Annotated in this window: 51 protein-coding genes and 1 riboswitch (2 of these 52 only partly in view); of the genes, 30 read left to right on the top strand and 21 right to left on the bottom strand. The window is 70.4% G+C overall.

Annotated features, from left to right (window positions below):
• Positions 1–672, top strand: partial view of a nicotinate-nucleotide--dimethylbenzimidazole phosphoribosyltransferase gene (gene cobT / locus J2850_RS25255; protein WP_209988114.1) — the 3' portion only. It extends 354 nt beyond the left edge of the window; the window shows 672 of its 1,026 coding nt (coding positions 355–1,026); its start codon lies beyond the left edge, outside the window; the stop codon is at positions 670–672.
• A gap of 144 nt (positions 673–816) precedes the next feature.
• On the opposite strand, the gene J2850_RS25250 is transcribed toward cobT, so the two are convergent.
• From J2850_RS25250 to J2850_RS25235, 4 genes are all read right to left on the bottom strand, one after another.
• On the bottom strand, positions 817–1,386 hold the full coding sequence (locus tag J2850_RS25250) for a hypothetical protein (RefSeq protein WP_209988111.1): 570 nt from the start codon (positions 1,384–1,386) through the stop codon (positions 817–819).
• A 22-nt stretch (positions 1,387–1,408) separates the two neighbouring features.
• Positions 1,409–2,557: a succinyl-diaminopimelate desuccinylase gene (gene dapE, locus J2850_RS25245; RefSeq protein WP_209988108.1), complete on the bottom strand. Its 1,149-nt coding sequence runs from the start codon at positions 2,555–2,557 to the stop codon at positions 1,409–1,411.
• A 103-nt stretch (positions 2,558–2,660) separates the two neighbouring features.
• On the bottom strand, positions 2,661–3,503 hold the full coding sequence (dapD, locus tag J2850_RS25240; protein WP_209988186.1) for a 2,3,4,5-tetrahydropyridine-2,6-dicarboxylate N-succinyltransferase: 843 nt from the start codon (positions 3,501–3,503) through the stop codon (positions 2,661–2,663).
• 136 nt (positions 3,504–3,639) lie between these two features.
• Positions 3,640–4,392, bottom strand: coding sequence for a pyrimidine 5'-nucleotidase (locus J2850_RS25235; RefSeq protein ID WP_209988106.1), 753 nt, complete (start codon positions 4,390–4,392; stop codon positions 3,640–3,642).
• Between the two features lie 296 nt (positions 4,393–4,688).
• Here J2850_RS25235 and J2850_RS25230 point away from each other — a divergent pair, with 296 nt between their 5' ends.
• From J2850_RS25230 to J2850_RS25215, 4 genes are read left to right on the top strand one after another with little or no spacing between them, the layout of a single operon-like run.
• The gene (locus tag J2850_RS25230; RefSeq protein WP_307354526.1) at positions 4,689–6,437 is read left to right on the top strand and encodes a diguanylate cyclase domain-containing protein; all 1,749 of its coding nucleotides are present in this window, start codon (positions 4,689–4,691) and stop codon (positions 6,435–6,437) included.
• The gene (locus J2850_RS25225; RefSeq protein ID WP_307354525.1) at positions 6,434–7,738 is read left to right on the top strand and encodes a DUF2336 domain-containing protein; all 1,305 of its coding nucleotides are present in this window, start codon (positions 6,434–6,436) and stop codon (positions 7,736–7,738) included. The genes J2850_RS25230 and J2850_RS25225 overlap by 4 nt, the downstream gene beginning before the upstream one ends.
• Positions 7,735–8,427, top strand: a complete 693-nt coding sequence (locus J2850_RS25220; protein ID WP_307354524.1) for a hypothetical protein — start codon at positions 7,735–7,737, stop codon at positions 8,425–8,427. Before J2850_RS25225 ends, J2850_RS25220 begins: the two co-directional genes overlap by 4 nt.
• A 52-nt stretch (positions 8,428–8,479) precedes the next feature.
• Positions 8,480–9,172, top strand: coding sequence for a hypothetical protein (locus J2850_RS25215; protein ID WP_246513519.1), 693 nt, complete (start codon positions 8,480–8,482; stop codon positions 9,170–9,172).
• Positions 9,173–9,196: 24 nt separating this feature from the next.
• On the opposite strand, the gene J2850_RS25210 is transcribed toward J2850_RS25215, so the two are convergent.
• Positions 9,197–10,549, bottom strand: a complete 1,353-nt coding sequence (locus tag J2850_RS25210; protein WP_209988101.1) for a pentapeptide repeat-containing protein — start codon at positions 10,547–10,549, stop codon at positions 9,197–9,199.
• A 334-nt stretch (positions 10,550–10,883) separates the two neighbouring features.
• Here J2850_RS25210 and ffh point away from each other — a divergent pair, with 334 nt between their 5' ends.
• The 15 genes from ffh to thiC all read left to right on the top strand — a co-directional run bounded on the left by ffh (position 10,884) and on the right by thiC (position 23,962).
• Positions 10,884–12,269 carry a signal recognition particle protein gene (ffh, locus tag J2850_RS25205; RefSeq protein WP_209988098.1) on the top strand — a complete coding sequence of 462 codons (1,386 nt, stop codon included), beginning with the start codon at positions 10,884–10,886 and terminating at the stop codon, positions 12,267–12,269.
• An 88-nt stretch (positions 12,270–12,357) separates the two neighbouring features.
• Complete coding sequence (gene rpsP, locus J2850_RS25200; RefSeq protein WP_209988096.1) at positions 12,358–12,711, top strand: 30S ribosomal protein S16; 354 nt, start codon at positions 12,358–12,360, stop codon at positions 12,709–12,711.
• Between the two features lie 28 nt (positions 12,712–12,739).
• A complete protein-coding gene (rimM, locus tag J2850_RS25195) occupies positions 12,740–13,369 on the top strand; it encodes a ribosome maturation factor RimM (protein ID WP_307354523.1) in 630 nt (209 codons plus the stop codon).
• 59 nt (positions 13,370–13,428) lie between these two features.
• Positions 13,429–14,187 carry a tRNA (guanosine(37)-N1)-methyltransferase TrmD gene (gene trmD, locus J2850_RS25190; protein WP_246513523.1) on the top strand — a complete coding sequence of 253 codons (759 nt, stop codon included), beginning with the start codon at positions 13,429–13,431 and terminating at the stop codon, positions 14,185–14,187.
• 41 nt (positions 14,188–14,228) lie between these two features.
• Positions 14,229–14,621, top strand: a complete 393-nt coding sequence (rplS, locus tag J2850_RS25185) for a 50S ribosomal protein L19 (protein WP_209988094.1) — start codon at positions 14,229–14,231, stop codon at positions 14,619–14,621.
• Between the two features lie 99 nt (positions 14,622–14,720).
• Entirely contained in the window at positions 14,721–14,855 is a 135-nt protein-coding gene (gene rpmH, locus J2850_RS25180) for a 50S ribosomal protein L34 (protein ID WP_012973146.1), read from the top strand.
• An 8-nt stretch (positions 14,856–14,863) separates the two neighbouring features.
• Positions 14,864–15,250, top strand: a complete 387-nt coding sequence (rnpA, locus tag J2850_RS25175; protein ID WP_209988093.1) for a ribonuclease P protein component — start codon at positions 14,864–14,866, stop codon at positions 15,248–15,250.
• An 11-nt stretch (positions 15,251–15,261) separates the two neighbouring features.
• Positions 15,262–15,588, top strand: coding sequence for a membrane protein insertion efficiency factor YidD (gene yidD, locus J2850_RS25170; protein ID WP_209988091.1), 327 nt, complete (start codon positions 15,262–15,264; stop codon positions 15,586–15,588).
• 54 nt (positions 15,589–15,642) lie between these two features.
• Entirely contained in the window at positions 15,643–17,370 is a 1,728-nt protein-coding gene (gene yidC / locus J2850_RS25165) for a membrane protein insertase YidC (protein ID WP_209988090.1), read from the top strand.
• Positions 17,371–17,486: 116 nt separating this feature from the next.
• Positions 17,487–18,164 (top strand): ribosome biogenesis GTP-binding protein YihA/YsxC, encoded by a 678-nt coding sequence (gene yihA, locus J2850_RS25160; protein ID WP_209988088.1) that lies wholly within the window; start codon positions 17,487–17,489, stop codon positions 18,162–18,164.
• Between the two features lie 19 nt (positions 18,165–18,183).
• A complete protein-coding gene (locus J2850_RS25155) occupies positions 18,184–19,470 on the top strand; it encodes a cation:proton antiporter domain-containing protein (RefSeq protein ID WP_209988086.1) in 1,287 nt (428 codons plus the stop codon).
• 84 nt (positions 19,471–19,554) lie between these two features.
• Positions 19,555–20,454: an acetylglutamate kinase gene (gene argB, locus J2850_RS25150; RefSeq protein ID WP_209988084.1), complete on the top strand. Its 900-nt coding sequence runs from the start codon at positions 19,555–19,557 to the stop codon at positions 20,452–20,454.
• A 19-nt stretch (positions 20,455–20,473) separates the two neighbouring features.
• A complete protein-coding gene (locus tag J2850_RS25145; protein ID WP_209988083.1) occupies positions 20,474–20,779 on the top strand; it encodes a hypothetical protein in 306 nt (101 codons plus the stop codon).
• Between the two features lie 46 nt (positions 20,780–20,825).
• Positions 20,826–21,815: a CorA family divalent cation transporter gene (locus tag J2850_RS25140; RefSeq protein WP_209988081.1), complete on the top strand. Its 990-nt coding sequence runs from the start codon at positions 20,826–20,828 to the stop codon at positions 21,813–21,815.
• A gap of 146 nt (positions 21,816–21,961) precedes the next feature.
• Positions 21,962–22,079, top strand: a riboswitch (TPP riboswitch).
• 155 nt (positions 22,080–22,234) lie between these two features.
• A complete protein-coding gene (gene thiC, locus J2850_RS25135) occupies positions 22,235–23,962 on the top strand; it encodes a phosphomethylpyrimidine synthase ThiC (RefSeq protein ID WP_209988078.1) in 1,728 nt (575 codons plus the stop codon).
• A 160-nt stretch (positions 23,963–24,122) separates the two neighbouring features.
• Here the strand turns inward: thiC and greB are convergent, their stop codons facing one another.
• Both greB and J2850_RS25125 read right to left on the bottom strand, forming a co-directional pair.
• The gene (greB, locus tag J2850_RS25130) at positions 24,123–24,674 is read right to left on the bottom strand and encodes a transcription elongation factor GreB (protein WP_209988075.1); all 552 of its coding nucleotides are present in this window, start codon (positions 24,672–24,674) and stop codon (positions 24,123–24,125) included.
• A 106-nt stretch (positions 24,675–24,780) separates the two neighbouring features.
• Complete coding sequence (locus J2850_RS25125) at positions 24,781–27,816, bottom strand: Rne/Rng family ribonuclease (protein ID WP_209988071.1); 3,036 nt, start codon at positions 27,814–27,816, stop codon at positions 24,781–24,783.
• A 656-nt stretch (positions 27,817–28,472) separates the two neighbouring features.
• Here J2850_RS25125 and J2850_RS25120 point away from each other — a divergent pair.
• On the top strand, positions 28,473–30,029 hold the full coding sequence (locus tag J2850_RS25120; protein ID WP_209988069.1) for an N-acetylmuramoyl-L-alanine amidase: 1,557 nt from the start codon (positions 28,473–28,475) through the stop codon (positions 30,027–30,029).
• Between the two features lie 195 nt (positions 30,030–30,224).
• Entirely contained in the window at positions 30,225–32,756 is a 2,532-nt protein-coding gene (locus J2850_RS25115) for a penicillin-binding protein 1A (protein WP_209988066.1), read from the top strand.
• 73 nt (positions 32,757–32,829) lie between these two features.
• Here the strand turns inward: J2850_RS25115 and J2850_RS25110 are convergent, their stop codons facing one another.
• Both J2850_RS25110 and J2850_RS25105 read right to left on the bottom strand, forming a co-directional pair.
• Entirely contained in the window at positions 32,830–33,819 is a 990-nt protein-coding gene (locus J2850_RS25110) for an SGNH/GDSL hydrolase family protein (protein WP_209988062.1), read from the bottom strand.
• 23 nt (positions 33,820–33,842) lie between these two features.
• The gene (locus J2850_RS25105) at positions 33,843–35,279 is read right to left on the bottom strand and encodes an MBOAT family O-acyltransferase (RefSeq protein WP_209988055.1); all 1,437 of its coding nucleotides are present in this window, start codon (positions 35,277–35,279) and stop codon (positions 33,843–33,845) included.
• A gap of 360 nt (positions 35,280–35,639) precedes the next feature.
• Here J2850_RS25105 and prfB point away from each other — a divergent pair.
• Positions 35,640–36,771 (top strand): peptide chain release factor 2 gene (prfB, locus tag J2850_RS25100; RefSeq protein WP_209988052.1). Its coding sequence is split into 2 segments (ribosomal slippage): positions 35,640–35,708 and positions 35,710–36,771, totalling 1,131 coding nucleotides; the frame shifts between segments, so codons are not numbered across the junction.
• 159 nt (positions 36,772–36,930) lie between these two features.
• A complete protein-coding gene (locus J2850_RS25095; protein ID WP_209988050.1) occupies positions 36,931–37,242 on the top strand; it encodes a peptidoglycan-binding domain-containing protein in 312 nt (103 codons plus the stop codon).
• A 3-nt stretch (positions 37,243–37,245) separates the two neighbouring features.
• Here J2850_RS25095 and J2850_RS25090 read toward each other — a convergent pair whose 3' ends face one another.
• The 4 genes from J2850_RS25090 to J2850_RS25075 all read right to left on the bottom strand — a co-directional run bounded on the left by J2850_RS25090 (position 37,246) and on the right by J2850_RS25075 (position 40,701).
• A complete protein-coding gene (locus J2850_RS25090) occupies positions 37,246–37,500 on the bottom strand; it encodes a hypothetical protein (RefSeq protein ID WP_209988046.1) in 255 nt (84 codons plus the stop codon).
• 105 nt (positions 37,501–37,605) lie between these two features.
• Positions 37,606–38,406, bottom strand: coding sequence for a trehalose-phosphatase (gene otsB, locus J2850_RS25085; RefSeq protein WP_246513517.1), 801 nt, complete (start codon positions 38,404–38,406; stop codon positions 37,606–37,608).
• Positions 38,407–39,368: 962 nt separating this feature from the next.
• Positions 39,369–39,680 (bottom strand): hypothetical protein, encoded by a 312-nt coding sequence (locus tag J2850_RS25080; RefSeq protein WP_209988041.1) that lies wholly within the window; start codon positions 39,678–39,680, stop codon positions 39,369–39,371.
• 82 nt (positions 39,681–39,762) lie between these two features.
• Positions 39,763–40,701: an ROK family protein gene (locus J2850_RS25075; RefSeq protein ID WP_209988038.1), complete on the bottom strand. Its 939-nt coding sequence runs from the start codon at positions 40,699–40,701 to the stop codon at positions 39,763–39,765.
• Positions 40,702–40,920: 219 nt separating this feature from the next.
• Between J2850_RS25075 and J2850_RS25070 the strand changes: the two genes are divergently transcribed.
• Entirely contained in the window at positions 40,921–43,473 is a 2,553-nt protein-coding gene (locus J2850_RS25070) for an ankyrin repeat domain-containing protein (RefSeq protein WP_209988036.1), read from the top strand.
• 75 nt (positions 43,474–43,548) lie between these two features.
• Here the strand turns inward: J2850_RS25070 and J2850_RS25065 are convergent, their stop codons facing one another.
• Positions 43,549–45,372: a caspase family protein gene (locus tag J2850_RS25065; RefSeq protein ID WP_209988032.1), complete on the bottom strand. Its 1,824-nt coding sequence runs from the start codon at positions 45,370–45,372 to the stop codon at positions 43,549–43,551.
• Between the two features lie 274 nt (positions 45,373–45,646).
• Between J2850_RS25065 and J2850_RS25060 the strand changes: the two genes are divergently transcribed.
• Positions 45,647–45,910: a DUF3126 family protein gene (locus J2850_RS25060; RefSeq protein WP_246513515.1), complete on the top strand. Its 264-nt coding sequence runs from the start codon at positions 45,647–45,649 to the stop codon at positions 45,908–45,910.
• A 165-nt stretch (positions 45,911–46,075) separates the two neighbouring features.
• Here the strand turns inward: J2850_RS25060 and J2850_RS25055 are convergent, their stop codons facing one another.
• Positions 46,076–46,669, bottom strand: coding sequence for a hypothetical protein (locus J2850_RS25055; protein ID WP_246513513.1), 594 nt, complete (start codon positions 46,667–46,669; stop codon positions 46,076–46,078).
• A 354-nt stretch (positions 46,670–47,023) separates the two neighbouring features.
• Between J2850_RS25055 and J2850_RS25050 the strand changes: the two genes are divergently transcribed.
• The 3 genes from J2850_RS25050 to J2850_RS25040 are packed head-to-tail and all read left to right on the top strand — an operon-like array spanning position 47,024 to position 49,787.
• Positions 47,024–47,797 (top strand): ABC transporter ATP-binding protein, encoded by a 774-nt coding sequence (locus J2850_RS25050; RefSeq protein ID WP_209988026.1) that lies wholly within the window; start codon positions 47,024–47,026, stop codon positions 47,795–47,797.
• Entirely contained in the window at positions 47,790–48,653 is an 864-nt protein-coding gene (locus tag J2850_RS25045; protein ID WP_343206896.1) for an ABC transporter permease, read from the top strand. Before J2850_RS25050 ends, J2850_RS25045 begins: the two co-directional genes overlap by 8 nt.
• A gap of 51 nt (positions 48,654–48,704) precedes the next feature.
• A complete protein-coding gene (locus J2850_RS25040) occupies positions 48,705–49,787 on the top strand; it encodes an ABC transporter substrate-binding protein (protein ID WP_209988024.1) in 1,083 nt (360 codons plus the stop codon).
• Between the two features lie 264 nt (positions 49,788–50,051).
• Here J2850_RS25040 and J2850_RS25035 read toward each other — a convergent pair whose 3' ends face one another.
• The 6 genes from J2850_RS25035 to J2850_RS25010 form a co-directional block, all read right to left on the bottom strand.
• Complete coding sequence (locus J2850_RS25035; RefSeq protein WP_209988166.1) at positions 50,052–50,765, bottom strand: ABC transporter ATP-binding protein; 714 nt, start codon at positions 50,763–50,765, stop codon at positions 50,052–50,054.
• 32 nt (positions 50,766–50,797) lie between these two features.
• Positions 50,798–51,541, bottom strand: coding sequence for an ABC transporter ATP-binding protein (locus J2850_RS25030; protein WP_209988021.1), 744 nt, complete (start codon positions 51,539–51,541; stop codon positions 50,798–50,800).
• Positions 51,538–53,370, bottom strand: a complete 1,833-nt coding sequence (locus tag J2850_RS25025) for an ABC transporter permease (RefSeq protein WP_209988019.1) — start codon at positions 53,368–53,370, stop codon at positions 51,538–51,540. Before J2850_RS25025 ends, J2850_RS25030 begins: the two co-directional genes overlap by 4 nt.
• A 57-nt stretch (positions 53,371–53,427) precedes the next feature.
• Positions 53,428–54,678, bottom strand: coding sequence for an ABC transporter substrate-binding protein (locus J2850_RS25020; RefSeq protein WP_209988016.1), 1,251 nt, complete (start codon positions 54,676–54,678; stop codon positions 53,428–53,430).
• A 195-nt stretch (positions 54,679–54,873) separates the two neighbouring features.
• The gene (locus tag J2850_RS25015) at positions 54,874–55,314 is read right to left on the bottom strand and encodes a MarR family winged helix-turn-helix transcriptional regulator (protein ID WP_209988013.1); all 441 of its coding nucleotides are present in this window, start codon (positions 55,312–55,314) and stop codon (positions 54,874–54,876) included.
• Positions 55,315–55,656: 342 nt separating this feature from the next.
• Positions 55,657–55,830 carry a hypothetical protein gene (locus J2850_RS25010; RefSeq protein ID WP_209988011.1) on the bottom strand — a complete coding sequence of 58 codons (174 nt, stop codon included), beginning with the start codon at positions 55,828–55,830 and terminating at the stop codon, positions 55,657–55,659.
• 400 nt (positions 55,831–56,230) lie between these two features.
• Here J2850_RS25010 and J2850_RS25005 point away from each other — a divergent pair, with 400 nt between their 5' ends.
• Positions 56,231–56,517 carry the 5' end (the start) of an outer membrane beta-barrel protein gene (locus J2850_RS25005; RefSeq protein ID WP_209988009.1) on the top strand. 982 nt of this gene lie beyond the right edge of the window, so only the first 287 of its 1,269 coding nucleotides appear in the window; its start codon is at positions 56,231–56,233; its stop codon lies beyond the right edge, outside the window.

Below are 56,517 nucleotides of genomic sequence, written 5' to 3'. Positions count from 1 at the left end.
CGCGTCTATGAGCTGGACCTGGAGAACCCGACCGCCGACTTCACCCAGGGTCCGGCGATGGGCGAGGAGGAGTGCTGCCGCACCATGGCCTACGGCATGATGTCGGTGGAGATGGGGGTGCAGCTTCTGGCGTTGGGCGAGATGGGCATCGGCAACTCGACCGCCGCCGCCGCCCTCTGCCTCGCCCTGTTCGGCGGCGAGGCGGCCGACTGGACCGGCCGCGGCACCGGGGTCGACGATGCCGGGCTCGCCCGCAAGATCGCCGTGGTGGAGGCCGGACTCGCCGCCAACCCGCAGGCGAAGGGCGATCCGCTGGAGGCTCTGCGCCGTCTGGGCGGCTACGAGTTCGCCGCTATCGCCGGCGCCATCCTGGCCGCCCGCGTCGCCCGCGTGCCGGTGCTGCTCGACGGCTTCGCCTGCACCGCCGCCGCCGCGGTGCTCTTCAAGGCCGACCGTCGCGCGCTCGACCACTGCATGGTCGCCCACCGCTCGGTGGAGCCCGGCCACGCCCGCCTGCTGCAGGCGATCGGCAAGGAGCCGCTGCTCGACCTCGGCATGCGCCTGGGCGAGGGCTCCGGCGCCACCCTGGCGATCAACATCGTCAGGTCGGCCGTCGCCTGCCATGCCGGCATGGCGACCTTCGGCGAGGCGGGCGTCAGCACGCAGGGGTGAACGGGGGAGTCTCCCTCCTGTGCCCCCTCCCTAACCCTCCCCCGCTTCGCGGGAGAGGGGACTGCCGCCGCTTTTCCGCCTAAGCACTTGCTCCCTCTCCCACCGCAGGTGGGGGAGGGTCGGGGAGGGGGCAGGAGCGCTATCTCACAGCATCCCGTCCGCGAGGTCGCTGATCGTCGCCGACAGGAACAGGTCGAGCAGCACCAGGGCGGCGGCGGCGAGGCTGGAGACCGACAGGGCGGTGCGCAGGACGAACCACTGGTAGGTCAGCATCGCCATCATCACGCCGAAGGCCAGCCCTTCGGAGAGCATCGGCGGCAGCAGCCCGGTGGCGGACAGCACGATGGTCGGCAGGTAGATCGCCATCTGGAGCACCGCCGACCAGTTGTAGGCCGCCAGTGCGCCGGGATAGAGGGCCTCCCTGCCCATCAGCGTCGAGATGCGGAACAGCGCGAGCGGGAAGGCCGTCCAACTGACGACATAGGCGATGGACTCCACCGTCAGCAGTTGCAGCAACGGCGTGTCGTCCACCTGGTCCCACAGCCGGATCACCAGCAGCAGCGCGTAGGCCGGCAGGACCACGAGCGCGGCGTAGAAGGAGTTCAGCGCCCCGTCCGGCGTGCGGTCGAAATACTCCATGCCGGTGCGGTCGAAGCGGGCCAGCCGGTAGGCGCCGGTCAGCGCGGACAGGATGGCGGCGGTGGTCAGCGGCATCGCGGGAGCCCGGTCCGCCGGCTCATGCGGGCAGCCGCAGGAAGACATCGGCCAGGATGCCCTCGTAGATCGCGGTCAGCTTGCGGATGTCCTCCACCGAGGCGTATTCGTCCACCTTGTGCATCGTCTGGCCGACCAACCCGAATTCAACCACCGGGCAGACGTTCTTGATGAAGCGGGCGTCGGAGGTGCCGCCGGTGGTCGAATAGTCCGGGCGGCGGCCGGTCACCCGTTCGACCGCGTCGGCGACAAGGTCGGTCAGCGGTCCGGGCGGGGTGACGAAACTGTCGCCGGACCGGTAGACCTCCAGTTCGTAGGCGCCGCCGACCGCATCGAAGGTCCGGCGCAGCCAGTCCTCGATGCCCGCTGGGGTGTGGGCGTCGTTGAAGCGGATGTTGAAGGTCGCCTTGCCCTGGGCCGGGATGACGTTGGTGGCCGGATTGCCGACGTCGATGGTGGTGATCGCCAGGGTGGAGGGCTGGAAATGCTCCGTTCCTCCGTCCATCGGTCCTTCGGTGATGGCGGCCAGCATGCGCACCAGACGCGGCAGCGGGTTGTCGGCGAGATGCGGATAGGCGACATGGCCCTGGGCGCCGAACACCGTCAGGAAGCCGGACAGGCTGCCGCGCCGGCCGATCTTGATCATGTCGCCCAGCGCCTTGGGGTTGGTCGGCTCGCCCACCACGCAGGCGTCGATGCGCTCCCCCCGCTCGGCCATCCAGTCCAGCACCTTGCGGGTGCCGTTGATCGCCACCCCCTCCTCGTCGCCGGTGATCAGCAGGCTGATCGAGCCGGCGGGCGCACCCTGCTCCAGCCTGCGCGAGACGGCGGCGACGAAGGCGGCGATGGCGCCCTTCATGTCGACGGCCCCGCGGCCGTAGAGCCGGTCGCCCATCACCTGCCCGGCGAAGGGATCGACCGTCCAGCCCTTGTCGCCCGGCGGCACCACGTCGGTGTGGCCGGCGAAGCAGAAGTTGGGCCCCCGGGTGCCCAGGCGGGCGTAGAGGTTCTCCACCGGGGCCGTGCCCTCCTGCTGGAAGCGCAGCCGGTGGCAGGCGAAGCCCATCGGCGCCAGCGCCGCCTCCAGCACGCCGAGCGCGCCGTCGTCGCGCGGCGTGACGCTGGGGCAGCGGATCAGATCCTGGGCGAGGGCGACGGGGTCGATGGTCATGCTGTTTCTTCCAGTCCGGCCCGGGATCCGATGGCCGCCCCTCCCGCGGCGGCCGGGAACCGGGCGCGGGAGAGGCGATGGATGGGACGGGGATGCGTCGCGATCAGTCCCGCAGCAGGTCGTTGATCGCAGTCTTCGACCGGGTCTTCTCGTCGACGCGCTTGATGATGACGCAGCAGTAGAGGCTGGGACCCGGGGTGCCGTCGGGAAGCGGCTTGCCGGGGAGCGAGCCGGGGACCACCACCGAATAGGCCGGGACGCGGCCGGTGAAGATCTCGCCGGTGTGGCGGTCGATGATCTTGGTCGAGGCGCCGATGTAGCAGCCCATGGAGATGACGGCGCCTTCCTCGACGATCACGCCCTCGACGATCTCGGAGCGGGCGCCGATGAAGCAGTTGTCCTCGATGATGACCGGGTCGGCCTGCAGCGGCTCCAGCACGCCGCCGATGCCGACGCCGCCCGACAGGTGGACGTTCCTGCCGATCTGGGCGCAGGAGCCGACGGTCACCCAGGTGTCGACCATGGTGCCGCTGTCGACGTAGGCGCCGACGTTGACGAAGCTCGGCATCAGGATGACGCCGGGGGCGACGTAGGCCGACTTGCGGGCGATGGCGCCGGGCAGGGCGCGGAAGCCGGCGTTCTGGAACTGTCCTTCGCTCCAGCCATCGAACTTCGGCGGCACCTTGTCGTACCAGGACGAGCCGCCGGGGCCGCCGGGGATCATCTCGTTGGCGTTCAGGCGGAAGGACAGCAGCACCGCCTTTTTCAGCCACTGGTTGACCGTCCAGCCCTGGGCGGTCTTCTCGGCGACGCGGAGGTCGCCGGCGTCGAGCGCGTCGAGCGCCGCGTTCACGGCGTCGCGGACCGGGCCGGTGGTGGCGGTGTTCAGGCCGTCGCGGTTGTCCCAGGCGGCGTCGATGGTGGATTGCAGGCTGGCGTGGCTCATGGCGCGGTCGTTCTGCTGTCGATGGCTGTCAAGGGACGGCACCATGGAGCCGCCCCGCCCCGCCTGTCAACTGAACCCGCTTCGCCGCGATCCGCCATCGCGCCGCTCCCCCATCAGTTCCCCGTTACGCCCCCCGTTACGCCGAAGTGGCGCCCGCGACGGCGGCGAGCCAGGACGGCAGGTCGTCGACGGTGTGGTCGATGTGGACGCCGGCCCCGACGCCGGCCTTCTCGTACTCCTGCTCGCCGCGCACCCAGACGGTGGTCATGCCCAGCGCATGGGCGGGGGCGAGGTTGCGGGCGATGTCCTCGACCATGCAGGCGTCCGCCGGGTCGAAGCCGTGGCGCTCGACCAGGGTGGCGTAGGGGCGGGGGTCGGGCTTGGGCACGAAGCCGGCGGCGGCGATGTCGAACACCGCCTCGAAGGCGTCGAGGATGCCGAGCCGGCCGGCGACGTTCTCGGCATGGCGGACCGAGCCGTTGGTGTAGATGATCTTGCGGCCGGGCAGGCGCCGCAGCGCGTCGGTGAGCTGTGCCGAGGGCTCGACGCCGCTGACGTCGATGTCGTGGACGTAGTCCATGTAGGCGACGGGATCGACGTCATGCTCGACCATCAGGCCGCGCAGCGTGGTGCCGTATTCCCGGAAGAACCGCTTCTGCCGCACCCGCGCCTCGTCCATGCCGATGTTGAAGTGCCCGGCGATGAATTCGTTGATCCGGCGGTCCACCTGGGCGAACAGATTGCAGGAGGCCGGGTAGAGCGTGTTGTCGAGGTCGAACACCCACACCGCGCGGTCGCGGAGCCCGGCAGCCGTCGAAGGGGCCGATGGGAGAACGGAACCGGAGGCGGAAGCGGGCGCCGGAACGGCGGGGGAGGGCGTATCGGTCATGGCCAGAGAATGGGCCTGCCGCCTGCCGCCCGCAAGCCGCTTCACATGGTCGCAGCCGGGGGGCGAACCGGGGCCGGCAGGCGCCGGGCCGTGCCGGTCCCTGGGCCGGCCCAGGTGCCGGCCCAGGTGTCGACTGCGGCTGACCCCGCTACGGTGGTTGATTGAAGATTAACCCCCGAAAAGGTAGCATGGCCTCGACCGCTTACCGGTCCGCAGCCCGGGGTCTTCCGGCGGCTGGATTTCGCCGGGCTTCCGCCCCACCAGGATCGCTCATCCGTCTATCTTCCGAGATCGCTGTGGACCTGCCCCTGACCACCGGTTCCCCCACCTCCTCCGACCCGACCGGCCCCGCGACGCTCGTCGCGCTGTATCCCGGACCGGCCCTGCGGCTGGATCCGGCATTGGCCGTCTCCGAGGCGAACGCCGAGGCGGAGGACATGATGGACAGCGATCCGCGCTGGCTTCCCGATCTGCGGACATGGCTGTCGGCCTCCAGCGTCGCGCCGGGCCTGCGCTCGGTGCCGGTGGAATCGGTGCGCGGGATCATGATCGTCGAGTGGGCGGGCGTGCCGCTGCCCGACGGCGGCTTCCTGCTGCTGGGGCGCGACGACACGCTGGAGCGGCAGCTCCGCCATACGCTGACCGAATCGCGGCGGCGCTACAAGGATCTGGTGGAGGCCTCCTCCGACTTCGCGTGGGAGACCGGGCCGGACCGCAGCTTCGTCTTCGTCAGCCACAAGGGCGCGCTGGGCTATCCGGCCGACGCGCTGATCGGGCGCGACCCGCGCACGCTGGCGCTTGACGACGCGGAGGATCTGCCGATGCCCTTCGACTGCCGGCGCCCGGTCGACCACACCGAGCTGTGGCTGAAGGGCGCCGACGGCACGCCGGCCTGCGTCGTCGCGTCGGCCCTGCCGCTGTTCGGGCCGCAGGGGGACTGGATCGGCGCCCGCGGCGTCTGCCGCGACGTGACGGAGCAGGTGCTGCGGTCCAACGAACTGGCGCGCATCCGCAACCGCGAGCGGCTGCTCGGCCACATCGTCCATACCCTGCGCGACCGTCTCGACGCGGCCGAAGCCCTGGCGGTGGCGGCGACGGAGACGGCGCGGGCGCTCAGCGCCGACGGTTGCCGCATCTACCGCGCCGGGGAGGGGACGGCGTCCGGCGACGGCCCCATCCTGTCGCTGGTGGCGCAGTTCGGGCCGGAGCCGCCGGCCATGCACGGCGCCTTGCCGGCGCTGCTGGAGCGGATCGCCGACGGGAGCGGGCAGGCGGCGGGCGGCGACGGGACCTTCGCCACCCGGCTGGACGGCCAGTTGGGCGACCTGCAACTGATCGTGGAGCGCACCGAATACCGCCAGGCGGTCAACGGCGCCCTGCTTGTCTGGCGTACCGGCGATGCCGAGCCGTGGGACGACGACGACCGCCACCTGATGTCCGGCGTGGCCGACCATATCGGCATCGCCCATGCCCATCTCGCCTACCAGGAGCGGCTGCGCCGGCTGTCGGAGCGCGACGGGCTGACCGGCCTGTTCAACCGCCGCACCTTCTTCGAACGGCTGGAGGAGTCGATCTCCCGGCCCGAGAGCGGGCCGTCGTCGCTGCTCTACATCGACCTCGACAACTTCAAGGCGGTCAACGACCTGCACGGCCACCAGCAGGGCGACGCGGTGCTGAAGGCGATCGGCACGCTGATGACCACCGGCGTGCGGCCCGGCGACCTGCCCGGCCGTCTCGGCGGCGACGAATTCGTTCTGTGGCTCGGCCGCACCGACGAGCGCAAGGCGAGGATCGTCGCGGAGCGGCTGCTGAACGGGATGCAGGGTCTGGCCCATCTGTCGGCCGGCCCGGAGAAGCCGCTCGGCCTGTCGATCGGCATCGCGATCCATATGCCCGGGCGCGGCGAGACCGTGCGCGAGCTGACCGAGCGGGCCGATTCGGCGATGTACGACGCCAAGAAGAGCGGCAAGGGGCATTACGCCCTCGCACCGGATCACCGCTCCGGGCTGCCGTCCGTCCTCCCAGTCGCGGAGTCCGCGCCGTGAGCACCCGTTCCGACATGCTCGATCCCGCCGATTACGAATCCGCCAAGCAGATGGTGCGGAGCGAGGATCCGGCGGTGCGCCGGAAGGTCGCCGAGCATCCGAAGACCCGGCCGGAGCTGCTCTACTTCCTGGCCGCCGACGCCGCCGCGGAGGTGCGCCGCGCCATCGCGACCAACGCCGGCACGCCGCGTCAGGCCGACCTGCTGCTGGCCAAGGACCGCGAGGTCATGGTGCGCCGGGCGGTGGCGCAGAAGATCGCCCGCCTGATGCCGGAGCTGTCCGCCAGCCAGGCCACCCAGATCGAGCGGCTGACGGTGGAGTGCCTGGAGACGCTGGCGCGCGACCAGGCGTCGGAGGTGCGCGGCATCCTGGCGGAGGCGCTGAAGGATCTTCCCAATGCCCCGCAGGGCGTGATCAACCGGCTGGCCCGCGACGTCGAGCTGTCGGTCTGCGCCCCGGTCCTGCAGCATTCGCCGATCCTCACCGACGAGGATCTGGCCGACATCATCCTGAAGGGGCCGGTGCGCGGTGCGATGGCCGCGATCGCCAGCCGCCAGAACGTCACCGCCCCGGTGGCGGACGCCATCGCCCGGTCCGACGACGAGGCGGCGGTGACGGCGCTGCTCGCCAACCCCTCCGCGCAGATCCGCGAGGAGACGCTCGACCGCATCCTCGACCAGGCGCCGCAGCACGAGCCCTGGCATTCGCCGCTGGTCCGCCGCCCCCGGCTGCCGGCGCGTGCCGTGGCGCGTCTCGCCAGCTTCGTCGCCGACAACCTGCTGAAGGTCCTGCAGGACCGCAGCGACCTCGATCCCGAGGCCGCGCGCGGCCTTGCGGAGGCGGTGCGCCAGCGCGTCAGCCAGGCGGCCGCAGCCGGCGGCGCGCGCGGCCCGGTCGATTTCGGCGAGGAGGCGACCGGGGCCGCCGGGCCGGAGAAGGCGGTGGAGCGGCCGAGCGACCGCGCCGCCCGCCTGAACAAGGAGGGCAAGCTGACGGAGAAGCTGATCGAGGGCTCGATGGTCGAAGGCGACCGCGCCTTCGTCATGGCGGCGCTGGCGGAACTGTCGCAGATCCCGCTGCCGGTCGTCGACCGCATCGTCGCCACCCACGCGGCGCGCGCCGTCACCGCGCTGGTCTGGCGCACCGGGCTGTCGATGCGCTTCGCCCGCCAGGTGCAGCTTCGGCTCGCCCAGATTCCGCCAAAAACCGCGCTTAATGCTCGCGATGGCACGCACTACCCGATGACCGACGAAGAGATGCGCTGGCAGCTCGAGTTCTTCGGCATCGAGGCGAAGGCGTGACGTTTCCCAGCGATCCGGGTTTCCAGCAGATGCGCGCCGCATTCCTCGCCTTCTTCATCGTCCTGTTCATCTCCGCCGCCGGCTTCGCCGCCCCGCCGCGCGAAACGCCGGAGGAGCGGGCCGTCGCCGCCACCTTCGACGCGGCGCAGGCGGCCCTGCGCGAGCAGCGCGGCGCGGCGGTGGTTCCACTGCTGACCCGCGACTCCGTCAAGGCGCTGGAAACGGTGCGCAATGCGGCCCGCCAGCCCGGCGACGCCCCGCTGGCGCGGCTGGAGCCGGCCGAGCGCTTCGCCGCCATGGGGCTGCGCCGCTACCTGAGCTCCTCCGACTTGAACCGCATGTCGATCGGCGACATCGCCAACCACGGGCTGAAGGCCGGCTGGCTCGGTCCCAACGTCATCGCCCGCAGTTCGCTGGGGCCGGTGCGGGTCAGGGGCGACCGGGCGTCGGGCCTGCTGATGGTCGACAACCGCCCGGCGCTGGTGCCCGCCGATTTCGTGCGCGAGGGCGGCGCGTGGCGGATCGATCTGGCGGGCCTGTTCGCCTTCGGCAGCCAGATGTTGAAGGGCTTCGCCGCGATGTCCGGCAAGGACGAGACCGCCTACATCACCGAACTGCTGGACAGGCTGCCCGCCAAGCCCGGGATGGGCAAGCCCGGCATGACCATGCCCGGAGCCGCCGGGCGGTAATTCCGGCGGGAAGCGGGCGCGTCCAACCGCGCAATTGCGACAATTTTAGCGATTGGCTAGACTCGCGCCGGCCTTCAACCTGTTGGCGACGACGATGACCGTAACGGACGATCCGCGCCTTGCCGTTTCCGCCGGCCGCAGCGTTCCCTGCGGCGCGCGCTTCCGCACCACGGTGCTCGCGCTGGCGTCGGCGCGCGGCGTCGCCCTGCCGGTGCTGGCTGCGGCGGCGCTGCTCCTGGTGCCCGAGAGCGCCGCCGATCCCGGACCGCGCGACGACGAGGGCGAAGGGCTGCTGGAGGTGGGCGGGGCGCTCGGCGCCACGCCGGACGCCGCGATCCGCCGGTCGCTCGCCGCCGCGCTGGCGCTTGCCGGACCCGGCGCCCGCATCCTCCCCGCCGAGGATGTCCGCCGCCTGGAAACCGCGGTGGAGACGCTCGGCTACCGCAACAAGACATTGGCCCATGCGTTGAAGCGGCTCTCTTTCCAGCCGCTGGACGGCCGGATCACCGAGGTGCGCGACGCCGCCCGGCTGTTCGGTTTCATCAATGAATGGTGCTTCGACGAGGACGGGGTGCGCCGGCGCTTCCGCGAACTGGCCCCGGTCTACCATCCCGATACCGGGATCGTCGCCTGCCGCGAGCGGATGGCCCAGTTGATCGACGCCCGCAACCTGCTGGTCCGCCATGTCCGGACCGTCTACAGCTCCGGAGACTGGGCGGCGCGGCGCGGCGGGCCCTCGGCCTGAGGGTGACGCGAGGGGCGGTGCCCCTTACGTCTCAAGCCCGATCGCCTCCTCGACGATCGCCTGTTCCAGGATGGTGTCCTCCAGGACCGCGCCGGTCAGGTCGGCGCCGGTCAGGTCGGCCTCGCTGAGGTTGGCGCCGCGGAGATCGGCGCCCGCGAGGTTGGCGCCGCAGAGGTTGGCCTTGCGCAGGTCGGCCTTGCACAGCAGCGCCATGCCGAGGCGGGCACGCTGCAGGTTGGCGCGCCAGATGTGGCCGCTCATCGACTGGATGTGCACCGGGCCGAGCTGGGCGCCGGTCAGGTCGGCGCCTGTCAGGGTGGCACGCTCCAGATTGACCCCGCGCAGGTCGGCGTTCGACAGGTCGGCGTTGCGCAGGTCGCCCAGCGACAGGTCGGCGATCGCCATCACCGTGCCGGTGAGCGAGGCGCCGCGCAGGGTGATGCATTGCAGGATGGCCGCCGACAGGTTGATGCCGTCCAGCTTCCGCCCGGACAGGTCCAGGGTCGACAGGTCGGCGCGCTTGCCGGCCTTGCCGCCGCTGTCGATCCAGGACAGGTGTTCCACCAGCAGGTCGCGCAGGTCGTCTTCCGGATTCTCCAGCGTCTTCGCCAGCACCGCCGCCTGGATGTTCGGCGAGCGGAGCTGGGCGGCATCGAGGATCGCGCCGATCAGGGTGGCGCCGCTGAAGTTGGTGCGGTTGATGGCGCAGCCGGTCAGCACCGCTCCCGACAGCCGGGCGCCCGACAGGTTCGCCTCCGTCAGGTCGGCGTCGGTCAGGTCGCAGCCGGTCAGGTTGGAGCCGGTCAGGTTGGCGCGCATGAACTTGGTGCCGCGCAGGATGGCGTCGGTCAGGTCGGTCTGCATGACGAAGGCGTTGGCGACCTTGGCCCGCGACAGGTCGGCGCCGCGGATGGTCGCCGCCGTCAGCTCCGACGTCAGCACCGAGTCCTCGTACTCCTGTGCGAACATCTCGCCGCTGGCGTCGTAATGCAGCAGCGTGCCGTCGCGCAGGTCGACCTCGACCAGCGTCGCCTCGCTCAGCACCGCGCCGCGCAGGCAGGCGCCGCGCAGGTCGGCCCGGCGCAGGTCGGCCCGCTCCAGGCTGGCCAGCCGCAGGTCGGCGGCATAGAGGTTGGCGTTGGCGAGGTTGGCGCCGGTCAGCCGGGCGCTGAACAGCTTGGCCCCGGACAGGTCGGCGTCGGACAGGTCGATGCCGGACAGGTCGAGGTGCGACAGGTCGCGCATCTTCAGGTTGGCGCGCACGCCGCCGGGTTGGCTCTTGCGGAAAGCCTGGTGCCGCAACAGGATCGCATTGAGCTGGCTCTGGCTCAGCTTGCTGCGCGGACTGTTGGAGCCGAAGCCCTGGGCGGACGACATCGCCGGAATACCTTTTCGAATAAGCCCTGCCGAGTGGGTCGCCCATGATCGGTGAAAGTCGCCAAGAAACCGTTAAGTGGCGGCCGGTTGTGACAAGTGTCGGACCGATAACGGCGCAGGGGCAAGGGCGATCTTCGGAGGTCCGCCGCATCTCCTTGCAACTGTTGACTCCGGCCTCCGCCTTCCTCTATGGTCCGCCGACCTGTCTTCCGCCAAGCCGATAGACCGGGTACCCCGGCCCCATGCCGGGTATCTCCGCCAGTCCGCGAGTGTCGCGCACTGGCGCTTTCGTGCTTGTGCGGGCGGCGAGCCGTAACTGGGGAACAGTGAACGCATGTTCGAGGGCCTGACCGGACGCCTGGGCGACATCTTCGACAAGCTGCGCCGCCGTGGCGCGCTGACCGAGGAGGACGTCTCCGCGGCACTGCGCGAAGTTCGCGTGGCGTTGCTGGAGGCCGACGTCGCGCTGCCCGTCGTCAAGCAGTTCGTCACCCAGGTGAAGGAACGCGCCGTCGGGCAGGAGGTGCTGAAATCGATCACCCCCGGCCAGCAGGTCATCAAGATCGTCCACGACAACCTCGTGGAGATGCTGGGCGAGGGCGCCGACATCAACCTCAACGCCGCCGCCCCGGTGCCGATCCTGATGGTCGGCCTGCAGGGCTCGGGCAAGACCACCAGCACCGCCAAGATCGCGCTGCGCCTGAAGACCAAGGAGCGCAAGAAGGTCCTGATGGCCTCGCTGGACGTTCGCCGTCCGGCCGCCCAGGAGCAGCTCAAGGTGCTGGGCGAGCAGACCGGCGTCGCCACGCTGCCGATCGTCGCCGGCCAGGACCCGGTCGCCATCGCCAGGCGCGCCATCGAGACCGGCCGCCGCGAAGGCTACGACGTGGTGATGCTCGACACCGCCGGCCGCCTCGCCATCGACGAGGAGCTGATGGCGGAGGTCGCGGCCGTCCGCGACGCGACCAAGCCGGCGGAGACGCTGCTGGTCGCCGACGCGATGACCGGCCAGGACGCCGTCACCGTCGCCACCAACTTCAACGACAAGGTCGGCATCACCGGCATCGTGCTGACCCGCATCGACGGCGACGCCCGTGGCGGCGCCGCCCTGTCGATGCGCCAGATCACCGGCAAGCCGATCAAGCTGCTGGGCGTCGGCGAGAAGATCGACGCGCTGGAGCCCTTCCATCCCGACCGGGTCGCCGGCCGCATCCTCGGCATGGGCGACGTCGTCTCGCTGGTCGAGAAGGCGGTCGAGACCATCGACAAGGAAGAGGCCGAGAAGCTCGCCCGCAAGATGGAGAAGGGCCAGGGCTTCGACCTTGACGACATGGCGATGCAGTTGAAGCAGCTCCGCAAGATGGGCGGCATGTCCGGCCTGATGGGGATGCTGCCGGGCATCGGCAAGATCAAGGACCAGATGAAGGACGCCAACATCGACGACGGGATGATCAAGCGCCAGGAGGCGATCATCTCCTCGATGACCAAGGCGGAGCGCAGGAATCCGGACATCATCAAGGCGTCGCGCCGCAAGCGCATCGCCGCCGGCTCCGGCACCTCGGTGCAGGAGGTCAACAAGCTGCTCAAGCAGTTCGAGACCATGCGCGGGATGATGAAGCAGGTGCAGAAGCTCGGAAAGAAGGGGCTGATGCGCGGCGGTCTCGGCAACCTGCTGCCAAAGGGATTGGGCGGCTTCGGCGGCAAGGGACCCTTCGGATAAGGATCCGCGCCGGAGCGCTCCATGGTTTTCCGCCCGACCGGCGGAGCACGGTTAACTGTTTTGACTTGAGAAGAGAAAGTTTCGACCAATGGCTCTGAAGATTCGTCTGGCTCGCGGTGGTGCGAAGAAGCGTCCGTTCTACTCGATCGTCATCGCGGACGCCCGCAGCCCGCGTGACGGCCGCTTCGTCGAGAAGATCGGCACCTACAACCCGATGCTGCCGCGCGAGCACGAGCAGCGCATCGTCCTGAACGCCGAGCGCGCCAAGCATTGGCTGTCGGTCGGCGCCCAGCCGACGGAGCGCGTCGTCCATTTCCTGGCCAATGCCGGCCTGGTCGAGAAGCCCGCCGTCCGCGAGACCCCGAAGAAGTCGGCTCCGAAGGCGAAGGCCCAGGAGCGCCTGAAGGCCGCCGCGGCCGCCGCCGCTTCGGCCGAGGGTTGAGGCCGGGGGCAGGGGTCAGGGACGCGACGTGCCGGGCGATCCACCGATGAACACCAGGGCGATGAATGCCGGGGCCGCGGGCTCCAGGGTCTGCGTCGGCCAGTTCGCGGGATCGCACGGCGTGCGGGGGCTGGTGAAGCTGCGCAGCTTCACCGCCGAGCCCGCGGACGTGGCGACCTACGGACCCCTGTTCGACGAAGCCGGCGCCCGCCGCTTCGGCGTGACGCTGCAGGGCATGGTCAAGGACAACTTCCTGGCCAGGGTCGACGGTGTCGCGACGCGCGAGCAGGCGCAGGCGCTGGCCGGGGTGCGGCTCTACGTCGACCGCGCCGCCCTGCCGGAGACGGAGGACGAGGACGAGTTCTACCATGCCGACCTGATCGGTCTGCGGGCGGAACTCGCCGACGGAACCCTCTACGGCACGGTGAAGGCGGTCTTCGACTTCGGTGCCGGCGACATGCTGGAAATCCGCGTCGGATCGGGCGCCCTGGAGATGCTTCCCTTCTCCAAGGCCTGCGTTCCGGTGGTGGACGTCCCGAACGGTCGCGTCGTCGTCGACCTGCCCTCGGTGGTCGAGGCCCGTGAGGGCGATGGCCGCCAGGCGGAGGACGGCGACGAGCCGCAGGACGGCCGGGCCGGCGGGGAAACGGAGCCGTGAACCACGGCGCCGAAGGACCGCGCGCCTGGACCGTCCGGGTTCTGACGCTGTTCCCGGAGATGTTTCCGGGGTCGCTCGGCCACTCGTTGGCCGGCAAGGCGTTGGAAAATGGGGTGTGGGCACTGGAATCGGTGGACATTCGCTCGTTCGCGCGCGATAAACACCGCTCCGTCGACGACACCCCCTTCGGCGGAGGGGCCGGCATGGTCATGCGGCCCGACGTGCTGGACGCGGCTTTGGCCGCGACGGCGGGGCCTGCGGGGGCACCGGGACGCGGCCGGGCGATCTATCTGTCGCCACGCGGACGGGTGCTGAACCAGGAGCTGGTCAAGGAGCTGGCCGCCACCCCGGTGGTGACGCTGCTCTGCGGCCGGTACGAAGGGGTGGACCAGCGGGTCCTCGATGCGCACGGCCTCGAAGAGGTCAGCCTCGGGGATTTCGTGCTGTCCGGCGGGGAACCCGCCGCTCTCTGCCTGATCGATGCCGTGGTGCGTTTGCTCCCCGGCGTCATGGGCAATACGGAGACGGCGGGCGAGGAGAGTTTCGAACGGGGGTTGCTCGAATACCCCCACTACACCCGGCCGGCGGTCTGGACCGACGGCCAGGGTGTGGATCGCGTGGTGCCGGAGGTTCTGCTGTCCGGTCACCATGGAAAGGTCAAAGCCTGGCGGCTTGCCGAGGCGGAGAGGATCACGGAGGCCCGACGGCCCGACCTGTGGTCGCTCTACCAGGCGAGCCGTCCGGCGGAGCGTGGTACGAAACGTGTCAAGAACGAGGGTCGACGGCAGGCTCGCCGGCACGACCCGAAACCGGAGTGACGGTCCGCCGCGAGGCGCGCCGATTGAAAAGGGGTAGTGCTATGAACCTGTTGCAGCAGCTCGAGCAGGAACAGATCGAGAAGGTCCTGGGCGACAAGAAGATCCCGGTCTTCTCCTCGGGCGACACCGTGCGCGTGAACGTGAAGGTCGTCGAAGGCACGCGCGAGCGCGTCCAGGCCTATGAGGGCGTCGTGATCGCCCGCAAGAACGCCGGCCTGAACAGCTCCTTCACCGTCCGCAAGATCAGCTACGGCGAGGGCGTGGAGCGCGTGTTCCCGCTGTACTCCCCGCGCATCGACTCGATCGAGCTGGTCCGCAAGGGTGCGGTCCGCCGCGCCAAGCTGTATTACCTGCGCGATCTGCGCGGCAAGGCCGCTCGTATCTCCGAGCGCACCACCGGCCGCGGCATGAACACGAAGAAGGCCGCCGAGTAAGGCGCCTTTCCTTCGGTTCCAGGTTCATAGGTCCGGCGCCCGGCTTCGGCCGGGCGTCCTCTTCCCGTCACCATCAGCCAAGTTCAAGGAGTAGGCGCCATGAAGCGCACGTTCCAGCCCTCGAAAATCGTGCGTAAGCGTCGTCACGGCTTCCGCGCCCGCATGGCCACCGTTGGCGGCCGCAAGGTGATCGCCCGCCGCCGCGCCCGCGGCCGCAAGGTTCTGAGCGCCTGAGCCCCGCCATGGCGCCGCCGGACCGCAGGGTCGGGCGCCTGATGCGGCGGCCGGAGTTTCTGGCCGTGGCCGGGACGCGCCGCAAGCATGTGGCGCCCGGCCTGATCCTCCAGGTGCGCCGGCACGACGACAGGCAGCGGCCCGCCGACGGCGAGCCGCCGATCCGTCTCGGTCTGACGGCGAGCCGCAAGGTCGGCAACGCGGTGGTGCGCAATCGCGCCCGCCGCCGTTTGCGTGAGGCCGCGCGGCAGATTCTCACCGTCCACGCCGCTCCCGGCCACGACTTCGTGCTGGTTGCCCGCGGCGATACGGCCGAACGGCCCTGGACGGACCTGCTCGGCGACCTGACCGCCGGGCTGAAACGCCTCGGCCTGTGGCGCGAGGCGGAAGGCTGAGGGGGGCCGCCATGCTGCGCATCGCCGGCCTCACCCCGCTCGCGCATCTTCTCCGCGCGCTCGTCTACCTCTATCGCTGGAGCTTGTCGCCCTTCGTGGGCTGGCAGTGCCGTTTCCAGCCGACCTGCTCCTGCTACGCCATCGACGCGCTGGAAAAGCACGGAGCCATCCGGGGGGGATGGCTGACGCTGCGCCGGCTCGGGCGTTGCCATCCCTGGGGCGGTTGGGGCTGGGACCCCGTGCCCGAACCCGCCCGCAAGGCCCCGGCTGCGCCGCAGCGACGCGGCGGGACGGCAAAAGGGCATGCCGCGGTTGCCCAGCCCGGCGAAAACCCGTAACAAGGCCGCGCACACGCCGCCCTTCTTCCAAAGGCCCCACGGCAACCGGACGCCATGACCGACCAACGCAACCTCATCATCGCGATTGCCCTGTCGATCGCCATCCTGCTGGGCTTCCAGTACTTCTACGAGAAGCCCCGGGTGGAGCAGCAGAAGCAACTCGCCGCCCAGCAGGCCGCCCAGACGGAACAGTCGGTTCCCGTCCCCGCTCCCGGCGTGCCCGCCGCGCAGCCCCCCGCTTCGGCCGAGGTTGCCAAGGACCGCAGCGCCCTGATCGCCGAGCAGCTCGCCGCCGGCACGCGGGTGAAGATCGACACGCCGCAGCTCCACGGCTCGGTCAATCTGCAGGGCGGCCGCATCGACGACCTGACGCTGGCCAACTACCACGAGACGCCGGACCCCAAGAGCCCGGAGATCGTTCTGCTGGCCCCGGCCGGGACGCCCGCCGCCTATTATGCCGAGTTCGGCTGGGTGCCGCAGGGCGCCGGCGTCGCCTCGCCCGACGAGAAGACCCGCTGGACCGCCAACGGCACCGCCCTGACCCCGGACAAGCCGCTGACGCTGACGTGGGACAACGGCCAGGGCCTGGTGTTCGAGCGCAAGATCGCCGTCGACCCCGACTTCATGTTCACGGTGACCCAGACGGTGCGCAACGCCGGCTCGGCCCCGGTCACCCTGCTGCCCTACGGCCTGGTGTCGCGCACCGGCACGCCGCACACCTCGGGCTACTACATCCTGCATGAGGGTCCGCTCGGCGTCTTCAACGGCTCGCTGACCGAGGAGAAGTACGACGCGGTCGCCAAGGCCGGCACCATCACCAAGGACACCACCGGCGGCTGGATCGGCATCACCGACAAGTACTGGCTGGTGTCGCTGGTGCCCGACCCGAACGAGAAGGTGACCGCCCGCTTCGTCCACAGCCAGGTCGCGAACACCGACCGCTACCAGACCGACACCATGGGCGCCCCGGTGGAGCTCGCCCCCGGCGCCACCGTCGAGAACACCGGCCGGCTGTTCGCGGGCGCCAAGCAGGTGCACCTGCTGGACCGCTACTCCGAGACCCTGAACATCAAGAACTTCGACCTGGCCATCGACTTCGGCTGGTTCTACTTCCTGACCAAGCCCTTCTTCTACGCGCTGGACTTCCTCGGCCGCGTCATCGGCAACTTCGGCGTCGCCATCCTGGTGCTGACCGTCTGCGTCAAGGCCGTCTTCTTCCCGCTCGCCAACAAGTCCTACCAGGCGATGAGCAAGATGAAGGCGCTGCAGCCCAAGATGCAGGAGCTGCGCGAGAAGTTCGCCGACGACCAGCCGCGGATGAACCAGGAGCTGATGGCGCTGTACAAGCGCGAGAAGGTGTCGCCGGTGTCCGGCTGCCTGCCGATCCTGATCCAGATCCCGGTGTTCTTCTCGCTCTACAAGGTGCTGTTCGTGACCATCGAGATGCGGCATGCGCCGTTCTTCGGCTGGATCCACGACCTGTCCTCGCCCGATCCGACGAACCTGTTCACGGCGTTCGGCCTGATCCCGTGGAGCCCGCCGGCCATGCTGCATCTCGGCCTGTGGCCGCTGATCATGGGCGTGACCATGTGGTTCCAGCAGAAGATGAACCCGGCACCGCCGGACCCGGTGCAGCAGAAGGTGTTCCAGTTCCTGCCCATCGTCTTCACCTTCATGCTCGCCGGCTTCCCGGCCGGCCTGGTGATCTACTGGGCCTGGAACAACACCCTGTCGGTCCTGCAGCAGTGGACCATCATGAAGCGCATGGGTGTGAAGGCCTGATCCGTCAGGCAGCGGTCCCCCCCTGCTCAATGTCCGAGACCTGCCGCCGGCAAAGACCCTTGACGGGACTTTGCCGGCGGTATGTTTTTTAGCCGATCCCAACGAGAGCGCCCGCCATGACCACCCCCGACACGCCGGCCCCCAGCACCCCCAGCATCGTTTCCGGCTTCGACGAGGCCGCGCTGGAGGCCGGGCGGCTGCTGTTCGCCAAGGAGTGCGACTTCGTCTGGGGCGCCAACGCGCTGAACCAGCTTCCGGAAGCCGACCTGCCGGAGGTCGCGTTCGCCGGCCGCTCCAACGTCGGCAAGTCGAGCCTCGTCAACGCCCTGACCGGGCGCAAGACGCTGGCCCGCACCTCCAACACGCCGGGGCGCACGCAGCAGCTCAACTTCTTCAACCTCGGCAACCGGTTGAAGCTGGTGGACATGCCCGGCTACGGCTACGCCAAGGAGTCGAAGGAGAAGGTCGAGGCGTGGAACGACATGGTGCGCCGCTTCCTGCGCGGCCGCGTCACGCTGCGGCGGGCACTGGTGCTGGTCGATTCCCGCCACGGGCTGAAGCCGAACGACGACGAGATCATGCGGATGCTCGACCAGACCGCGGTGCCCTACGTCGTCGTGCTGACCAAGGCCGACAAGGTCAAGCCGACGGAGCTCGACAAGGTCCGCGGCGCCACCGCGCTGGCGCTGAAGAAGCACCCGGCGGCCTTCCCCGACATCCACGTCACCAGTTCCGAGAAGGGCACCGGCATCGCCGAGCTGCGCGCCAGCCTGGCGGCGCTAGCCGCCGAATGAGCGAGGAGGGCATCGGGCAATGAACGGGCTGTCTCCGGCGCTGCTGTTCCTCCTGCAGGCCCTGCTGCTGATCGCCGGGCCGTTCCTGCTGTGGCGGATCGGCGGCGGCCGCCACGTCGCGCCGATGGTCGTCATACAGATCATGTTCGGCGTGGCGCTCGGCCCGTCGCTGTTCGGCCGGCTGATGCCCGAACTGTGGGGCGTGCTGTTCGCCCCGGCCGCCCTGGCGCCGCTGTCGGGCCTGTCGCTGCTGGCCGTGGTGTTCTTCGCCTTCCTCACCGGGCTGCATCTCGACCCGGCGGAGTTCCGCGGACGCGGGGCGGCCTTCGCCACGGTGTCGCTGTCCAGCATGCTGGTGCCGACGCTGCTCGGCGGGGCGCTGGGCTGGTGGCTTGCCGGCGCCTTCCCGGCGATGTCAGGGCCGCACGCGACGCCCGGCCTGTTCGCCGCCGGCTTCGGCATCTGCGTCGGCGTCACCGCGCTGCCGGTGCTGGGCGCGATCCTGCGGGAGATGGACCTGCTGGGCGACCGGGTCGGGCGGCTCGCCCTGGGCTATGCCGCGGTGAACGACGCGCTGCTGTGGCTGCTGATCACCGCGGCCCTCGCCTGGTCCTCCAGCGGCGGGAGCGGCAACTGGGCGGTGGCCCGGATCGCCCTGCTGGGGTTCGCCTATCTCGCCGCCACGGTGCTGGTGGCCCGTCCGCTGCTCGACCGGTTGCTGGACCGGCTGGCGCCGGACGGGCGGATGGGCGAGATGGCCGTGGTGGTGATCTGCACCGCCCTGCTGGCCTCGGCGGCGGTGACCGAACTGATCGGCCTGCACTACATCCTGGGGGCCTTCATCGCCGGCACCGCGATGCCCCGCCGCTTCGCCGCGGCGATCCTCGACCGGCTGGAGCATTTCTCCACCCTGATCCTGCTGCCCTTCTTCTTCACCCTCACCGGGTTGAAGGTGACCCTGATGCTGGACGACCCGGCGCAGTGGACGGTCTTCGCGCTCGCCAGCCTGGCGACGCTTGCCGGCAAGATGGCCGGCACCACGCTGCCCGCCCGCCTGACCGGGGAAAGCTGGCGGGATGCGCTTCGGCTCGGCACGCTGATGCCGTGCAAGGGGCTGATGGAGGTCATCGTGCTGACCGTGCTGCTGGAGGCGGGCGTGCTGTCCGGCCCCTGCTTCTCGGCGATGGTCCTGATGGCCGTCGCGGTGACCGCGCTGACGCAGCCGATGACGCTGCTGGTCGACCGGCTGCGGCCGGTGGCGGGGCCGGCGGCGGCGGTTGGCGGCGGCGGCCGGCGGCAGCTATGAACCCTGAAATTGCCCCCTAGGCAACCGGCCAACCTTTCCGTTAAAGAAGCCGGACCGTCCATCCGCGACAAAGGGCATTCTCCCGTGCAGACACCTTCCCGTGACGAGTGGCTCGCCAAGGCCCGCACCCTGTCCGAAGCGCTGCCCTACATGCGGCGTTATGCCGGGAGCACCTTCGTCATCAAGTATGGCGGCCATGCCATGGGCGATGCCGGGCTGGCGGAGCTGTTCGCCCGCGACATCGTCCTGCTGAAGCAGGTCGGCATCAACCCGGTGGTCGTCCATGGCGGCGGCCCCCAGATCGGCCAGATGCTGGAGCGGCTGAAGATCAAGTCGAGCTTCATCGACGGGCTGCGGGTCACCGACAAGGAGACGGTCGAGGTGGTCGAGATGGTGCTGGCCGGCTCCATCAACAAGCAGATCGTCGCCGCCATCAACAGCGCCGGCGGCCGCGCCGTCGGCCTGTCGGGCAAGGACAGCAACCTGATCACCGCCCGCCGGCTGGAGCGCGTGCAGCGCGATCCCGACAGCAACATCGAGAAGGTGCTGGATCTCGGCTTCGTCGGAGAGCCCTACAAGGTCAACCCGGAGATCCTGCAGGCGCTGGCCAAGTCGGACATCATCCCGGTGATCGCCCCGGTCGGCTTCGACGACAAGGGCGACACCTACAACATTAACGCCGACACCGCGGCCGGCGCCGTCGCCGCGGCGGTCAAGGCGGCCCGCTTCTTCCTGCTGACCGATGTCGCCGGCGTGCTCGACAAGGAAAAGAAGCTGATCGAGCGGATGTCGCTGGAGGATGCCCACAAGGCGATCGCCGACGGCACCGCCTCGGGCGGCATGATCCCGAAGATCGAGACCTGCATCGGCGCGGTGGAACAGGGCGTGGAGGCGGCGGTTATCCTGGACGGCCGCGTCCCGCATGCGCTGCTGCTGGAGATCTTCACCGAGGGCGGCGCCGGCACCCTGATCGGCAAGGCCTGACGCCACAACGAGGGAACCGATGAGCGATCCCCGCAAGGAACTGCTCCGCCAGATGAAGGCCATCCGCGAGCGGATGGACCCCAAGCTGGTGGAGCGCGCCAGACTGGCGGTGCTCGGCAAGGTTCCTTACGACAGCGATGCCGCCAAGGAGGCCGTCGGTCATTTCCTCGACGCCCGCCGCGACGGCGGTGCCTTCCGCCGCAAGCTGGAGCAGGCGCTGAAGGAGGAGGGGGCGGCGCTCGATCTCGATGGCACCGGCAAGCCGGACCCGAAAGCGGAGCCGGCCGCATCGCCCAAGCCGCGGCGCGGCGGCCGGATGACCTGAGGCCGCCAACCTCCCCCCGGCACCGGAACCCGCAAGGAGCCGACCCTTGCTGCATGTCTTCGTCAACGATGGCGGTCTGCTCCGCTGGGTTCGCGAAACCCCGGAGGAGACGGTCCCGCCGCCGCTGCCGGCAAGCGCGGTATGGCTCGACCTGATCAACCCGTCGACCGAGGAACTGGCGCGGGCGGAGGCGCTGCTCGGCACCAGCCTGCCGACCCGCGAACAGATGGCGGAGATCGAGGAATCGAGCCGCCTGCGCGTTGCCGGCGGCGTCCTGACCATGACGATCACCGCCCTGGTCTGGGCCGACACCGACGAGCCGCGCATCGCCACCGTCAGCTTCGTGCTGGCCGGACGGCGGCTGGTCACCATCCACGACATCGACCCGCAGGCCCTGCTGGCCTTCCGCCGCCGCGCCACCCACGGCCAGGTTCCGGCCTCGCGCGGCGAACTGGTGCTGGCGGCGCTGGTCGATGGCATGGTCGACCGCACGTCGGTCGTGTTGCGCCGGACCGGGTTGGAACTGGATGCGTTGAACCGCCGCTATTTCCGCGGGCGCACGTTGCGCTCGCGTGGCGAGACGCTGGACGATGCCGAGACCCTGAAGCGCATCGGCCACGCCGGTCACCTGATCGGCAAGGAGCGGCTCAGCCTGGCCAGCCTGTCGCGCATGGCCGATTTCCTGGCTCGCGGCGAAGGCTGGAACGCGGGCAAGGCGACGCGGCGCTGGGCGAAGACGGCGCTGCAGGATCTGCGCGGACTCGACCAGTATGCCCGTTTCCTGTCCGGAAAGGTGGCGCTGCTGCTGGACACCGCGCTCGGCCAGATCAACGTCGAGCAGAACGAGATCGTCAAGATCGTCTCGGTCCTCACCGTGCTGCTCTTCCCGCCGACGCTGGTCGCCACCATCGCCGGCATGAACTTCTCCGACATGCCGGGGGAGGGGGCGCCGCTGGGGTATGCCACGGCCCTGCTGCTGATGCTGGTCTCGGCCCTGCTGCCGATGATCTATGTGCGTCTGAAGCGCTGGCTTTAGAGAGCGACCGGTTCGATGGAGCCGTTCGCCCGGTGGACGGCACGGCGCCTTGGAGATCCGCGGGTGCCCTGGGATGGCGGGGCTGGCTGATCGTCCGCTCTCCTTTCCTTTTGACAGCCGTCATGCATCCCGGCAGGATGGACGCATTCCAGGGGGGTCCCGACAGGGGGCTGAGATACCAACGGCCGGACGCCGCCCGCAGGCGCACCCGGCAGCGTGGTGACCCTTTGAACCTGATCCGGGTCATACCGGCGAAGGGAGGGACCGCGTGACGGGCCGCACTCGGCCCATTCGCCGCTTGGATCGATCGCCTAGGCAAGCCTGTTCAGGCCCCTTGCCGATCCTGCGCCCCGCACGCAGACACCGCACCTCCGTCCGCAGTCCCGGGTTTGTCCGCCCAACTCCGACGGAGAAACCCAATGCCCAAGGACTTCCAGGAAGACCGCATCCGCATTTCGACCGGCCCGTTGCCGGCGTCGCGGAAGATCCATGCGCCGGGAACGCGCTTCCCGGACCTGCGCGTCGCCATGCGCGAAATCGCGCTGTCGGGCGGCGAGCCGCCGCTGGCCGTCTATGACTCCTCCGGTCCCTACACCGACGAAACGGCCGCCGTCGACATCCGTGCCGGCCTGCCGAAGCACCGGCGCGACTGGATCCTGGCTCGGGGCGACGTCGAGGCCACCGGCCGCGGTGCCCTGCGGGCCAGGGGCGGCGGCGCAGTCACCCAGATGGCCTACGCCCGGGCCGGGATCGTCACGGCGGAGATGGAGTACGTCGCGGTCCGCGAGAATCTGGGGCGCGCCACGGCCCTGGACGCTGCGAGGGACGGCGAGGATTTCGGCGCCGACATCCCCGACCTCATCACGCCGGAGTTCGTGCGCGACGAGGTGGCGCGCGGACGGGCGATCATCCCGTCCAACGTCAACCACCCCGAATCGGAGCCGATGATCATCGGCCGCAATTTCCTGACCAAGATCAACGCCAACATCGGCAACTCCGCCGTGACCTCCTCGATCGAGGAGGAGGTTGAGAAGATGGTCTGGTCGATCCGCTGGGGGGCCGACACCGTGATGGACCTGTCCACCGGCGCCGACATCCACCAGACCCGCGAATGGATCCTGCGCAACGCCCCGGTTCCCATCGGCACCGTGCCGATCTACCAGGCACTGGAGAAGGTCAAGGGCAGGGCGGAGGACCTGACCTGGGAGCTGTTCCGCGACACGCTGATCGAACAGGCGGAACAGGGCGTCGATTACTTCACCATCCATGCCGGCCTGCGGCTGGCCCACATCCCGCTGACGGCGAAGCGGGTGACCGGCATCGTCTCGCGGGGCGGCTCGATCATCGCCAAATGGTGTCTGGCGCATCACCGCGAGAATTTCCTCTACGATCATTTCGCCGACATCGTCGAGATCTGCCGCGCCTATGACGTGGCGCTGTCGCTCGGCGACGGCCTGCGGCCGGGCAGCCAGGCCGACGCCAACGACGCCGCCCAGTTCGCCGAACTGGAAACCCTGGGAGAACTGACCAGGGTCGCCTGGGCACGCGACGTCCAGGTGATGATCGAGGGGCCGGGCCATGTGCCGATGCACAAGATCAAGCACAATGTGGAAAAACAACTGGCGCTGTGCGGGGAGGCGCCCTTCTACACGCTGGGGCCGCTGGTGACCGACATCGCGCCGGGCTATGACCACATCACCAGTGCCATCGGTGCGGCGATGATCGGCTGGTTCGGCACGGCGATGCTCTGCTACGTCACGCCGAAGGAGCATCTGGGCCTGCCCGACCGCGACGACGTGAAGGCCGGCGTCATCGCCTACAAGATCGCCGCCCATGCCGCCGACCTGGCGAAGGGCCACCCGGCGGCGCGGTTGCGCGACGATGCCATGTCGCGCGCCCGCTTCTCCTTCCGCTGGCGCGACCAGTTCGCCCTGTCGCTCGATCCCGACACGGCGATGGCCTACCACGACGAGACCCTGCCTGCGGAGGGCGCCAAGACCGCGCATTTCTGCTCGATGTGCGGCCCGAAATTCTGCTCGATGAAGATCACGCAGGAAATCCGCGAGGCCGCCGAGTCCGGCATGGCGGAGATGTCGTCGAAGTTCCGCGAGGCCGGCGGGGATATCTACCAGCCGGCGGCGGAATGAGGTTCGGCGGCGATACCCCCTGTCTAACCCTCCCCCGCCTTGGGCGGGAGAGGGAACTCCACTGCTTTGACGGCTAAGGTCACTTTGACAAGCGTCCTGCCCCCTCCACCGCCGAAGGCGGGGGAGGGATGGGGAGGGGGCAACCGCCACAACCGCTGTCTCACTCCGCGTACCTGATCTCCAGCACTTCCACCGACTCCATCCCCGCCGGTGTGCGCACGTCCACCATGTCGCCCTCGCGGGCCTTCAGCAGCGCGCGGGCGATGGGGGAAATCCAGCTCACATGACCGCGGTCGGGGTCGACCTCGTCGGCGCCGACGATGGTGACCGTGTTTTCGGCGCCATCCCCGCGGGCATAGGTGACGGTGGCGCCGAAGAAGACCTGCTCACGGTTCTTCTGGTCCTGCGGGTTGACCACCACAGCCGATTCCAGCCGCTTGTTCAGGAAGCGGATGCGGCGGTCGATCTCGCGCAGGCGCTTCTTGCCGTAGAGGTAGTCGCCATTCTCCGAACGGTCGCCGTTGCCGGCCGCCCAGGACACCACCTCGACCACCTTGGGGCGCTCGACCCGCAGCAGGTGGCGCAGTTCCTCCTGCATGCGCTGGAAGCCGGCCGGGGTCATATAGTTCTTGAAGCCCTGCGGCAGTGGTGCCGGATCGTCGAGCTCGTCGTCGTCCGGCGTGTCGTTCTCGCGGGTGAAGGCCTTGCTCATGGTCCGACCTGTCGGCTGTGGGCAGGGATGAAGGCGTGGGCAGGAAAAGGAAAAGGCGCCCTGCGGCGCCTTTTCCAGTCCTTCGGTCGGAAAATGACCGTCCGGCTCAGCGCTTCCACCAGCCCCGGCGGGGCTTGGCCTCGGCTTCGCCCGTGTCGGCGGCCGGGGCCTCGGTCACGGCGGGGGCGGCCTCAACCGAAGTCTTGGCCGCAGCCTCTGCCGGAGCCTCGGCGGCGGCCTTGCGCTTGCGCGACGCCTTCTTGGCCGGGGCCTCGGTCACGGCGGGGGCAGCCTCTGCCGGAGCCTCGGCGGCGGCCTTGCGCTTGCGCGACGCCTTCTTGGCCGGGGCCTCGGTCACGGCGGGAGCGGCCTCAACCGGCGCCTCGGCGGCGGCCTTGCGCTTGCGCGACGCCTTCTTGGCCGGAACCTCGGCCACGGCGGGGGCAGCCTCGACCGGCGCCTCGGCGGCGGCCTTGCGCTTGCGCGACGCCTTCTTGGCCGGAGCCTCGGTCACCACGGGTGCAGCCTCTGCCGGAGCCTCGGCGGCGGCCTTGCGCTTGCGCGACCCCTTCCTGGCCGGAGCCTCGGCGGTTACCGCCGGAGTGGCCTCGACAGGTGCCACCACCGGCGGCTCGGTCGCCGGAACCGGGACCTGCTCGGCCGGGGTGTCGCCGGCAAGGATCCAGTCGAGGTCGGAGGCCTCGGCCGGGGCGGCCGGCACGGTGCCGTCCTGGCCGGCGACCGGAACGTCGGCACCGGCCTCCAGTTCCTCGCCACCCTCGCGGCGGGAGCGGCGGCGGCCACCGCGCTTGCCGCGACGGCGCTTCTTGCGGCCCTCGCCGTTGCGGTCACCCGCCTCGGAGGTCTCCTCCTCGCCGTCGTCGCCCTCGCCCTCGCCATCGTCGGTTTCCTCACCGGCATCCGCCGGCTCGGAGATCGCCGTGCCGGAGATGGCCTCGGCGGCGGCAGGCAGCGGCGCCTCCGTCACCTCGTCGCCGTTGTCCTCGGCCTCTTCGGTCTCCTCGGCCTCGTCGCCGTTGCCTTCGATCCGGCCTTCCTCGCGGTCGCCACGGCCACGGCCGCGCCGGCGACGCCGGCGGCGGCGGCGATCGTCGCCGTTGCCGTCGCTGCCGCCCTCGCCTCCGGCGTCAACGGCAGCGGTACGGTCGCCGGCATCCTCGCCCTGGACGGGCTCGGCATCGGCCTCGGCCTCGATGGTGGTTTCGACCGGCTCGGCGGCCAGCGCGCGGTCGGTCTCGGCCATGACGCGGTCGGCGCTGACCAGCGGACCGTCCTCGTCCGGCAGGCGGGCCTTGTTGCGCTCCAGGCGATGGTCCGGGGCAATCAGGCCGTCATCGGCCTGCACCATGACGTGGAAGCCGTGGCGCTCCTCGATCTTCGCCAGCTCGCCGCGCTTCTGATTGAGGATGTAGAGCGCGATCGAGGTCGGGACGTAGATGGTGATCTCCGACGACCGCTTGCGGATGCCTTCCTCCTCGATGGCGCGCAGGACGTGCAGCGAGGCGGATTCGACCGAGCGGACGACGCCGGTCCCCGAGCAGTGCGGGCAGCGCTCGAAGTTGGTCTCCAGCAGCGACGGGCGCAGGCGCTGGCGCGACAGCTCCATCAGGCCGAAGGCGGAGATGCGGCCGAGCTGGATGCGCGCCCGGTCGTTCTTCATCGCTTCCTTCAGGCGGCGCTCGACGGCGGCGTTGTTCCGCGGCTCCTCCATGTCGATGAAGTCGATGACGATCAGGCCGGCGAGGTCGCGCAGGCGCAACTGGCGCGCCACCTCGTCGGCGGCCTCCAGGTTGGTCTTGTAGGCGGTTTCCTCGATGTTGCGCTCGCGGGTCGACTTGCCGGAGTTGACGTCGATGGAGACCAGCGCCTCGGTCGGGTTGATGACGATGTAGCCGCCGGAGCGAAGCTGCACCACCGGGCTGTGGATGGCGTCGATCTGCGTTTCCACCTGATAGCGGTGGAACAGCGGGATCTGGCTGTCGCGGTAGAGCTGGACGCGCTGGGAATGGCCCGGCATCAGCATGTCCATGAACTCGCGCGCCGTGCGGAAGCCGGCCTCGCCCTCGACCCAGATCTCGTCGATGTCGTTGGCGTAGAGGTCGCGGATCGACCGCTTGATCAGGTTCGCCTCTTCATAGATGAGGCAGGGCGCCGACGACTTCAGCGTCTGTTCGCGGATGTCGTCCCACAGGCGCAGGAGATATTCCAGGTCGCGCTTGATCTCGGGCTTGGAGCGCTCCAGCCCGGCGGTGCGCAGGATGACCGCCATGCCGTCGGGAATGTCGAGGTCCGACAGGATTTCCTTCAGGCGCTTGCGGTCGGCCGGGTTGGTGATCTTGCGGGAGATCCCGCCGCCGCGGCCGGTGTTGGGCATCAGGACGCAGTAGCGGCCGGGCAGCGACAGGTAGGTGGTCAGCGCGGCACCCTTGTTGCCGCGCTCCTCCTTGGTCACCTGCACCAGCATGACCTGCCGGCGCTTCACCACTTCCTGGATCTTGTAGGAGCGCAGCGGCCGCGAGCGGCGGCGCTGGGTTTCGACCTCCTCGTCCTCGTCGCCGCCGACCATGTCGGGCACGGACGGAGCGGGACCGCCGGCCTCGGCGCCGTCGTCGCGGGCGGCGCGCTCGTCGCCGGCCCCGTCGCTGCCGGCCTCGTCGCCGTCCTCATCCCCGCCGTCCGGGCCGCCGTCGCCGGCATCGTCCTCGTCGGAGGCCTCCGGCGCGATGGGGGAGGGCATCGGCGACCATTCCTCGACCACCTGCTCCGGGCGGATCGGCTCGGCCATCACGGCGCCGTCGGCGGCGGCCTCGGCACGGGCCTCCGCCTGTTCCTCCAGGCGGCGCTCCTCGGCCAGCAGGGCCTCGCGGTCGGCGATCGGAATGCGGTAGTAGTCGGGATGGATTTCGGAGAAGGCGAGGAAGCCGTGGCGGTTCCCGCCATACTCGACGAACGCCGCCTGGAGCGAAGGCTCGACCCGCGTCACCTTGGCGAGGTAGATGTTGCCCTTTAGCTGCTTGCGGCTGGCGATCTCGAAATCGAGCTCTTCCAGCCGGTTTCCATTGACCACGGCGACCCGGGTTTCCTCCGGGTGCGTGGCGTCCACCAGCATGCGCTTGGCCATTTATGGTCCTCAACGGCGCGACCCAGGGAACCCGCGCGACCGGTCGGGCCGCCTGGACGCAGCGTCTGTTGTGGGCGAAGCGTGCGGCACGACGGGACCGGAACCGCCGAACGGCGCTGACGAGAGCAGCCAGGACGGCCCGGTCGACACGCGCCGGGCTGCCGCCTTGCGGCCACAGCCAGCTTCGAGGTTTCGTCCTCTTACCGGCAATCCGAACGCGCCACCCCGCGACGTCCTTCCGGCGCGGATGGCCGGACAGGCGGTGTCGGGGGCGACGCCGCAGCCCCATGACCGGCCCCGTGACCGGCGACCGGCTGACCGGGGTCAGCGAGATCGGCGCCCATCGGGGCAATTCGGCCCGACTCTGGCGAATTGCGGTCTGTCGCGAAGATACCATAGACAAGCGATCCGGCTTGCACAACGCGGAAATGCGCCGATTCGCCGAACAAGTTCGCGGCGTGGAAGCCCGGGCCGGTCCTGCCACCCGCCACCCCACGCGCCACCCTCCGGACCCGTCCGGCGGGGGCGTCACTGTTGCAGGAACGGCACCCCGGGACGGAATTGGCGGGGCGCCCGACGATGCGCGTTGAGGGCGTCGAAGCGGCTGGTCTATAGCTGGTCGTCCGTTGCACTGCTGCCGCTGCCCAGGGGATCCGATGCCACGGCCGCCCAGCCTGCCGACCGAGAGCCTGCCGCCTGAAAGTCAGCCGCCGGCGCCGTCGGTCCGCCCGCTTGTCTCCCGCCTGTGCGCCATCGTGCTGCCGGCGGTGGTCGCGCTCGGGCTTCTCGGGTCGCCTGCCGCGGCGAACGCCCAGACCACGGCGTCGCTGCCGCCGCCGATCCCGCGCGCGGCGGTGGTGGATGCCCGGTTCGGCCTGCATCCGGACATGACCCGCTTCGTGCTCGAACTGAGCGACACCGTCCCCTTCACGGTGACGCTGGCCGCCGACCCGTACCGGGTCGTCGTCGACCTGCCGGAGCTGGCGTGGCCCGGCGGATCCCGGACGGTGGAGGGCAAGGGGATGGTGGCGCGCTACCGCCATGCCGGCGGCGCCCCGGCGGGCGGGACCCGCGTGACCTTCGACACGGTGGGTCCGGCGAAGGTGCGCAGCGCCTTCATGATCCCGGCCCGCGACGGCCACCAGCCGCGCTTCGTGCTGGATCTGGAGAAGACCACGCCGGCGGAGTTCCGCCGGATCGCCAAGGGCGCGCCGCCGGCCGCCGCCGGCGCGAGTCAAGGTCCGGGGCAGGGCGCGGGCCGTGGCGAGCAGGCGCGAGGCGCGCGCGATCCGGGTGGCCACGAGATGACGATGTCGTCGGTCATCGCCACGGCCATGACCGTTCCCGAGGCGCCCGGCGAGGCGGGCGGGACGGGCGCGGCGGCGGCCGGCGTCGTGACGGCGCCGCCTCCCTTCGTCCCGTTGCCGCCGATCCCGCCGGCCCAGCTCATGACGGCGTCGCTCCCGGCAGTCCCGCCGCCGCCGGAACCTGCGGCGAAGCCGCCGACCGCGGCGGAGAAGCCGCTGATCGTGCTCGATCCCGGCCACGGCGGCCAGGATCCGGGCGCCATCGGCGTCGGCGGCATCTACGAGAAGGACATCACGCTGGCCACCGCCAAGGAGGTGAAGCGCCAACTGGAGCGGACCGGGCGCTACCGCGTGCGGCTGACCCGCGACAGCGACGTCTTCATCCGCCTGCGCGACCGCGTCGCGCTGGGGCGCGAGGCCGGGGCCGACCTGTTCATCTCGCTGCACGCCGACAGCATCAGCAGCGGCGACGTCCGCGGCCTGTCGATCTATACCCTGTCCGACAAGGCGTCGGACCGCGAGGCGGAGATGCTGGCCGCCAAGGAGAACCGGTCCGACGCGCTGGTCGGCCTGGACCTGTCCGGCGAGAACGCGCTGGTCGCCAACATCCTGATCGACCTCGCCCAGCGCGACACGATGAACCATTCCAAGCGCTTCGCCACCCTGGCCCTGCAGAATCTCGGGCGCGACATCCCGCTGATCCCGAGCAAGCCGCACCGGCAGGCCGGTTTCGCCGTGCTGACCGCCCCCGACGTGCCGTCGGCGCTGATCGAGATGGGATACCTGTCGAACCGCCGCGACGTCAGCCTGCTGATCTCCTCGGTCCACCGCGAGCGGCTGGGCAAGGGGCTGGCCCGGACCATCGACGCCTATTTCAAGTGGCTGCTCGGGGCGCAGCGGACCTGAACCGCGCGCCGCCGTCACAGCCCCGGCCGGGCTGGCGCCCTCTGCATGTCACATTTTCCTGACATGACGGGATCGGGGGCGGTACTTGGCACCGTCGCGGTGTAGGATGCGCCGCATCAACCGGCGTGCCGGCGGATCGGAAGCCATCGACTTCCGGCCGCGGTGCGCCTGCCGTCGTTTCTTGCGGGATTGGTCATGCGCCTTCTTCTGTCCTTGCTGATGGCCTTCGTGATGCTGGCCCTGGTGGCCGCGGGCGGCCTCGTCTTCCTGTTCCAGCATTACGACCACGACCTGCCCGACTATACGAAGCTGGCGAACTACCAGCCGCCGGTGACCACGCGCATCTATGCCGGCGACGGCCGGCTGATGGCCGAGTTCGCGTCGGAGCGGCGCATCTTCGTGCCGATCGACTCGATGCCGCGCCAGGTGGTCAACGCCTTCATGGCGGCCGAGGACAAGAACTTCTACGAGCACCAGGGCGTCGACCCGATCGGCATCCTGCGCGCCATCCTGATCAACATCGAGAATTTCGGCCGCGACCGCCGGCCGGTGGGCGCCAGCACCATCACGCAGCAGGTCGCCAAGAACATGCTGCTGACCAACGAGGTGTCCTTCGCGCGCAAGATCAAGGAAGCGATCCTGGCGATCCGCATCGAGCGGGCCTTCACCAAGGACCGCATCCTGGAGCTCTACCTGAACGAGATCTTCCTCGGGAACCGCTCCTACGGCGTCGCCGCGGCCGCGCTCAACTATTTCAACAAGGCGCTGGACGAGCTGAGCATCGAGGAGGTCGCCTTCCTGGCCGCGCTGCCGAAGGCGCCGTCCAACTACAACCCGGAACGCCAGCACGAGGCCGCGATGGCGCGGCGCAACTGGGTGATCGGCCGCATGGCCGAGGACGGCTACATCACGCCGGACGAGGCGAAGGCCGCCCAGGGCCGCCCGCTGCTCACCCGCAAGCGCGACGAGCAGGAGGTGGTGACCGCCGAGTATTTCTCCGAGGAGGTCCGGCGCGAACTGGTGAAGCTGTACGGCGAGCAGGCCCTCTATGAGGGCGGCCTCTCCGTCCGCGCCTCGATGGATCCGCAGCTCCAGGCGGCGGCAACCAAGTCGCTGCGCGACGGGCTGATCGCCTACGACCGCCGCCACGGCTGGCGCGGCCCGGTCGGCAGGATGGAGAATTTCGACGGCTGGCCGAAGAAACTGGCGGCGATGCCGGTGCCGCCGGGCGGCGAGGGCTGGAAGCTGGCGGTCGTGCTGAAGGACGACCAGGGCGACGGGCTGGACATCGGGCTGGCCGACGGCACCCGCGGCCGCATCCCGCTGTCGGAGCTGCGCTGGGCCCGCCCCTGGAAGGAGGGGGAGGTGCTCGGCGCCGCGGTGCGCAAGCCGTCCGACGTGGCCAAGCTCGGCGACCTGCTGCTGGTGGAGCCGGTGAGCGGGCCGGCGAAGGACGAGGATGAGAAGCCGGCCAGGAAGGGGGCCAAGGAAAGTAGGGAGCTGCCGGCGGGCAGCTACGGGCTGCGCCAGATCCCGGCGGTGCAGGGCGGCCTGGTGGCGCTCGACCCGCACACCGGGCGCGTGCTGGCGATGGTCGGCGGCTTCTCCCCCGCCATGAGCGTGTTCAACCGCGCCACCCAGGCGCTGCGCCAGCCGGGATCCTCCTTCAAGCCCTTCGTCTACCTGACCGCGCTCAACCAGGGCTTCACCCCGTCCTCGCTGGTGATGGACGCCCCCTTCTCCTACGATCCGGGCGGCGGCCAGCCGGTCTGGCGGCCGGAGAACTACAGCCACGAGTTCTACGGCCCGACGCCGCTGCGCGTCGGCATCGAGAAGTCGCGCAACGTCATGACCGTCCGCCTCGCCCAGCAGATCGGCATGGACAAGGTCAAGGCGCTGGTCGAGAAGTTCGGCATCATGGACAACCTGCAGCCCTATCTGCCGATGTCGCTGGGCGCCGGCGAGACCACGGTGCTGCGGCTCGCCACCGCCTACGCCATGCTCGACAACGGCGGCAAACGGGTGGTGCCGACCTTCATCGACCGGGTGCAGGACCGCAACGGCAAGACGGTCTTCCGCCACGACACGCGGGCCTGCGAGGGCTGCGGCGCCGTCGCCTGGAAGGACGGGCTGGCGGTTCCGGCGGTGCCCGACACCCGCGAGCAGGTGAACGACCCCCGCACCACCTACCAGATCGTCTCGATCCTGGAGGGCGTGGTGCAGCGCGGCACCGCGGCGGCGCTGAAGTCGCTGGGCAAGCCGCTGGCCGGCAAGACCGGCACCACCAACGACAGCCACGACGCCTGGTTCATGGGCTTCTCGCCCGACCTGGTGGTCGGCACCTACATCGGCTTCGACCAGCCGCGTTCGTTGGGCGGGCACGAAACCGGCGGCTCGGCGGCGGTGCCGGTGTTCAAGGAGGTCATGCAGGTGGCGCTGAAGGACAAGCCGGCGACGCCGTTCCGCGTGCCGCCCGGCCTGCGGCTGGTCCGCGTCAACCCGGCGAACGGCCAGTTGGCCCAGCCCGGCGACAGCCGCGCCATCTGGGAAGCCTTCCTGCCGGGCACCGAGCCGAATCCCGACCAGCCGGCGCAGGTCCTCGACGGGTCGTCCCAGAGTGCCGGCGCCTTCGGCGACCCGAACGCCCAGGCGGGCTTCGGGGAGACCCCGGCCGGCGTGCCGGCCCCGCCCGCCGCCGCGACGCTGGGCACCGGCGGGCTGTATTGATGAAGAAAGGGCGGAGCGGAAGGTCCGCTCCGCCCGCTTGTGCCGGGCCGGGCCGAGTTGGGGCGCCCCAAAATTAGGGTGCGCTGACCCGGACGATCGGCCCCGCCGCCGGCTCGGTCCGCTGTTGCGACAGGGCGGCGATCGCGCCGGCCGGCTGGTCGGTCGGGCAGTTGCCGAGCTGGCGCAGGCCGGGTTCCAGGGCGGTGAACATGGCACGCACGCCGTCGGCGTTGACGTGCAGGCTGTCCATGAACATCTCGGGCTTGTCCACCGCGCGGCGGGCGTCGATCACGGTGACGCCTTTGGGCAGGCGGGCCTTCAGGTCGCCGAAGAAGGCATCGAAGTTCGTCAGCTTGGCGATGTAGCTGGGGAAGTAGGGGGTGATGACCACCGCCACCTTGGTGCCGCGCGCCTGGGCGGCGCCGATGATGCGCTCCAGGGCGCGCCAGTTGGCGTCGTCGGCGGTCATCACCTCGTCGGGGGCGGCGGCGAGCTGGGCCTTCAGCGGCTCCGGCATCACCCCGACCAGGGTGCGGTCGTCGGCCGGCCGCATCAACCCGGCGGCGAGCCTCATGGTCTGGTTGTTGTTGAAGGTCAGCAGGTGGAAGGCGTTGTTGGCCAGCCACAGCTCCCGGTTCTCCTGGCGGACGAAGTCGTCGATCCGCGGCGAGTAGTAGCCGAGCATCGGCAGGTCGGCGAGGTCGTGCGGATTGTCGACCAGTCCGGTCGGCTCCAGCACCAGCAGGCGCGGGGCATCGTGCCGCTCCAGGTAATCCTCCCACAGCAGGGCCGACAGGACGGTCGGCGCGCCGCCCATGCCGAGGTTCAGCGCCTGCCCGCAGGCGACCTCGCCGAGGGTGGAGACGGGGAAGTGGTTGTCCGCCCGCGAGTTCCCGAGCACCACGACGTCGGCCGGAGCCTTGTCCGGTTCGGCCGGGCGGTAGATCGCCATGAAGCGGTCGCTGGATTGAAGCAGCAGATCGCCCAGCGCCGAGGCGAGGACACGGTCCATCGCGGTGACGGTAACAACGATCAGCGCGATGCAGGCCAACAGGCGGTACATGGATGCTCTCCGTCCGGTCGGGATCAGAACTGGAAGTAGATGAAGGCGTGGTTGGCGAAGCTGCCGAACAGCAGCATCACCAGGATCAGCGCCGAGCAGGCCATCGACCGCGCAACGACGTTGACCCCGGCATAGCGCCTGGCGCCGCCGCGCTCGATCAGCGCGTCGACCATCAGCACGATCAGCCCGGTGATGGCGACGCGCAGCAGCGAACTGGCCTGCTGGTTGCCCTGCGACAGTCCGAAATCGCCGGCGGCGATGATGGACAGGATGGTGTGGACGGTGTGCAGGTTGTCGGCGCGGAAGGGCAGCCAGGTCAGCGTCACCACAATGAAGACAAGGCCGACCATCACCAGCCGTCCCGCCGCCAGCGCCGGCCCGCTGAGCTTCACCGGGCTGACCGCGGCCAGCCGGCGGATGCCGTCCTCGGCCAGCATCAGCCCGCCGTGCAGGGCGCCCCACACCACGAAGGTCCAGTTGGCGCCGTGCCACAGGCCGGAGACCAGCATGGTGATGACGACGTTGCGGATGCGCAGCCAGCGCGTCCGGCTGCCGCCCATCGGCACATAGAGGTAGTCGCGGAACCAGGTCGACAGCGAGATGTGCCAGCGCCGCCAGAAATCGCGCATGCCGGTGGCGAAATAGGGGCGGGCGAAGTTGTCGCACATCTTGTAGCCGAAGATCTGGGCCAGACCGATGGCGATCAGCGAATAGCCGGCGAAGTCGCCGTAGATCTGCAGCGAGAAGCAGACCAGGCCGATGACGTGCTGCAGCGCGTTGAAGAACTCCGGCTGGTGGAAGCGGGCGTCGACCACCACGGCGGCGTTGTCGGCGAGGCCGATCTTGAGGAAATAGCCCCAGATCACCTTCTCCAGCCCGGCGAACCGCTCCGGAAACGGGATGTCGCGCGGCCCCTGCTGGATCTGCGGCAGCAGGTCGCGCGCACGCACGATCGGCCCGGCCACCAACTGCGGGAAGAAGGCGACGAAGGTCGCGTAGCGCATCAGCGAGCGCTCCGGCTCCTTGACCTCGCCGGTGTAGAGGTCGATGCCGTAGCTGAGATTCTGGAAGGTGTAGAAGGAGATGCCGACCGGAAGCAGGATGCTCAGGGTCCGCTGCCCGATCTCGATTCCCAGCCCGGCCAGGGCCACCTCGGCGCTGTCGACGAAGAAGTTGAAGTACTTGAAGAAGAACAGCATGCCCAGGTTGGCGCCCAGGCTGATGAACAGGTAGAGCTTCTTGGTCCGGCGGTCCGGCGAATCGGCGATCTTCAGCCCGCAATAGAAGTCGATCATGGTGCTGAGGGCGAGCAGGCCGCAGAAGCGGTAGTCCCAGTATCCATAGAAGATGTAGCTGGCCACCAGCAGGAAGGGTGTGAAGACACGGGTGCGCGCCAGGGCCAGGAAGCCGGCGCTGAACACCGTGATGAACAGCAGGAAGTTCAGGCTGGTGAAGCTCATCTTTCCCCCGAGCGAGGTGGTGGGTGGAGCGGTTGGGCCGACCCGCAAGCAGGACGATAGGCCGCGGCGACCATACCCCCGAATGCACGCAAACCCTTCAGCCGCGGTAGGATTGTACCGATGGAACTGGGACGTACTCTGAAATGAGGCGGGATGTGCTTCGAAGCGGATAGGAACGCCAAGCTGGTGCTTCGCTTCGTCCGAAAGTGGCAAGCCCTCCCATATCGGGCGGATGCCTGGGGTGGCGCCCGTTCGTCAACGGGGACGGCGCCGGTCCATTAAGGGGGTGCAAGCCGGGGACCGAGCCGCTACATATGCAGCCGACAAACCCTTCAACTCTGGCTGACGAGGAGGCACGCGATGCGGGCCGAGATCGAAGCGGCTGCTGGCGAGATCAGAGAATCGCTGGCGCTGCTGAGGAGGCATCTTTGACTGGGACAATGCACTGCGGCGTCTCGACGAACTGAATGCGCTGGCCGAGGATCCCAAGCTGTGGGACGACCCGGCGCGTGCCCAGACGATCATGCGCGAGCGCACCCAACTGGAGACCTCGGTTTCCGGCTACCGTGCGCTTGAGCGCGACCTGTCCGACAGCCTCGAACTGATCGAGATGGGCGAGGCCGAGGGCGACGCCACCGTCGTCTCCGATGCCGAGGCCCAGCTCTACGGCCTGCGCGACCGCGCCAACAAGCTGCAGATCGAGAGCCTGCTGTCGGGCGAGGCGGATGCCAACGACTGCTTCGTCGAGGTGAATGCCGGCGCCGGCGGCACGGAGGCCCAGGACTGGGCGCTGATGCTGATGCGCATGTACACCCGCTGGGCCGAACAGCACGGCTACAAGACGGAATGGCTGGACGAGACGCCGGGCGAAGAGGCCGGGATCAAGTCGGCGACCGTGCAGATCAAGGGCCACAACGCCTATGGCTGGCTGAAGACCGAGGCCGGCGTGCACCGGCTGGTGCGCATCAGCCCGTTCGACAGCCAGGCGCGGCGCCAGACCAGCTTCGCCGCCGTCTCGATCTCCCCGGTGATCGACGACAAGATCGACATCGAGATCAACGAGAAGGACTGCCGGATCGACACCTACCGCGCGTCCGGCGCCGGCGGCCAGCACATCAACAAGACCGACTCGGCGGTGCGCATCACGCACATCCCGACGAACATCGTGGTGAGCTGCCAGCAGGAGCGGTCGCAGCACAAGAACCGCGCCAAGGCGTGGGACATGCTGCGCGCCCGCCTGTACGAGCGCGAACTGAAGATCCGCGAGGATGCCGCCGCGGCGCTCGAGGCAACCAAGACCGACATCGGCTGGGGCCACCAGATCCGCTCCTATGTCCTCCATCCCTACCAGATGGTGAAGGACCTGCGGACCGAGGTGGAGACGTCGCAGAGCCAATCGGTCCTCGACGGGGCGCTCGACCCCTTCCTGGAGGCGGCGCTGGCCTCGCGCATCAAGGGCCAGAGCGACGACGCCCACGCCGCCGGCGGCTGACCGGGCGGACAGGGGGGAAGGGCGGCCTGGATCGGCCGCCCTTTTTTCGTCCTGTGCACGGCCCGGACCCTGCGGAGCGAAATCGGCGGGGAAATGGAATGCGGCGCGCGCCGCGGCTGTTTAAGGCGGTGCGATCCAACAACCCGGAGCATCCCACGCATGACCAGGCTTCTTCTTCCGGTCCTTTGCGGCACCATCCTGTTGGCGGCCGCCCCCTCCTTCGCCGCCTGCGATTCCGACAACCTGCCGCAGGAGATGCTGCAGGCCTATGTCACCGGCACGCAGGAGGCGTTGAACGAGCATGGCTTCAGGGCGGGATCGGTCGACGGACGCATGGGGCCGCAGACCCGCTCGGCCATCCGCTCCTACCAGAAGGCGGCAAAGCTGCCGGTGGACGGCTGCGTCAGCCAGCAGCTTCTCGATCACCTGAACTTCAGCCAGCCGAAGGTCTACGCCCCGGGCAGGCGCTGAGCCTCATGCCAGCAGGTCGAGCAGCCGCTTGCTGTTCTCCTGCGTGGCCTGGAGGACCTTGGCGTTGGCGGCGAAGCCGACCTGCGCCGACGAAAGGTCCAGAACCACCGCCGGGTCGAGATCACCCGACGCGATCCGTTCGGAGGCGTCGTCGGCGCGGGCCTGCGAGGTCCGGAGGCCCTCCAGGGCGCTGGCCTGGGCATCGCCCGGCGCACCGGTCGGAAACAGGGTGGGGGAAGCGACCGGTCCGATGGCCATGGCGCGATGTCCGGATGGTGGAAGGGCCAGGATAGCCGGCGCCGGGTTTAAGCTTGGTGAACGGCCCGGTCCAGAGGCGGAATCGGCCCGGTCACGGCGCCGGCCTCACGCCGCGGCCAGCCAGTCCGCCAGCCGCCCGAGGAAGGCCACGGCCTCGTCGGGGTCGCGCAGGCTCCAGGTGGCGGCGGTCGGGGCCGGCTCCTCCATCACCCGGATGCCGATGCCTCCGGACGGACCATGCTCCGCCAGCGCGCGGAAGGCGTCCTCGTCGGTTTCGTCGTCGCCGAGATAGACCGGCAGGGTGTCGGCTCCCTGCAGCCCCAGCGTTTCCAGAAGGGCGAGCACGGCGCGTCCCTTGTCCCAGGGAAGGTCGGGGCGAAGCTCATACAGCTCCTTGCCGCCGGTCAGGCGCAGGCGCGGCTGTTCCCCGACCAGGGTGCGGACGGCGTCGGCGACCGCCGGCTTGTCGCCAGGGGCGGCTTGGCGGGTGTGGACGGCGATGGCGAAGCGCTTGCGCTCGACCAGCACGCCGGTGAAGCCACCCAGCCGGTCGCGCAGCAGCCCTTCCGCCGTGTCGAGGTCGCCGAGATACTCCACCCCGACCTGTCGGCGCAGCCCTGGACCGCGCAGGTCGAAACCGTGGCTGCCGGCGTAGACCAGTCCATCGACCGCCACCATCCTCGTCAGGTCGTCGAGATCGCGGCCGCTTACGAAGGCGACGGGACAGAGCGCCGCCAGCCGGCGGACCACGGCGCGGGCACCGTCGGGCATCACCGCCAGTTCGGGGCGCGGCGCGATGGCGGCCAGCGTGCCATCGTAATCGAGGAAAAGCGCCGGACGGCGGCCGTCGAGCGCCGCGGTGAAAGCGTCGAACTCCGCGAAAGCGGAGGGCGTTGATAAAGCCAAGAAACGATCCTCGCGCCGTTGCCGTGGGATGCGGCAGCGCACCGGCATGCCGCACAAGGATAACGGCCGGACCGGTCGGCCGTTTCCGGCAGGATAATGGGATGGGCCTGCATGTGGCCCTCCCGCAACAGGCAGGATGCAAAGCCTCGGCCTTGCGGGAAGGCCGGCGTTTCGGGGGTTGCGGATCCCTCTGGTTCTGGTACTGTTGCAGTGCAGCAAGCGATTGCTGCTTCGCCCTTCTTGGGCGTTTCCTCCCTAAACTCAAGGCCGCTGCTCTCAGCGGCCTTTTTTCTGCCAGAAAGCCCCTGGGGAAAGCAACCCCTGACAAAGGTCATAGCGCTGCGATCCGGATGCGTCGGCGGCGTGGCTTTCCGGTCGACAGGACTCCGGTCCAGGGCGGATCGCGCGAGGCGCCGCTTGGCCGCAACCCCGGCGACCCTTGTGCAAGTCTTTGACTTATAAGGGTCTGCCGTTCTTCAGGCGGTCGCCGGGTTCGGCGGGGTTTCGATCGGGGCGGCTCCCGGCCGGGCAGCGTCCAGCCAGCAGAGACGCCAGTGTTACCCCGGTGATGACGGGCGGAGCGCGAAAAACCGTCGCAGGCGAACGGAACCACTGCCGCGGGCGCCGGAACTGTCGTATAGACTCCGTGGACACCCGCCACCGCCCATCCACAGGAGCAAATCCCATGGACATCGCCATCATGGTTCTCGCCGTCGCCTTCTTCTTCTGGCAGACGATCACGGATTGATCGGTCACGGGCCTGTCGCACGCAACCGTGCCTGTCGCCGACCGCACCCGACGTGGCCGGCGGGAGGCCGGCACACCGTCGACGGGGGACCGGCGAACCGGGAAGGCGGCCTCTACAGGTCGCCTTTTTCTTTGCGCAGGTTTCTTTGCGCAGGCTTCCTGCCGTTCGGCCTGCCGCTGGGCCGCGGGAGACGAGCGCCGCGCGCGGTCTGCGGTCAGTCCGCGGCCATCGGTGTTTCGAGCCGCGCATGGGCGGAGGCGATTAGCTGAAGGGTCTCCATGATCGAGCCGATGGCTTCATGGAGATCGGCCTGCTCGCCTCCCGGCAACTGGGACAGCACGGTTTCCAGCTCTACCGCGGCGTCCTGCAAATGGGCGCAGACATGCTCCAGGCGGCGGCCGGTACGATGGTCGTTTGCAAATTGCAAACGGCCCGCCGCATTTCTGGTTCGTGTCGCGTTTCGGTTTGCAAAATGCAAATGAACGCCGCTGCTGCTGACCCGCGTCCCCAACTTCTTCCGCATCATGGGCGTACCCTCGTTCGGTCTGGCCTGTCGAGGGGCAAGTCCCGTGCCATCCCGCGGCCGTCGGCAGCGCCCCCGGTCGCGGTCAGGCCCGGCTTGCGGTGCCGGCATCTTCCCGGCCCCAGAGGCGCGCAGCGCCACGCATGCCGCTCTCGCCGCCGTGGCGGGCGACGGCCATCCTGGTGCGTGGTTGGGCGGCCAGGCTCCAGCCGCCCCAGCGGGCGGTAACCGCCTCGCACAGGCCGGGCAGGGCGGACAGGCCGCCTCCGACGACGACGACATCCGGATCCAGCAGGTTCAGCACCGGCGCGAGCGCGCGGGCGAGGGCGTCGGCGTGGCGGTCAAGGGTCCCGGCCGCCGCGGAGTCGCCGGCCGCCGCCCGTGCGGCGATCTCCGGCGGGTCGAGGTCGTCGCCGGTGCGGTGGCGGTGCAGGCGGGTCAGCCCGGCGCCGCACAGCACCGTTTCCAGGCATCCGGTCCGGCCGCAGCCGCAGGCAACCGCGGGGCCGTCCTCCGCATCGCGCCAGGGCAGGGGAGCGTGTCCCCATTCGCCGGCCAGACCGTTGGCTCCCGGCAGGATCCGGCCGTCGGCCACGATCCCGCCGCCCACCCCGGTGCCGAGGATGATCCCGAACGCCACCCGTGCTCCGGCCGCGGCGCCGTCCGCCGCCTCCGACAGGGTGAAGCAGTTGGCGTCGTTGGCGATGCGCACCGGCCGGCCGAGCGTCCGCGCGGCGTCCTCCGCGAAGGGACGGCCGTCGAGCCAGGGCAGGTTCACCGCCCGCACGCGCCCGGCCGCCGCATCGACCACGCCGGGAAGGCTGATGCCGACCGGACCGTTCCCGCCGGCCCGCCGGTGTTCGCCGAGCCCGCCGAGCAAATCCTCGACCGCCCTGGCCAGGGCCGCCATCGTCTCGTCGTAGCCGCGCGGGGTCTGGCGGCGGTGGCGTGCCCGCTCCGTTCCGTCCTCATCGAGGGCGACGGCGGCGATCTTGGTGCCGCCCAGGTCGATTCCGAGTCGCATGGCAGAGCGCGTCCGGTTTGGGAGAGAAGTCTATGGCTTCGGAGGCAACCCTATACCGCTCCCCCATTCGGCGGGCCAGTGCGCGATCGTGCCGGAAGACTCAGGCTTCCCACCCCGGAAGAGAGGGGGGCTACCGCCCTTTGCTCCGTCCGGCGCCGCCGAGTGAATCACTAGAGTCTGGTGAGCGACTCCTTTCACTGACCGGCGTGTGCGATGTCCATGGACCGTTCTGCCCCGCAACACTCCCTGCGCGCCCGGCGCGCCGCCTCGGGCCGTCACGATCCCGCCTGCACCTCCGCCCTGGGGGGTGCCCAGGCGGGCGCCCCGGTCACGGCCGACGAGATCCGCGACGGGCTGGTCCTTGCGTTCCTGGCGCGCAAACGGCTTCTGGTGCTCATCGGCGAAGCCGGATCGGGCCGCCCGGCGCTGTTCCGGCAGTTGGTCGGGCATGTCGAGGCCGACGGCGCCATGGCGCTGCCGGTGAACGCGACGATCGGCGCCGAAGTCGAGGATCTGATCGCCGCCGCCGGCAGCGGCGCGCTGCCCGATCTGGCAGCCGGCGGCGACGAGGACGGCGAGGGCGGCTTCGATGCGCTGGTCGCAGCGCTGGAGGAGCGGCTGGATCTTGCCGGCGCCGGGCTGCTGGCGGTCGACAACGCCACCATGCTTGCCCCGCCGGTGCTGGCCGACTTGGTGGAGCTGACCCGGGCGGAGACGCCGAGCGGACGCTTCCTCCAGGTGCTGCTCTGCGGGTCGCCGGAACTGGAAGGCTCCCTGGCGCGCGCGGGGCTGTCCGATTGCCTGCGCGATACCGGCGTGCTCTACCGCCTGGCTGCGGATGCCGGCGCCGTCACCGGCGAGCCGCTGCCCGAACTGCGGCCGCAGCCTGTGCCCAGGCCGTCCGCAATGCTGGCCGCTCCCGCGCCGGCACCCGATCCGGAGCCGGTCAGGCCAGTGGACCGCCGCGTTTCGTCCGAACCCGCCAACGACTGGTCTGGGGGCGGCCATGACTGGAGCGATCAGGGAGTCGGCCAGGGCTTCGGCCAGGAGGGACCCGGTCCGGATGCCGGATATGCCGGTGGCGCGATGCCGGCCGCGGGCATGCGGGCGCCGCGGCGCACCGGCCTCTATGCCGGTGCGGCGCTGACGACGCTGGTGCTGCTGGGGGCCGCCGGTGCCACCATCGTCACCGCCATGCCCGGCACCTCGCTCGACGGAGCGCCCGGCGCGGCGCTGGCGGCGATCGGCGACGGCTGGAACCGGGCACGGGATGCCGTCGAACGGACGGTCCAGGATTTGATCGGCGGCGAGCGGGCGGGGGCGGAAACCCCCGCGGCGCCCGCCACATCGGCCGCCATCGCCCCGGCCCCCCATCTCCCCGCAACCCATGCCCCGTCCGCCGAGCTCGCGCCGGCCGTGCCGGGACAGGGGCCGCTTCCCCAGGCCCAGCCGCAGGTCCAGGCCACCGCCGGTGCGCCTTCGGGGCCGGCGGCCTCCGAGCGGACGGCGCCGTCTCCGCCGGCCGCGACGCAGACGGTGGCGAAGGCCCCGGCCGGCGCCGTGCCCGCCCCGGCCCAGCCGGCTCCGCTCCAGACCGCGGCCGTGCCCCCGACCCTGGCGCCGGCCCTGCAGACACCGTCCCCGCAGACATCATCCCCGCTGACGCCGGCCCTTCAACCGCCGGCCCTGCCGCCGGCCGCGGCCGCTCCGGGCGCCAATGCGGAAGCGGCGCCGGGAAGCGCGTCGCTGCCGCCGCTCGAGGAGCCGTCGACCGCCACTGCGATCCCGGCGGTGCCGCAAGCGGCGGCGCCCGATGCCGAGACGGCGCAACGCGTGCGCGTGCTGGTCGATCAGGCGCGCCGGCAGCTCGCGGGCAAGAAGCTGACGACGCCGCCGGGCGACAACGCCTATGAAACGGTGCTGCGCCTGCGTCAACTGGCGCCCTCCGCTCCGGAAACCTCCGAGCTGCTGACCGCCATGGAGGAGACCTATCGCCGCTGGGCGATGCAGGCCGAGCGTGACGGCGACTGGGCCGAGGCCAGGCGCTTCTACGAGCGGGCGCAGGTCGTCGCCCCCACCAGCCCCGATCTTCCCGAACGCATCAAGGCGGCCAGCGAGCAGCGCGCCTACACCGGTCCTGCCGCGAACCCCGGCGCCGGCTTCGCGCCGTCCCCCGCCGTCGGCGGCGCCAAGGCCGCCCCCGGCCTGCAGAGCCGCGAGGCGGTGCTGGCCCTGCTGCGCAACCCGGCCGAGCTGTCGCGCAGCCTGCAGTCGGGCACCAGCCCGGACACGCGTCTGGACGGCGGCAAGACCCTGCTGATGATCGCCGCCGAGCAGGGGTTGACCGATTCGGTGCGCGTTCTGCTGGACCGCCATGCCCGGACCGACCTGCGCACCGCCGATGGCGCCACCGCGGTGATGTATGCGGCGTGGAGCGGTCATGATGCGGTGGTGAAGGCGCTGGCGGACGCCGGCACCGACCTCGACACCACCAACAGCGACGGCAAGACCGCGCTGATGGCTGCGGCCGCCCGCGGGCACGAGGATGTCGCGCGCACCCTGCTCCAGCGCGGCGCGGTGGTCGACCGCACCACGGCCTATGGCTGGTCGGCGCTGATGTACGCCGCCAACAACGGTCATGAGGGAGTGGCCAAGCTGCTGCTCGACCGTGGCGCCAATCCCTACCGCATGGACACCAACGGCAACTCCGCCCTGACGCTCGGGGCACTGCAGGGCCACCTGCAGGTGGTGGAGGCGCTGAAGCCGCGCTGACGCCTCTCCCGTCAAGCGGCGGCCCCGGCGGCGGCCCTCCGCGGCGGCCCCGGTGGCGGGCCGGGGCTGCGGCTCCTACCGGTCGACCCGGACGGCGCCGCGCCACAGCCCGGCGCTCTGGGACCCGTTGGTGTAGTGGAACACGCCCGGCCCGTCGGGCTGGCCGTCCCGGAAGCGGCCGGCGAAGCGGCTGCCGTCGTTGAAGGTCATCACGCCGTAGCCGGACATCAGGTCGTCGGCCCACTCGCCCTCATAGGTCTGGCCGTTCGAGAAGCGGTAGACGCCGGATCCGTCGCGGATCGGCCGGCCAAGGGCGCTTCCCGCCTTGGGTTGCGCCCAGGATCCCTCATAGCGGTCGCCGCCGCTGAAGCCGTAGGTCCAGTAGCGGCTGTCGGGACGGCTGCCCGCCCGTTCCGCCGCGGTCCGGGCATCGCCCAGCGCGCGCATCGCCCGCCGCTCCGCGGTGACGGCCGGGCTGTCCCAGGTGGCCGGTTCGGTGGCCGCCTCGGTGGTGGGGGCAGGGGATTGGGTAACGGATTGAGCAGAGGATCGGGGTGCGGGCGGGTTGGCGATGGAACCGGCACCGCCGGGGGGCTGGGCGGCAACCGGGCCGCCAGCGAAGGAATCGGAACTGCCGCCGGCCGCCGGGGCGGCGGCGGTGTCGCCATAGGGGGCCAGATCGGGCGACACGCCGGGCGCCGGGCCGGCCTCCACCGTTCCGCGCGGCTGGGCGGCGAGCGGCGTCGGGTCGCCCCAGCGGGCGGCCAGGCTGCCGGCGGTGAGATAGCCGACCTGTCCGTCCGGATCGCGCACGCGCAGCCAGCTTCCCTGCGGGACGGAATCGAGCACGGTCACGGTCGCACCCGTGGATAGCCGAGCCACCCCGTGCGCGCCGACGGCCGGCCGGTCGAACAGCACGCCGTCCTTGGCCATCCGGTAGTCGCCCGGCGACAGGCTGGGGGAGGTCACCTCCGGCAGCTCCCTCGCTGCCGTGGCGGTGGCCGGCTCCTCCCTCGGCGGCGCGGGCTTGTCGGGCACCGGCCGTTCGCCTTTCGCCGCCGCGGTGGTGTCGTTCCTGGCGACGTTCTGCGCCGTGTTTTGGGGTGGGGTCTGGGATGCGGGCGGCACCAGCACGAGGTCGCCGCCGATGCGGTCCTGCAGCCAGGGCAACTGGCGCCCGCCGCTGCGCTCGGCAACCGCACGGGCGACCTCGGCCAGCGCGTCGCGGAAGCTGACACCCGGCCGCACCATCTCCCGCGCCAGCGCCGCGGTGAAGGGATCGGCTCCCTTGGCGGATGACGGGGGCACCGGCGGAACGCCCGGACGGTGGGCATAGACGACGAACAGGCCGTCCGCGGTCACAGGCGTTCCCAGCGCCCCGCCGCCGACGCGTTGGGCCAGCGCCTCGGCGGGGGCAGGATCGATCACCACGACGGTCTTGCGCCCGGACTCCTTGAGGTCGGCGAGCAGCGCGTCGAGGTCCAGCGCGCTCCGCGACAGATCCTCCGCCCCCCCGGCTGCTGCATCGGTCGGCAGCAGGTATTCGCGCTCGTCAAGCCCGACCGCCAGCCCGCTGTAATAGACGAAGCCGAGGTCGGCGCCGGACAGCGTTTCCCGGAAGCGTTCGAGCGCCGATTCCATGGCGATCCGGGTGACGTTGTCGGCACGCGTGACCGAGAAGCCGGCCCGGCGCAGGGCCGACGCCATGGCCGCCGCGTTGGCGGAGGCGTTGGCCGGGCGGCTCTCAAGCGCCGGATAGCGGCCGTTGTCGATGACCAGGGCGACGCGCCGGCCGGACTCCGCCAGCGCCGGCCCGGCCACGAGCGTCGCCGCCAGCGCCGTTCCGGCGAGCAGTCCCCGCCACCAGGGGGCTTTCCGTTGCTGGACGTGTCCCGTCAATGCCTTCGATCCTCCGCAGTCCTTCGGCAGCCGCCGGCCCGTTGCCGCCGGCTATATTGTCGTTGCCCCATCGCCTTTGGCGGCGTACCACCGGCGGGAGCATAGCCTTTTCCGTCATTCCGTAACCCCGCTCTTTAGGGTCTTCCAGCCGAGGCCGCGTTACCTCACGCGGAGCAAATCGCCGGGCCGGCCGCATGTGCGGGCCGATCTATCGCTTTCCCTGGGCGGTGAAGGCGCCTATATGACGGTCCTTCCAACGACAACGAGGTTCGCCATGCCGCCCGCCAAGCCGCCCGCCGTCCGGATGTCCGACACGGAAATCGCCCGCGTGCAGATGTACCTGCGCAAGACGCTGGGCAATCCCAAGATCGTGATCGAGGCCCCGGCCAAGGCCGGTCAGTCGGCCGAGGTGACGGTGGACGGCGAGTTCTTCGGCACGCTGAACCGCGACGAGGACGAGGGCGAGATTTCCTACGCCTTGAACGTGGTCATCCTGGAAGAGGACCTGCCGGAGCCGCCGGCCCCGCCGCGCCGCTGACCCAGGCGGGCTTCACGGGGTTTCCGCGCCCGCCCCTAGGTGGGAGCGGTCCGGGAATCCCGCCTAGACTCCGTCTGGTGCTTATTGAAGCACCAGACGGAGTCTGGGCTTTTGGCCTTCCGTGTGATTCACGTTTCAAGCGATACCGCTTGAAACGACCACACTCTAGCGGCTGTGGGCGCGAAGCTCCGCCGCCAGTGCCGCCAGCAGCGTCTGGCCCGCCGAGAAGCTCAGCCCGCGCACCAGGACGATGCCCGTGCGTCCGCCGCGCCGGTGCATGACCAGCCGTACGTTGCGGCTGCCGGCCGCCCTCATTTCCGCCATCACCGCCTCGTTCGCCGGCACGCCGCCGCCCACCAGCGTCATTTCCGCCCCGTGGCGGTAGTCGCGCGCCGGATCGATCCAGGCGACGAACAGCGGCTTGCCGCCGACCATCGGATAGAGGGCGAGGTCGCGGATCGTCTCGTGCGGATGGATGCGCGCGCCATCCACCGTCAATCCGCGCTCGGTCACCCCGAGCCGGACGGCACGGCGCTGCACCGTCTCGGCCAGCATCACCACCCACAGCAGCAGCACGGGCACCGCGCAGAAGGCGGCCAGCCACTGGAGCATGCCGGCGATCTCCTCCGGAGCCAGCCCGGCCCCGGCGATGAAGCCGGTCGCCAGCAGCCCGGCGACCAGCAGGTAGCGGGTGCGGATGGCGGGCGTCAGCACCGGCGTCGCGACGAAGACGGCGCCGCTGGCGCCGTCTTCGCGCATGACCTCGACTTTGGCAGGCGGTTTGGCGGTCATCGGGCGGCGTGGCGGGCCTGTGGTGGCGGAGACGGTTTGGCGGATGCGGCCGGGTGGAGATGGCCGGGTGAAGATGGCTGGGCGGAGATGGCGGGGAGAGCCGGAGGGGAGGCGATCCTGTCCCGCCGGGACGCGGGCCGTCCAGTCCTTTCGCGCGGCGGGGGCGCGTGTTGCCGGCCCCCTCGGCATGCTCCGGTATGGCAGGCCTGCGGCCGAGCTTTCCGCTCTCCCCCTCAAGGCCCCCGCGCTATAGTGGCAAGCCCAACGAACAGTCAGCCCCGCCCGATGGACCGGGCAGGAGGCGCGGGCCGGAAGGGCGCTATGAGGCTACTCGTTTCCGAACTGACCCACCGCTATGAGGATCTGACCGTCCTGGACGGCATCGACCTCACGCTGGCGGAGGGCGAAATCCTGGCCGTGATCGGTCCCAGCGGCTGCGGTAAATCGACCCTGCTGGGCATCGCCGGCGGCATCGTCGCCCCCACCGCCGGGTCCGTGCGGGTGGAGGGGGCGGTTCCCGACGGCTGTCTCAATCCCATCACCTTCATCTTCCAGGATTTCGCGTTGCTGCCCTGGCGCACGGTGGAGGACAACATCGCGCTGGTGCTGGAGCATCACCGCCTTTCCGCCGCCGAGCGGCGCGAGCGGACCGAAACCGGCCTGCGCCGCATGGGGCTGTGGGACTTCCGCAAGGCGCTGCCCAAGCAGTTGTCGGGCGGCATGCGCCAGCGCGTCGGCATCGCCCGCGCGCTGGCGGTCCGTCCGGCCATGCTGCTGCTGGACGAACCGCTGTCGGCGCTCGACGCCCAGACCCGCGAGCTGCTGATGGACGATTTCCTCGGCCTGTGGCGGCGGGAGAAGACCACCGCCCTCTACGTCACCCACAATCTGGACGAGGCCCTGCGGCTGGCCGACCGCGTCTGCGTGCTGAGCCGCCGCCCCGGCCGCATCCGCGAGCTGGTCACCATCGAGGAGCCGCGCGAGCGCCGGCAGGAGCCGTCGGCCCAGGCCCATCTCGCCGAGGTGCGCGAACGGCTCTGGCACCTGATGAAGGCCGAAGCCCAGATGGCCGACCGGGAGATCGCCCGTGCCTGACAGCCTTCCCGCATCGCCGTCCGCCATGCCGCCCGCCCGCCCGCCTGCCGGCGGGGCCGCCGGAAGGACCGTCGCGGCCCAGCCGGTGCGCTTCCGAGGCGGCGGCTTCACCGTGAAGCGCCATGGCTGGGCGGCACTGGCCGCCTTCGCCGCGCTGCTCGCCGTGTGGGAGGGGGTGAGCCGGCTCGGGCTGGCCAGCCCGTTGTTCCTGCCGCCGCCGAGCGCGGTCGGCCGGGCGCTGGCCGGCATGGTGGCTGACGGTTCGCTGTGGCTGAACCTGAAGGCGTCGCTGGCGCGCATCGCCGTCGGGTGGGTGCTGGGCACGCTCGGCGGCATGCTGGTTGGCTTCGCCATGGGCATCTTCTCCACCGCCCGCGCGGTGGGGGTGCCGCTGGTATCCGCCTTCTTCCCGATCCCGAAGATCGCGCTGCTGCCGCTGTTCATCCTGTGGTTCGGCATCGGCGAGCCGTCGAAGTTCGCCACCATCGGCTTCGGCGTCTTCTTCCCCACCGTGATCGCCACCTACAGCGCCATCGATTCCGTGCCGCGCAACCTGATCCGCATGGCGCAGAGCTTCGGCCTGCCCTGGGGGGCGATCCTGCGCTCCATCGTGCTGCCGGGCGCCCTGCCGGGCATCCTGGCCGGCTTCCGCATCACGGCGTCGATCGCGCTGATCCTGGTGGTCGCCGCCGAGATGATCGGTGCGGAGTACGGCATCGGCGCCTTCGTGCTGATGGCCGGCAACCTGATGCAGACCGACACGCTGCTGGCCGGCGTGCTGGTGTTGTCGCTGATGGGGCTCGCCATCGGCACCGTGCTGTCGCTGCTGGAGCGCCGGCTGCTGAACTGGCGCTGACCGCCCTTTTCCAAGAAACCCGAACCGATCCGTATGGGAGGATTTGCGTCGATGACCCTTGCCCGCCCGGTCCTTGCCCGCCCGGCCCTTGCTCGCTTGACCCTTGCCCATCTGACCCGGCGCGCGATGCTCGCCACCGCCGCGGCGATGCTTGCCGCCAGCGCCCTCTCCGCCGCCCTGCCGTCGGCGGCACTGGCGCAGGCCCCGGAGAAGGCCACGGTCGGCGCCCTGGCGCTGTCCTCCTCCGGCCCGATCTTCATCGCCAAGGCCAAGGGCTATTTCGCGAAGGAAGGGCTGGACGTCGACCTGAAGCTCTTCACCTCGGCGCAGCAGGTGCCGGTGGCGGTGGCCTCCGGCGACATCGGCTTCGGCGTCACCGGCCTCACCGCCGGCTTCTACAATCTCGCCTCCAAGGGTGCGGTCACCATCATCGCCGCCCAGAGCCGCGACGAGCCGGGCTTTCCCTTGAGCGCCTACATGGCGACCAATGCCGCCTACGACGCCGGTCTGAAGACGCCGGCCGACCTGAAGGGCAAGCGGATCGCCATCACCACGATCGGCTCGACCTTCCACTACATGGTCGGGATCCTGGGGCAGAAGCACGGCTTCACCGTCAAGGAGGTGACCATGGTGCCGCTGCAGGGCGTGCCGCAGATGGTCGCCGCCTTCAAGGGCGGCCAGGTCGACGCCGTCATCGCGCCGTCCACGGTGTCGCGCCAGCTCGCCGCCGACGGCGCCGGCAGGATCCTGGGCTGGGTCGGGGACGAGACTCCCTGGCAGCTCGGCGCCCTCTTCACCTCGCCGGCGATGATCAAGGAGCACCGGCCGGCGGTCGAGAAGTTCATGCGCGCCTACAAGACGGCGCTTGCCGAATACCACGCCGCCTTCAACAGCCGTGACGCCGCCGGCAAGCCGGTGAAGGGGCCGGGCTACGACGAGTTGCTGGCGATCATCGCCGAGGCGACCAAGCAGAAGCCTGAGATCGTCGCCGAGGGCCTGCCCTATGTCGACCCGCAGGCCCGCCTGCTGGTCGAGGACGTGGTGAACCAGGTGAAGTTCTGGCAGTCCGAAGGCCAGGTCGACAAGGCGCTGGACCCGAAGTCGGTGATGGACCTCAGCTTCGTCGGGCAGTGATCTCACCCTCCGTCATCACAGGGAAGACGCAGGCGTGCTGACGTTGCCCCCTCCCCAACCCTCCCCCGCTGGGCGGAAGAGGGGGCAAGTGCTTATCGGGACAAGCGGCGGCAGTCCCTCTCCCGCGAAGCTCTCGCACAAAGCTCCGCTTTGTGCTGACGCGGCAGGCGGACCTTCGGTCCGCTGAGAGCGGGGGAGGTAGGAGGGGGTAGTCAGCGCCGATGCGCAGCGGCGCGAGCCCAGTCCTTCAAACGCGCCGTGGCCTCACACCGCCAGATAGGCCGTCCGCACCTGCCGGTCGGCCAGCAGGTCGGCCATGGCGCCGGTCCAGCGCAGGCGGCCGGTCTCGATGACGCAGGCGCGGTCGGCGACGGCGGCGGCGAAGGACAGGCTTTGTTCGGACAGCAGCACCGACAGTCCCTCGGCCTTCAGCCGCCGCACCGCCTCGGCCATCTGGCGGACGATCAGCGGCGCCAGACCTTCGGACGGCTCGTCGAGCAGCAGCAGCGAGGGGTTCCCCATCAGCGTGCGGGCCAGCGTCAGCATCTGCTGCTCGCCGCCGCTCATCCGGGTGCCGCGGCGGCCGCGCATCTCCTTCAGGTTCGGGAACAGCTCGTACAGCTTGTCCGGCGTCCAGGCCGGGGCGCCGGGCCGGGGCGGCTGGCGGCCGACCTCCAGGTTCTCCTCCACCGTCAGGTCGGCGAAGATGCGGCGGTCCTCCGGCACGTAGCCGATGCCCAGCCGCGCGATGCGGTGGGCGGGCAGGGCCGCCAGGTCGCGGCCGTCGAAGCGCAGCACCGCCGCCCGGCGCTGGGCCAGCCCCATCACCGCCTTCAGCGTCGTCGTCTTGCCGGCGCCGTTGCGGCCCATCAGCGCCACCACCTCGCCGCGCCCGACGCTGAGCGCGACGCCGTCGAGGATGTGGGCGCGGCCGTACCAGGCCTGCAGCCCCTCGACCGTCAGCAGGGGAGGCGGCACGGGAGGCGGCAGGGGAGACGACAGGGGATCGTTCACGCTTCGCCTCCCAGATAGACCGATTGGACGCGGGGGTCGGCCCGGATCTCGTCGGGCGACCCCTCGGCGATCAGCCTGCCGCGGTCGAGCACCAGCACGCGGGTGGCATGGCCGAAGACGACGTCCATGTCGTGTTCGGTGAACAGGACGGCGAGGTTGCGCTCGCGCACCAGCCCGGCGGTCAGCGCCATCAGGGTGAGCCTTTCGGCCGGCGCCATGCCGGCGGTCGGCTCGTCCATCAGCAGCACCGCCGGCTCGCTGGCCAGCGCCATCGCCAGTTCCACCCGCTTCAGGTCGCCGTAGGCCAGCACGCCGCAGGGTCGGTCGGCCTGGGCCGCCATGCCGACCTGCCCCAGCAGGGTCAATGCCGGCTCGCGGAACTGCGCCGCCGCCGGGCGCCACAGGCCGAACAGCCGCCGGGCGCGCGACAGCAGCACCATCTGCACGTTCTCGACCACCGTCATGGAGGCGAAGGTGGCGGTGATCTGGAAGGTGCGGCCGACGCCGAGTGCCCAGATGCGCCGCGGCGGCAGGCCGACCAGTTCGGTCCCGTCCAGCCGCACCGATCCCGAATCGGGGCGGAGCTGGCCGTTCAGCAGGTTGAAGCAGGTGCTCTTGCCGGCGCCGTTCGGCCCGATCAGCGCCAGCAGGTCGCCCGAGCGCAGGGTGAAGGACACGCCGCCCACCGCCTGCACGCCGCCAAACGACCGGTGCAGGTCGCGCACCACCAGTTCGCTCATGCGCGCCCCCGCAGCCCGGCGACGAAGCCGACGATGCCCCGGGGGAACAGCAGCACCAGGGCGACGATGACGAGGCCGAGCGCCAGCCGCCACCAGTCGGTCAGGCTCATCACCTCCGACTCCAGCAGGTGGAAGGCGGCGGCGCCGGCCAGCGGCCCGGCGACGGTCTGGATGCCGCCCATCAGCACCATCACCAGCGCGTCGACCGACAGCGGCACCGCCAGCAGGGTGGGGAAGACGCTGCCCTTGGCGAAGGCGTAGAGGCCGCCGGCCAGACCCGCGGCGGCGCCCGCCAGCACGAAGGCCATCCACTGGAAGCGCCGCACGTCGATGCCCACCGATTCGGCGCGCAGGCCGGAGTCGCGGCCGGCCCGCAGGGCATAACCGAAGGGGGCGAAGGCGGCGCGGCGCAGCAGCCACAGCGCGCCGCCGCACAGCGCCAGGGTCAGCCAGTAATAGGCCGCCTTGCCCGCCGCCCAGGGCGACGGCCAGACGCCGAGGATGCCGTTGTCGCCGCCGGTCACCGCGTACCACTGGAAGGCGACCGACCAGGCGATCTGCGCGAAGGCCAGGGTCAGCATGGCGAAATAGAGCCCGGAGCGCCGCACGCAGAACCAGCCGGCGACCAGGGCGCCGGCCCCGGCCAGCAGCGGCGCCCCGGCGAGCGCCAGCGGCATCGGCGCGCCCAGATGCCTGACCAGCAGCGCCGCGCCATAGGCGCCGAGCCCGAACCAGGCGGCATGGCCGAACGACACGAGGCCGCCGAGGCCGATCAGCAGATGCAGGCTGGCGGCGAACAGCGCGAGGATCACCGTCTCGGTCAGCAGGATCAGTGCATAGTCGCCGACGGCCAGCGGCAGCGCCGCCATCGCCGCCAGCAGCGCTAGCGCCCACCAGCCGGCGTTGCGCCCCGCCGCCAGCGGCACCGTCACCGCGGCGGGGGCGGTGGGTGGCGCCTCCTCGGCGCGGCCGAGCAGGCCGTGCGGTCGCAGCACCAGCACCACCGCCATGAACAGGAAGACCAGCACCAGGGTGATCTGCGGAAAGACCAGGATGCCGAAGGCCTGGAGCTGGCCGATCAGCAGCGAGGCGAGGAAGGCGCCGGTCAGGCTGCCCATGCCGCCGACCACGACGACGACGAAGGCTTCCACCACGATCGCCATGTCCATCTGCAGGGTCACCGCCTCGCGCGGGACCTGCAGCGCCCCGCCCAGCCCGGCCAGCGCCCCGCCGAGGAACAGCACACCGGTGAACAGCCGGGCCGGATCGACGCCGAGCGCGCTCGCCATCTCGCGGTCCTGGGTGGCGGCGCGTACCAGCGTGCCCCAGCGGGTGCGGTTGAACAGCGCCCACAGCAGCGCCAGCACCAGCGGCCCGAGGCCGATCAGCACGAGGTCGTAGAGCGGGAAGGACTGCCCGAGGATGTCGATCGATCCCTTCAGCCCCGGTGCCCGCCGGCCCAGCAGATCCTCCGACCCCCAGCCCCACGCCGCGAGGTCCTGCACCACCAGGACCACCCCGAAGGTGCCGAGCAATTGGAACAGCTCCGGCGAGCGGTAGAGGCGGCGCAGCAGCCCGATCTCCATCGCCGCACCCAGGCAGCCGACGGCGATCGCGGCGGCGGCGACCGAGCCCCAGAAGCCCGCAGCCGTGCCGCCGAAGCGCTCGATCAGCGACCAGCCGGCATAGGCACCGACCATGTAGAAGGAGCCGTGCGCGAAGTTCACGATCCGCGTCACGCCGAACACGATGGTCAGCCCCGACGACACCAGGAACAGCGTCGCCGCGGTCGCAAGGCCGCTGAGGGCCTGGACGAGGAGGAAGGACATGGGGGCGCTTGTTCCGGGGCGGGCTTGTTCCGCAGGGGTCGGGGGCGGGGCCGCGCCTTATTCCGCCGGCCGCAGCTTGCGCGCCGCCTCGTCGGAGGGCAGGTAGGCGGTGCCGTCGGCGTAGCGCCAGTCTTTCATGGTGCCGCGGCCGTCCTTGACCGTGGTGGTGCCGACGAAGGCGCCCATGGTCGACTGGTGGTCGGAGGCGCGGAAGGTCACCGGGCCGACCGGGCTGTCCAGCGTCAGGCCGGACAGGGCGTCGACGACCTTCTCGCGGTCGGTCGAGCCGGCCTTGTCGATGGCGGCGGCGATCGCCTTCATCGTGGTGTAGCCGACCAGCGAACCCTGCTTCGGCTGGTCTTTGAAGCGTGCGGCATAGGCGGCGACGAACGCCTTGTGGACGGGGGTGTCGATCTGCTCCCACGGGTAGCCGGTGACGATCCAGCCTTCCGGCGCCTCGTCCTTCATCGGCTCCAGATAGTCGGGCTCGCCGGTCAGCAGGCTGACCACCTTGCGGTTCCGGAACAGGCCGCGGGTCTCGCCCTCGCGCACCAGCTTGGCGAGGTCGGCGCCGAAGGTGACGTTGAAGATCGCCTCGGGGGTGGCGGCGGCCAGCGCCTGCACGGTCGGCCCGGCCTCCAGCTTGCCCTGGGCCGGCCACTGCTCGGCGACGAACTCGACGTCCGGGCGCTTCTCCTTCAGCAACTGCTTGAACCAGGCCACCGCCGACTGGCCGTATTCGTAGTTGGGGGCGACGGTGGCCCAGCGCTTGGCCGGCAGCTTCGCCGCCTCCTCCACCAGCATGGCGGCCTGCATGTACGTGCTGGGGCGCAGGCGGAAGGTGTAGCGGTTGCCCTGGGCCCAGGTGATGGCGTCGGTCAGCGGCTCGGCCGCGACGAAGGGCACCTTGTTGCGCGCCGCGAAGTCGGCGACCGCCAGCCCGATGTGGGAAAAATAGGTGCCGGCCAGCAGGTCGACCTTCTCGTTGGTCACCAACTCCTGCGCGACGCGGACGGCATCGTCCGGCTTGCCGGCGTCGTCGCGCGAGATCACCTCCAGCTTGCGGCCGCCGAGCACGCCGCCCTTGGCGTTCACCTCCTCGACCGCGAGTTGCCAGCCCTGGCGGTAGGGGATGGTGAAGGCCGGCAGGCCGGTGTAGCTGTTGATCTCGCCGACGCGCACCGGGCCGGTCTCGGCCGCGGCGGCGGGCAGGCCGCCAGCGAGGCCGCCAGCCAGGCCAGCAGCGAGGATGGCGGTGATCGCGGCGGCCTTGGCCAACAGCGAGATGGTCTGGCGGCGGTGCTGCATGCGGCGGGAACCCCGGGTCAAGAGAGGCGATGGCCGGCCAGCGGACGCGACGCCTCCGCGGACCCGGTGCCGCCCCCGTCGGCGCAGCACCCCGCGTTCATAGCAAACCGTACGGAAATGTCATCGCTTCAAAGGCCGCATGACCGCATTCGGCGCCCATCCCGCCGCGGGGACGGGCGCCGGGCCGCCGGACCTTCACATCAGTCGGGAAAGCAGCGCCATGAACTGCACCCGCTCGTCCTCGCTCAGCGGTTCCAGGGTGCGTTCGTGGGCGGCGGCGGCGTTGGCCATCAGGTCGATGACCATCGCCTGGCCGATCCGGGTCAGCCGGACGCTGGTGCGGCGGCGGTCCTGGGGGTCGGGATGGCGCTCCAGCAACTGGCGCTCCACCAGGCGCAGGATCACGCCCTGGGTGGTGGCCGGGTCCATGTAGGTCAGCCGGCCGAGCTGGTTTTGCGAGAGGGCACCTTCCTCGTGCAGCGTGGCGAGCACCGCCCATTGGGTGGGCGTCAGCATGGAGTCGCCGATCAGGTCGATGAAGATCGCCGATGCGCGCTGATGGGCCCGCCGCAGGCGGTGGTGTATCTGGCCGGCCAACTGGTAGTCGTCGGGGGGCAGTCGTCCGAAATCGTCCATGGTAGCGGGCCCGTGTTCTCGCCCGCCTTCGATCCGGGGCGAAGGCTGGGGCGGGCGCGGACCGCCGCTCCCGGCTGCGTGGGCAGGGGGTGGTGCGGCGTTGCTCGCCTGTCGCCACCCGATGCATCCATTATGCGTTCCTCATGGACAAGCGTAGGAAAGACAACACCTCCGGCGCAACCTTCGCGGATGCGGCATAGAGCCACAGCGCCGCCTGTGGTCCGATCCCGGCCGGAAAAGAAACCCCCCGTTGCCGCAAGTGAACCGGCGCGCCCGGACCGCTAATCGTCGGGACGGAGCCCGGTCCGGATCATTGCGTCGTCGCACGAACCTTCTGGCTGGTCAGGGCGACTTCTTGGGAGGGTAGCTGTCGGGGGGCGCCGTCTTTTCGGCAGGGCTGGCCGGGGCGTCGCCGGTGGGCGGCGGAACGCCGCCGGGCGTGTAGGGGGGCATGGAGTCGTCCGACGGGCGCTTGGTCGGCCGCGGCGGTGGCGGTGTGTCGAGTCGGCGTGTCATGGCAGACCTTCCGGAAGCAAGGAGTCGCCATGAACAACCGTGTTGCGGCGGCCGCGGTTCCAAGCAGGGAGGCCGGCATCCCGGCAATCCTGCCGAGGACTTCTATGACCTTGATCTTAGGACCGCTGAAAAGAGCGCGAAAATCAAGACGATCGCCCATCCGGCCGCTTCCGACGAGTTGCGAGAATTTGTTGCGGCCACACCACAGGGGCCGGCAAAAGCGGGCGGGCTCCGGCTTCATTGTTGCACGGCAAGCACGCGTTGTTGTGTCTTTGCCAATGGACGCCGCCCCGCCGCGCCCGCCCGCCTGCCGGCCGGGCATGCGGAGCGCCTCCCAACCAAATGGTGCCGGTCCCCCGGCCCGGTGAGCCGACCGAACCCAGCCAAGCGCGGTGATTCCATGAAGACCAGCACCCTGTCCCTTTTCGCACTTGCTCTCGCCTCGACCGGGCTGACGTCGCTTCCCGCCGCCGCCCAGGACGACCTGCAGCGGGGCGAAACCGTGCTGGAACGCCGCCGGCCGGAGGTCGAGCAGCTCGGGCTGCGCGCCGGCTCGTTCCTGTTCCTGCCGCGGCTGGAGGCCGGGACCACCTACGACAGCAACGTCTACGCCACGCGCGACAATCATGAGGACGACTTCATCTGGACCGTCCGGCCGCGCCTGGACATCAAGTCCGACTTCTCGGC

Origin of the sequence: Azospirillum picis (assembly GCF_017876115.1) — a bacterium.
Taxonomy (GTDB): Bacteria; Pseudomonadota; Alphaproteobacteria; order Azospirillales; family Azospirillaceae; genus Azospirillum; species Azospirillum picis.
This window is presented reverse-complemented; position numbering and strand designations above follow the sequence as displayed.

What these genes read in the sequence shown, in the direction of transcription:
- J2850_RS25250 (WP_209988111.1), bottom strand. Translation starts at nt 1,386, where the DNA reads ATGCCGCTGACCACCGCCGCCATCCTGTCCGCGCTGACCGGCGCCTAC.
- dapE (WP_209988108.1), bottom strand. Translation starts at nt 2,557, where the DNA reads ATGACCATCGACCCCGTCGCCCTCGCCCAGGATCTGATCCGCTGCCCC.
- dapD (WP_209988186.1), bottom strand. Translation starts at nt 3,503, where the DNA reads ATGAGCCACGCCAGCCTGCAATCCACCATCGACGCCGCCTGGGACAAC.
- J2850_RS25235 (WP_209988106.1), bottom strand. Translation starts at nt 4,392, where the DNA reads ATGACCGATACGCCCTCCCCCGCCGTTCCGGCGCCCGCTTCCGCCTCC.
- J2850_RS25210 (WP_209988101.1), bottom strand. Translation starts at nt 10,549, where the DNA reads ATGTCGTCCGCCCAGGGCTTCGGCTCCAACAGTCCGCGCAGCAAGCTG.
- ffh (WP_209988098.1), top strand. Translation starts at nt 10,884, where the DNA reads ATGTTCGAGGGCCTGACCGGACGCCTGGGCGACATCTTCGACAAGCTG.
- rpsP (WP_209988096.1), top strand. Translation starts at nt 12,358, where the DNA reads ATGGCTCTGAAGATTCGTCTGGCTCGCGGTGGTGCGAAGAAGCGTCCG.
- trmD (WP_246513523.1), top strand. Translation starts at nt 13,429, where the DNA reads ATGTTTCCGGGGTCGCTCGGCCACTCGTTGGCCGGCAAGGCGTTGGAA.
- rplS (WP_209988094.1), top strand. Translation starts at nt 14,229, where the DNA reads ATGAACCTGTTGCAGCAGCTCGAGCAGGAACAGATCGAGAAGGTCCTG.
- rpmH (WP_012973146.1), top strand. Translation starts at nt 14,721, where the DNA reads ATGAAGCGCACGTTCCAGCCCTCGAAAATCGTGCGTAAGCGTCGTCAC.
- rnpA (WP_209988093.1), top strand. Translation starts at nt 14,864, where the DNA reads ATGGCGCCGCCGGACCGCAGGGTCGGGCGCCTGATGCGGCGGCCGGAG.
- yidD (WP_209988091.1), top strand. Translation starts at nt 15,262, where the DNA reads ATGCTGCGCATCGCCGGCCTCACCCCGCTCGCGCATCTTCTCCGCGCG.
- yidC (WP_209988090.1), top strand. Translation starts at nt 15,643, where the DNA reads ATGACCGACCAACGCAACCTCATCATCGCGATTGCCCTGTCGATCGCC.
- yihA (WP_209988088.1), top strand. Translation starts at nt 17,487, where the DNA reads ATGACCACCCCCGACACGCCGGCCCCCAGCACCCCCAGCATCGTTTCC.
- J2850_RS25155 (WP_209988086.1), top strand. Translation starts at nt 18,184, where the DNA reads ATGAACGGGCTGTCTCCGGCGCTGCTGTTCCTCCTGCAGGCCCTGCTG.
- J2850_RS25145 (WP_209988083.1), top strand. Translation starts at nt 20,474, where the DNA reads ATGAGCGATCCCCGCAAGGAACTGCTCCGCCAGATGAAGGCCATCCGC.
- thiC (WP_209988078.1), top strand. Translation starts at nt 22,235, where the DNA reads ATGCCCAAGGACTTCCAGGAAGACCGCATCCGCATTTCGACCGGCCCG.
- greB (WP_209988075.1), bottom strand. Translation starts at nt 24,674, where the DNA reads ATGAGCAAGGCCTTCACCCGCGAGAACGACACGCCGGACGACGACGAG.
- J2850_RS25125 (WP_209988071.1), bottom strand. Translation starts at nt 27,816, where the DNA reads ATGGCCAAGCGCATGCTGGTGGACGCCACGCACCCGGAGGAAACCCGG.
- J2850_RS25120 (WP_209988069.1), top strand. Translation starts at nt 28,473, where the DNA reads ATGCCACGGCCGCCCAGCCTGCCGACCGAGAGCCTGCCGCCTGAAAGT.
- J2850_RS25115 (WP_209988066.1), top strand. Translation starts at nt 30,225, where the DNA reads ATGCGCCTTCTTCTGTCCTTGCTGATGGCCTTCGTGATGCTGGCCCTG.
- J2850_RS25110 (WP_209988062.1), bottom strand. Translation starts at nt 33,819, where the DNA reads ATGTACCGCCTGTTGGCCTGCATCGCGCTGATCGTTGTTACCGTCACC.
- J2850_RS25105 (WP_209988055.1), bottom strand. Translation starts at nt 35,279, where the DNA reads ATGAGCTTCACCAGCCTGAACTTCCTGCTGTTCATCACGGTGTTCAGC.
- J2850_RS25095 (WP_209988050.1), top strand. Translation starts at nt 36,931, where the DNA reads ATGACCAGGCTTCTTCTTCCGGTCCTTTGCGGCACCATCCTGTTGGCG.
- J2850_RS25090 (WP_209988046.1), bottom strand. Translation starts at nt 37,500, where the DNA reads ATGGCCATCGGACCGGTCGCTTCCCCCACCCTGTTTCCGACCGGTGCG.
- J2850_RS25080 (WP_209988041.1), bottom strand. Translation starts at nt 39,680, where the DNA reads ATGATGCGGAAGAAGTTGGGGACGCGGGTCAGCAGCAGCGGCGTTCAT.
- J2850_RS25075 (WP_209988038.1), bottom strand. Translation starts at nt 40,701, where the DNA reads ATGCGACTCGGAATCGACCTGGGCGGCACCAAGATCGCCGCCGTCGCC.
- J2850_RS25070 (WP_209988036.1), top strand. Translation starts at nt 40,921, where the DNA reads ATGGACCGTTCTGCCCCGCAACACTCCCTGCGCGCCCGGCGCGCCGCC.
- J2850_RS25060 (WP_246513515.1), top strand. Translation starts at nt 45,647, where the DNA reads ATGCCGCCCGCCAAGCCGCCCGCCGTCCGGATGTCCGACACGGAAATC.
- J2850_RS25055 (WP_246513513.1), bottom strand. Translation starts at nt 46,669, where the DNA reads ATGCGCGAAGACGGCGCCAGCGGCGCCGTCTTCGTCGCGACGCCGGTG.
- J2850_RS25050 (WP_209988026.1), top strand. Translation starts at nt 47,024, where the DNA reads ATGAGGCTACTCGTTTCCGAACTGACCCACCGCTATGAGGATCTGACC.
- J2850_RS25040 (WP_209988024.1), top strand. Translation starts at nt 48,705, where the DNA reads ATGACCCTTGCCCGCCCGGTCCTTGCCCGCCCGGCCCTTGCTCGCTTG.
- J2850_RS25030 (WP_209988021.1), bottom strand. Translation starts at nt 51,541, where the DNA reads ATGAGCGAACTGGTGGTGCGCGACCTGCACCGGTCGTTTGGCGGCGTG.
- J2850_RS25025 (WP_209988019.1), bottom strand. Translation starts at nt 53,370, where the DNA reads ATGTCCTTCCTCCTCGTCCAGGCCCTCAGCGGCCTTGCGACCGCGGCG.
- J2850_RS25020 (WP_209988016.1), bottom strand. Translation starts at nt 54,678, where the DNA reads ATGCAGCACCGCCGCCAGACCATCTCGCTGTTGGCCAAGGCCGCCGCG.
- J2850_RS25015 (WP_209988013.1), bottom strand. Translation starts at nt 55,314, where the DNA reads ATGGACGATTTCGGACGACTGCCCCCCGACGACTACCAGTTGGCCGGC.
- J2850_RS25010 (WP_209988011.1), bottom strand. Translation starts at nt 55,830, where the DNA reads ATGACACGCCGACTCGACACACCGCCACCGCCGCGGCCGACCAAGCGC.